The organism is Bradyrhizobium sp. Crot121 (assembly GCF_059512385.1).
On the sequence record NZ_JCAMOR010000029.1, the window covers coordinates 57,672 to 102,751 of the forward strand.

Below are 45,080 nucleotides of genomic sequence, written 5' to 3' on the forward strand. Positions count from 1 at the left end.
CTTCAGGAGGTCGGCGAAGGATTGCAGCAATCCCCAGGGTCCGACCACGTTGGGGCCGCGACGGATCTGCACCGCCGCCCAGATCTTGCGGTCGGCGAGCAGGATGTAGGCGATCGCGATCAGGAGCACGACGAGCAGGAGCACGCTCTGGGCCAGCATGATGATCAGCGGCCACAGGAAACCGGTCCAGAACGAGCTTGCGAAGAAATCAGCCATCAGGTCACGCTCACTCCGCTGCCGTCAGCATCCGCGCCGAGGCCAGGCGCGAACATTCCGCCATCACGGCGGACGCCCGGGCGATCGGGTTGGTCAGGTAAAAGTCCTCGACCGGACTCTGGAATACCGCCTTGTCGGCGCTTCCGCCCTTCGACGCAAGCGCCTTGATATCGTCGGCCTTGCCCGGTTCGATCTGGTCGATCCGCATCAGGTGCGGCACCGCCTTGAACAGCGCCTGGCGCAAGGCAGCCAGCGAATCGTAAGGCAGCTTCTTGCCCAGCACGTCCGAGAGGGCGCGGATGATGGCCCAGTCCTCGCGCGCTTCCCCGGGCGGGAACGCGGCGCGGGCGGCCATCTGCGCCCTGCCCTCGGTATTGACGTAGATGCCGGACTTCTCGGTGTAGGCCGCGCCCGGCAGGATCACGTCGGCGCGGTGCGCGCCGCGGTCGCCATGGGTGCCGATATAGACGACGAACGTTCCGTCCGGCACCTTGATCTCGTCGGCGCCGAGCAGGAACAGCACGTCGAGCGTGCCAGGGGTCGTCATCTGCGTCGCATTGAGGCCGCCGGCGCCGCCCGAAAAGCCGACGTCGAGGGCACCGACCCGGGAGGCGGTATCGTGCAGCACGCCGAACCCGTTCCAGCCGTCCTTCAGCGCGCCGAAGTCCAACGCAAGCTTCGCCGCCTGCGCCAGCACCGCCGCACCGTCCTGGCGCGCGAACGCGCCGGCGCCCACCAGCACGATCGGGTTCTTGGCATTCTTGAGCACGTCGGCGAAGGAATGCTTGCCGGCAGCGAGAGCTGCAAGCGTCTCCGGTCCGGCGCCAAGATAGTCGTAGTCGTAGGTCAGGTCCGCCTTGGCACCGATCACGCCGATCTTGAGCTGGCCGGTCCGCCAGCGCTTGCGGATACGCGCGTTGATGATCGCGGCTTCCTTGCGCGGGGTCGAGCCGATGATCAGGAGCGCGTCCGCCCGCTCGATGCCCGCAATCGTCGGATTGAAGATGTAGCTGCCGCGGCCCGCCTTCGGATCGAAGGCATCGCCACCCTGCACGGCGAGGTTGGACGAGCCGTATTTCGCCAGCAGCTCCTTCAGCGCGAACATCTCCTCGACCGCGGCAACGTCGCCGGCGATGGCGCCGATCCGCTTGCCGTCGATGCGGCCGGCCTTGGCCGCGATCGCTGCGAAGGCTTCCTGCCACGAGGCCGGGCGGAGCTTGCCGTTCTCGCGGATATAGGGCCGGTCGAGCCGCTGGGTACGCAGGCCGTCGACGATGTGGCGGGTCTTGTCGGAGATCCACTCCTCGTTCACGGCCTCGTTGATGCGCGGCAGGATCCGCATCACCTCGCGGCCGCGGGTATCGACCCGGATCGCCGAGCCGACGCCATCCATCACGTCGATCGACTGCGTCTTGCCGAGCTCCCAGGGCCGCGCCACGAAGGCGTAGGGCTTGGAGGTCAGCGCGCCCACCGGGCAGATGTCGACCAGATTGCCCTGCAGTTCCGAACTCAGCGCCTGCTCCAGATAGGTCGTGATCTCCATGTCCTCGCCGCGGCCGGTCGCCCCCATTTCCGGGGCGCCCGCCACTTCCGCGGAGAACCGGACGCAGCGCGTGCACTGGATGCAGCGGTTCATCGAGGTCTTGACCAGCGCGCCCAGATATTTGTCCTCGACCGCGCGCTTGTTCTCGGCGAAGCGGCTGGTGTCGACACCATAGCCCATCGCCTGGTCCTGCAGGTCGCATTCGCCGCCCTGGTCGCAGATCGGGCAGTCCAGCGGATGGTTGATCAGCAGGAACTCCATCACGCCTTCGCGCGCCTTCTTCACCATCGGCGAGCGGGTGGAGATTTCCGGCGGCTCGCCCTTGGGGCCTGGACGGCAGTCGCGCACGCCCCAGGCGCAGCTTGCGACCGGCTTCGGGCCGCCCTTCACTTCGACGAGGCACATCCGGCAGTTGCCGGCGATCGACAGCCGCTCATGGTAGCAGAAGCGCGGGATTTCGGCGCCGGCGGCCTCGCACGCCTGCAGCAGCGTGTATTCCGGCGGCACATCGATCTCTTTGCCATCGATGATCAGTTTGGTCATTTCTTTACGTCTTTCCCAGCTTGCAGTCGGGCGGCACGACGCTGGCGGTTTTCAGTGAAGCCTTCACCCATTGCTGGGTGTCGGCGCTGTAGGTCGCGAGATAGGCCGGCTCGGCGGCGACCTTGGCGCAGAGGAACGGCAGATGCGGCCTCAAATCGTAGTCGCAGGAAGCCGCCCATTCCCGCCGATTGGCAAACGCCGACATCGCCTCCTCGCAGGCATAGAGAAAGTACGAGACGAAGCTCTCGTACTGCACCTGGTCCTCCTGGCTCCCCGCCTTGATCCGCTCATAATCCGGCTGCGCATATTTCGGGTTCTTGAAGGCAAGATCGGTGTAGCCAAGAAACGCCTGGCGCGCGCTGGAGGCGCGATTGCCGGTACGCAGCTCGTTGATCTGGAACAGGATCGCAACAAAGCCGAGCAGCGCCACGGCCGCCTGCGCCATCTGCGCCAGCGTCCCGTATCTCTGCCACCAGAAGCTTGGTTGCGACATTACCATCACTCCGCCGCCACCATGTGCGCGGGATCGAGCACGCCGACATCATCAATGTCAGCCTTGTGCGAATATTGGTCGATGCGCGCTTCGATCTCGTGACGGAAGTGCGCGATCAGGCCCTGGATCGGCCAGGCCGCGGCATCGCCAAGCGCGCAGATGGTGTGACCCTCGACCTGTTTCGTCACCTCGAGCAGCATGTCGATCTCGCGCTTGTGGGCGCGCCCTTCGGCCATGCGGGTCAGCACGCGCCACATCCAGCCCGTGCCCTCGCGGCAAGGCGTGCACTGGCCGCAGCTCTCGTGCTTGTAGAAATAGGAGATGCGCGCGATCGCCCGGATCAGGTCGGTCGACTTGTCCATCACGATCACGGCCGCGGTGCCGAGGCCCGAGCGCAATTTGCTCAAGGAGTCGAAATCCATCGGCGTGTCGATGATCTGCTCGGCCGGCACCATGCGCACCGAGGAACCGCCGGGGATCACCGCTTTCAGATTGTCCCAGCCGCCGCGGATGCCGCCGCAATGCTTTTCGATCAGTTCGCGGAACGGAATCCCCATCGCCTCTTCGACGTTGCAGGGCCGCTCGACATGGCCGGAGACACAGAACAGCTTTGTCCCGACATTGTTGGGCCGGCCGATACCGGCAAACCAGGCCGCGCCGCGGCGCAGGATATCCGGAGCAACCGCGATCGATTCCACATTGTTGACCGTGGTCGGGCAGCCGAACAGGCCGACATTGGCCGGGAACGGCGGCTTCAGCCGCGGCTGGCCCTTCTTGCCCTCGAGGCTTTCCAACAGCGCCGTCTCTTCGCCGCAGATATAAGCGCCGGCGCCATGGGCGACGTAGAGGTCGAATGGCCAGCCATTGACGTTGTCCTTGCCGATCAGCCTGGCCTCATAGGCCTGATCGATCGCAGCCTGCAGATGCTCGCGCTCGCGGATGAATTCGCCGCGGACATAGATGTAGCAGGCATGCGCGTTCATCGCGAAGCTCGCGAGCAGGCAGCCTTCGATCAGGAGATGCGGATCGTGCCGCATGATCTCGCGGTCCTTGCAGGTGCCCGGCTCGGATTCGTCGGCGTTGACCACGAGATAGCTCGGCCGGCCGTCGGTCGATTCCTTCGGCATGAACGACCATTTCAGGCCGGTCGGAAAACCGGCCCCGCCGCGGCCGCGCAGACCGGAGGCCTTCATCTCGGCGATGATCCAGTCGCGGCCCTTGTCGATGATCGCCTTGGTGCCGTCCCAGGCGCCGCGGCGGCGCGCGCCCTCGAGGCCCCAATCGTGGAGGCCGTAGAGGTTCTTGAAGATGCGGTCCTTGTCGTCGAGCATGCCTAGAACTTTCCAAACATCAACGATTGGCCTGGGCGTAAGCGAGCCCCGCAGCGCATCCGCCGAAGGTCAGCGCCCACAACAGGCTGGATTCGAGCGAGGCGTTCAGCCCATAGCGCTGCAGCAGGAAAATGAACGCGGCAGCGACCGCCGCGTGGAGAGCGATGTAACGCCAGTGTTTCATCGCGACCTCCCTTCCCGCCCGCTGCCATGCGAGACCAGGCCTCATGTGGTTTCCTTCAGCGTGGTCGGCCCGCCCGCCGGCGCCGAGAACTGACGGTCGACCTGCGGACCCGGCTTCGGCGGATTGCCCGAGGCGAAACCATCGAGCACTTTGCCGAAGCTCTCCTTGGTCAGGTCCTCGTAGGTATCCTTCCAGATCTGGACCATCGGCGCGTTCACGCAGGCGCCGAGGCACTCGACCTCTTCCCAACTGAAATTGCCGTCCTTCGACAATTCGAAGGGCTCGTGACTGATGCGATGCTGGCAAACTTCGATCAGGTCGCCGGCGCCACGCAGGCGGCAGGGCGTGGTGCCGCAGACCTGCACATGCGCCTTCTTGCCGACCGGCTGCAACTGGAACATCGTGTAGAAGGTCGCGATCTCGAGCACGCGGATGTGGGGCATTTCGAGCATGTCGGCGACGGTGCGGATTGCGGCTTCCGAAACCCAGCCCTCGTTCTGTTCCTGCGCCCGCCACAGGATCGCGATCACAGCGGAGGCCTGACGTCCCGGCGGATACTTCGCGATCTGCTGCTTGGCGAAAGCGAGGTTCTCCTCCGTGAACGCAAAGCTCGCGGGCTGCAATTCCTTCGGGGCAAGACGACGGACCGACATTTCTTACTCTCTCATTGCATGCGGCGAACGGGCTTCGCATTCAGCGCGTTGATCCGGTCCTGCCAGAAGGCGCTTGCGGTGCCGAACACGTTGTAACCGACATGGGTCGATACCTTGATGCGATCGAGGATCGAAAGCTCGGTCACGGCTTCAAGGCGATTGGAGCTGGGATCGTAGACGATCAGCTTGAGCGGGGTCTGTTCGAGGATGTAGCGCGACACGGTGTGCTTGCGGTCGCTGCCATGCTCCTCGCACAGCAGCACGCTGTCGCCCTGCATCAGCCGCAAGCCGCCCTTCATCGCCTCGATCTCGACGCCCTCGACGTCGAGCTTGATCAGATATTTTCCGTCCAGCGCGATCTTGCCGTCGTCGAGCAGATTGTCGAGCGCGATCACGGGCACGTCCTCGCCGCCGGTCTGGTCGCCGGCGATGCTGAACGCCTCATGCTTGGTGCCGGAGAGCTTTGCCGTACCCCTGCCTGCGCCGATCGCGCATTTCATCGTCTCGAAGCGATTGCCGTTGATCGCGGCGTTGTTCGCAAGCTTGGGAAAATTCTGTCCCGACGGCTCGATCGCGATCGCCTTTTGCGAACCGAACGGCTTGCTCGAAACCAGCACCGACCAGTAGCCGTAATTGGCGCCGCAATCGATCAGCGTGTAGTCGACGTCGGCGGAATCCTTGAACAGCAGTTCGAGCTCGTCCTCGTAATGGTAGGAGCGGTTGAGCAGCTTGCTCCAATAACCGTCCCCATAGGGAAACTCGAACACCGCGTCCTCATTGAGCCGGATGGCGATGTTGCGCTCGGGCAGCGTCTTGCGCAGCAGGTTCGCGCAGGCGATGTAGCCCATGTGGGAAAAATGCGAGGAGATCTTCGAACCGGTCGACAGCGCCAGCGCAGCCGTCCGCTCCCACAGGTTGGCTCCTTCGAGAGCCCCTGAGGCGCGGTCAAACTGGATGGGCGGCTGCACCATCACCGATCGACCTCTCCGAACACGATGTCGAGCGAGCCGAGGATCGCGGAGACGTCGGCGAGCAGATGGCCCGTGCAGATGTGATCCATCGCCTGCAGATGGGCAAAGCCCGGCGCCCGGATCTTGCACTTGTAGGGCTTGTTGGTGCCGTCGGAGACGAGATAGACACCGAACTCGCCCTTAGGCGCTTCCACCGCGGCATAGACTTCGCCGGCCGGTACGTGCACGCCCTCGGTGTAGAGCTTGAAGTGATGGATCAGCGCTTCCATCGAGCGCTTCATCTCGCCGCGGCGCGGCGGCGCGATCTTGTTGTCCTCGACCACGACCGGCCCCTGCCCGTCTGGCGATTTCAGTTTCTGGATGCACTGCTTCATGATGCGCACCGACTGGCGCATCTCTTCCATCCGGATCAGGTAGCGGTCGTAGCAGTCGCCGTTCTTGCCGATCGGGATGTCGAAATCCATCTCGGCATAGCATTCATAGGGCTGCGACTTGCGCAGATCCCAGGCCGCGCCCGAGCCGCGCACCATCACGCCCGAAAAGCCCCACTCCCAGGCTTCCTTCAGCGACACCACGCCGATATCGACGTTGCGCTGCTTGAAGATGCGGTTACCGGTGAGCAGCGTGTCGAGGTCCGCGACCACTTTAAGGAACGGATCGCACCACGCCTCGATATCGTCGATCAGCTTCGGCGGCAGGTCCTGGTGCACACCGCCGACGCGGAAGAAGGCGGCATGCATGCGCGAGCCGGAGGCGCGCTCGTAGAACATCATCAGCTTTTCGCGCTCCTCAAAACCCCACAGCGGCGGGGTGAGCGCGCCGACGTCCATCGCCTGCGTGGTGACGTTGAGCAGATGCGACAGGATGCGGCCAATCTCGCAATAGAGCACGCGGATCAACTGCCCGCGCCGCGGCACCTCGATCCCCAGCAGCTTTTCCGCCGCGAGGCAGAAGGCATGCTCCTGGTTCATCGGCGCGACGTAATCGAGCCGGTCGAAATACGGGATCGCCTGCAGATAGGTCTTCTGCTCGATCAGCTTCTCGGTGCCGCGATGCAAGAGCCCGATATGCGGATCGACGCGCGCAACGACCTCGCCATCGAGTTCAAGCACCAAGCGCAGCACACCGTGCGCCGCCGGATGCTGCGGTCCAAAGTTGATGGTGAAGTTGCGCAGATTCTGCGGTTGCTCGTTCATGATCAGGCCTTCGGCTCCGCCTTCGCCTTCTCGTCTCCGGGCAGCGGATAATCCGCACCTTCCCAGGGCGAGAGGAAATCGAACTTGCGGAATTCCTGGTTGAGGCGCACCGGCTCGTACACCACCCGCTTCTCCTGGTCGTCGTAGCGGACCTCGACGAAGCCGGTGAGCGGAAAGTCCTTGCGCAGCGGGTGGCCGTCGAAGCCGTAATCGGTCAGCAGCCGGCGCATGTCAGGATGGCCGGTGAAGATCACGCCATAGAGGTCGTAGGTCTCGCGCTCGAACCAGTCGGCGCCAGGAAAGACCTCGATGATCGAGGGCACCTGCGTGTTCTCGTCCGCCTCCGCGCGCAGGCGGATCCGTGTGTTCAGCGTCGGTGACAGGAAGTGGTAGACGACGTCGAACCGCTTGTCCCGCTCGGGATAATCGACCGCGGTCACATCGGTGATGTTGACGAAGCGCAGGGCCGGATCGTCGCGCAGGTGCCTGACGACGTCGACGATCTTCTCGGCGTCCACGTCAACCGTGAGCTGATTGAATGCAACCGAATGCGCCTTCGCAGCGCCGGGAAGCGCGCTAACGATCGTCTGCCCCAAGGCGTCGAGCTTGGCGTCGTCCATGACGTAATACCTTAGCGTTCGATAGTGCCGATGCGGCGGATCTTCTTCTGCAGCAGCAAGACGCCGTAGAGCAGCGCTTCCGCCGTCGGCGGACAGCCCGGCACGTAGATGTCGATCGGCACGATGCGGTCGCAGCCGCGCACCACCGAATAGGAATAGTGGTAGTAGCCGCCGCCATTGGCGCACGAGCCCATCGAGATCACGTAGCGCGGCTCCGGCATCTGGTCGTAGACCTTGCGCAGCGCCGGCGCCATCTTGTTGGTCAGCGTGCCCGCGACGATCATCACGTCCGACTGCCGCGGCGAGGCGCGTGGCGCAAAGCCGAAACGCTCGACGTCATAGCGCGGCATCGAGACCTGCATCATCTCGACCGCGCAGCAGGCCAGGCCGAACGTCATCCACATCAGCGAGCCGGTACGGGCCCAGGTGATCAGGTCGTCGGCAGCCGCGACGAAGAAGCCCTTGTCGGAGAGCTCGTGGTTGATCTCGCGGAAATAGGGATCATTGGCGCCGACCGGCTTGCCGGTGGCGGGATCAAGGATGCCCTTGGGCGCCGGCGCGATCGCCGGCCGGGGCGTTGCGACGGTAGGGCTCAATCCCATTCGAGCGCGCCTTTCTTCCATTCATAGGCAAAGCCGACCGTCAGCACGGCCAGAAACACCATCATCGACCAGAACCCGGTTGCGCCCAGCTTGCCGAACGCCACCGCCCAGGGGAACAGAAACGCCACTTCGAGGTCGAAGATGATGAAGAGGATCGCCACCAGATAAAAGCGGACGTCGAACTTCATACGGGCGTCGTCAAAAGCGTTGAATCCGCATTCATAAGCGGAGAGCTTTTCCGGATCGGGCTGCTGGAATGCGAGCAGGAATGGCGCAATCAGAAGCGCCAGGCCGATCACGCTCGCGACCCCGATAAACACCACAAGTGGAAGATAATTCTGCAGGATGCCGTTCATCGGCGGTGCCTTCTTGCTGCGGTTTCGGACGGCCGCAGATTCGTGTCATTGGAATTATTCTTGAGCCTTAGCGCAGCGCAACAGAGGGCGCAAGACAAGCTATTTTAAAGCTCTGCCGGGCGGAGCCGCCTCCGATCAACCGGTGTTGAATGCTCGTTCTCGCCCCACATGAAGAACGCGTGACCTCGAAGGTTCGTGCCCCAGATTTGCAGCTCCCGATCGGCTCAAATCCACGGTGGCTAATAATCGCCCGGCCGTCTCTGCGCGCCTCTCGTTTAGTTGAACCGCAGCGGTCCTGTCGGCCGACACGGTATGTTGGCCCGCCGCCCCTGTGGCAGCGTTATCCCCAGGGAATCCTCCTTCGTTTGTGACTTTTTTCCTTTAGCCCCAGCCGCCTGCGGTCAGACACGCTTCGCAGGAAACCAATCCCGCCGAGCAACGAAACCATTTTGGGGAACCCGCGAAACCATCCTGAAACAGATTAAAGCTACCTGTCTTCCCGACAGGCGGCGGCAAAGTTCGCCCGGAGGCGTCAGATGAACCACTCAATTCACTCGGCGGATCGCTCGACCCACCTGAAGATCGTGGTGGTCGCGCTGGTGGCGGGCATTGCGGTCACAGCCTTGGGTATCGCCGCGCGCAACAATTCGGAGTTCACCCAGACCGCCCAAACCCAGGTGGTGAAGGCTGGCAAGCCGGTGGCGATTACCAGCTCGGGGACCTCCACGGTCCGCTGACCCGCACATTCCCTGACAAGGCACCGAAGGCCGCCTCCGGGCGGCTTTGTTCTTTGGTGGGCTTGCGAAGCTGACAGACTGCCCGGTTTGGAACAGCCTGTACCAATCCGGCGCAGGCGCTGGCAACAATCGCCCCCACCTTTCGCCGCCGCCGACCTGGATTCGGCTGCACGACGGCCTATGCGGCGGGCCGAAAACCCCGAAAACCCCGCCTCCGCTACCGCCGTTAACCGCATTACCTGGGTTTCGGCGCCCCTGATGGCCTCCCTCGTCACTGCGGCACGATCGCTGCCCTTCCAAGGCATCTTCCGTCGCATCCGCCCCGATGCGGCACAGAGGCAGCCTGGAGGATTGCATGTCCGTCACCCACTACGCGCCGCCGTCGGCGGGTCTCGCCGACTACATCGCCATCGCCCGGCCCGATCACTGGATCAAGCACGTGCTGATCGTGCCAGGCGTCGCCTTCGCGATGATCATGGCAGGGACCGGACCGGTCGACTACGCGACGGTGGGAGAACGCCTGCTCGCCTGCCTGTTCGTCGCCATGGCGCTGTCGTCCGCCAACTACACCATCAACGAATGGCTCGATGCCCCCTTCGATGCGATGCACCCGACCAAGCGGGCGCGTCCGGCAGTGCAGACCGCGATGTCGCCCAGCATCGTCTTCGCCCAGTATATCCTCTTGACCGGCGTGGGCCTGCTCGTCGCCAACCAGCTCGGCCGGAGCTTCGCCCTCACCGCCGCCGTATTCGCCGCTTTCGGCGTCATCTACAACGTGCGCCCGATCCGGGCCAAGGATCGCGCCTTCCTCGACGTCATTGTCGAGTCCCTCAACAATCCCCTGCGCTTCCTGTTCGGCTGGTTCGCGGTGGTCCCGCATATCGCCCCGCCGATCTCGATCCTGCTTGCCTACTGGTTCGGCGGCGCCTTCCTGATGGCCGCCAAGCGCGTTTCCGAACATCGCGCCATCGTCGAGGCCGGCGGCACCGCCAACCTCGCCGCCTATCGCCCCTCCTTCGCCGTCTATACGCATTCGAGCCTGGTGACGAGCTGCCTCGTCTACGCCCAGGGCTTTGCGTTCATGATGGCGATCTTCCTGATCAAGTACCGGATCGAATACATCGTCGCGATCCCGTTCCTGATCGCGCTGTTCGCCGCCTACATGCGGCTCGCATTGACCCCGGATTCCGCGGCCGCACGGCCCGAGGAGCTGATGCGGCAGCCGTCCATGCTGATCGCCGCTGCCGTCACCATGGCGCTGTTCGGCATCCTGACCTTCGTCGACCTGCCGCTGCTCAACAGCCTCACCAGTTCGGACCTCATCCGTCTCAGCGGGGGTCGCTGACCATGTCGATGACGGCCTCCCTGAGCGCCCCACGAAACTACGCCGGCGTCGCGGTCGCGACGCTGGCTTTCGCCGCGCTGGCGCTTTTGCTCGACGGCCCGGTCTGGTTGGTCAAGCTGGTGCCGACCCAGGATGGCCCGGTGCATCTGGCACAGGCCGACCTGATCGCCCGCTTCGGATGGGGTGGCGTGCTGCAGGAGCCTGCCGCCTCCTTCTACCAGTGGAATTCGCGCATCGAGCCGAACTCCGCGATCTATCTGTTGCTCGCCGGCCTGATCCGGCTGACCGGGAATCCGCTGCTCGCCAACACGCTGTTTCTGAGCCTGTACGGGCTGATCTGGATCGCCGCCGCCTTTGTGGTGTCCCGCACGGAAACCGAGCGGCCGCTGCTGCCGATGCTGCTGCTGTTGCCGGTTGCCTTCGGCGTCTTCATCCATTGGGGCTTCTACAATTTCGCCCTTGGCGTGCCGCTGTTCCTCTTGTTCGCAAGCTTCTGGAGCAAGGTGCGCGGGCGCGGTGACATCTTCACCTTCCTCGCCACCGCACTATTCCTGGCGGCCCTCTACCTGACCCACATCACCTCCGTGGTCGCGGCCTGCCTGCTGCTTGCGGCTGACGGTATCACCCGTGCGCTCCGCACGCTGGAGCACGCCGGCCCGCGCGCCGCCGGCCGACGATTGCTCGTCGATGGCGTCTGGTCCGCTGCGGCCGCCATGCCGGTGCTGGTCCTGATCGCAGGGTTTCTCCTCGCCTACCAGAACATTCCCGGCGAGGTGCCGGGCGGAGAAGGCGGCATCACGCAGATCCTGCGCCGGATCCTTGCCGCCACGCACCTCTTCACCTTCACCTCCTGGGAAGTGGCGGCGCTGGCGCCGCTTCTGGCGGCGGTGCTGGTGACCGGCGCCATGGCGCTGCGGCGCTTGCGGGCGGGCAACCTGACCTGGCCCATCTTCTTCGTCCTTGTGGTGCTGGTGTCGCTCCTCAACCTGAAGACCGGCTCGGCGCTGCTGTCGGAACGGCTCGCTCCCTATAGCTGGATCGCGGTCGTGCTCTTCATCGCGAGCCGCCAGCCACGCGAAGCACTGGTGCGCATCCTGTGCTTGGCCGCGATCGCCGGCCTGGTCTGCCAGACCGCGATCCGCACGGTGGCCTACAAGCGCTGGGCGCCGGTGCTGGAAAGCGAGCTTGAGATCGGCCGCGAGAACCCCGGCAGGACCTTCGTCAATGCCGATCTGATCGCCCAGCGCGACAGCTCCCTGTTCGCCTGGCGCATTCGCCCCACTTTGCATGCGGCCCAGACCGCGGCGCTGGCCGCCCGCGGCGCAGGTCTCTCGTCCACGCTGCCCTCGACCCGCTATTTCGGCTATTTCCCGCTGCAATATGTGTCGTCGCACGATTTCCTGCGCGCGACCACCGACTGGGAAAGCGAGCGCGACGCCGCTGAGCTCGCAAAATTCCGCAACTCCAATCGCGGCGCGCCGCAGGTGCTGATCGTGTCGTCCTCCGATCAGAGCGGATCAGCCGTCGCAAGCAATCTCGGCTATGGCGACTGCAAGGCAAGCCAGAGCGGTGGACGCGAGATTGTGGCCTGCACGGTTCCGAACCAGTTGAGTGCGATGCGTGACTGACCTTACCCTGAACGTTGCCTCAACACCGCGGAAGCAGCGGGATGCACGCATGGCCGCCGATGCGCTGCTGGGCCTGCCGATATCGATGCCGCTGGTGCTGGACCTCGACGGCACCCTCATCAAGGGCGATCTCCTCTATAAGAGCTTCTTCTCGATCCTGCGCCGCAATCCGCTGATCGTGCTCGCCTGCGCCAGATGGCTGTTGCGAGGACGCGCCGCGCTCAAGCGCCAGCTTGCGCTGCGCAACCGCATCGACTGGGATCGGCTCGAATTTCATCATGAGGTCGTCGCGTTGGCGCGCCTGGAGCAGGCCGCCGGCCGCATGATCGTGCTCGCTACCGCCGCCGACGCCGTGCTCGCCGGCCAACTCGCATTCCGCCTGCCCGTCTTCGATCAGGTGTTCGCCTCCGATGGCAAGGGAAACCTGAAGGGGCCGGCCAAGGCCACGTTGCTCCGCGAGCTATTTCCGGAAGGCTTCATCTATGCCGGCGACAGCAAATCCGATCTCGCGGTCTGGGCCCACGCCAGCGGCATCATCCTCGTCAACACGCGACGATCGGTCGGTGACGCAGCGCTGGCGCTAGGACGGCCAACGCTGGATTTAACCGCCCGGCCAGACAGCCAGCGTTAACAAGCCCTAACGCAATCGTTCGATTGCAACCGACGTTGCGATCCCAAGCTTAAATTTCGGCGCGTATAGAGAGGGCCAGTAGGACCCTCGCCGCCGATGAATCTGCATCAGGAAACATACGCCTCCAGCTTCAAGATCGTCTGCACCGATTGCGGCAGCCTATCGATCAAGCTGGAGAGACCGGCCGCCGCATCCGGTGACACGGTGATCGAATGCCGCTGCTGCAGCGCTGTCCGCGGCACATTGGCCGATCTCAGGGATCTGGCCCGCCGCGGCCGGGACCTCTACGAATTCTAGTCTGGGCCAGAATCTGGCGGTCTCCGCCGTCAGGCGGCGGTCAAGCGAGCGCCGACACCCGGTACCGGAATGGCATTGATCGGACCGTCTACCCAGGCTTGCTCTTCAATATCGAGCGCACTGCTTCGCAGCTTTGCGGCGTATCCCAGAAACAGGAACAAGGCGACGTCCCTGCTGATCCTGCCATGCGCCATGCTCAGCATGAGCGTGAATACCAGGCTGCACAGCACGAAGCGGGCTTCGCGGTTGATCCTCGCCAGCGACAACATCCGCGTTCCCATCGCGTGATAGAGCAACAGGATGAGGAAGATACCCGCCGGCCAGCCGAATTCGATGATGGCCTGCAGGATCGAGTTGTGAACCTGGAAGCCTTTCAGGCACGACCGCTGGGTGAAACCGTCCAGTCCCAGTCCCGTCAGCCCCGCTTCCGGCAGCAACGCGAAGGCGTCCTTGTAGAGCTGCTGCCGGATGATGATCGAATTGTCCAGGTCGATCGAAGGACAAGAGGCTTGCGAAGGCGGAGGCGACACTGGCGGAGCTGCCTCGGTAGCGATGCGGCCTGATGCGGCGGGGGCTGGCAGTGCACTCGCCGGCGGCGAAACCGGCGGCGCCGGCGATTCATCGTTGCCCGGCTCGGCAACCTGAAAACCCAACGCCGCTTCGGCGAGCTTGGCGAATCTGAGCGTTGTTGATGACCTGACAACTGCGCCAAGCGCAACCGAAGCGATCGTGACGCACACGATCACGGCAATGAATTTGCGCTGGCCGGCCTTGGCAACCAACATCGCTGCGAGCAGCGCCACCACGATCACGATGAAGGAGTAGCGTACCATCGACGCCGCGAAGATGACCAGGGGCACGGCCGCGAGGATCGAGATCCATGCAGTCCGTCGCCAATTGAGTTCTGTGCAGGCCAGCGCCAGAAGCAGCAAGCCAAGCGACGTCGTGAATTGCGCCGGCGCAGCGTCGTACTCGTCAAAGACCAGCGGTTTACCATGGTGGTCGTTCCATTGGCCAAGCAGCGCCACCAGCGTGACGACGGCTCCGACCGCCACGATCGCGCCTGTGACAACCACGAAGGCTTGGGGAACTTGGCCGCAACGGGAGCTCACCCTGATCGCGGGATAAGCCGCAAGCGACAACCCCAGAAGGGCAGCCTCTTTCGGAGCGGCGATGCCGTTGACGGCGAACGAGAGCGCGATGCCGCAACAAAACAGCACGAACAGCACGTCGCAAATGTCGGGCCTGAACTCACGCCATCTCGCCAGAAGAAGCAGCGCAGCAATTGGCGTGGCCAGCAGCAGACCGGTGATTGTCGAGCCAGCCCCGGCGAAACCGTGCGCGAGCACCGCAAACGGCCCAGCGGATAGCAGGATGGCGAACAATACCGATTGCAAAGCCCGGCCCTCGTGAAACTGATAGTGTCGAAGCTCAATCAGAAAAGTTCTCAGAATAGCTCTATATCGACTCCGTGACAGTTCTCGCAATTGCAAAGGTAGCAGCACGCGCCGGTCGCCACTCGACGTAAATTCGCTCTATGCTTGTGGCAACACGATGGCACCTCCGAGCGCTTTCCAGCCCGCCATCTGGCTTTCCAGCCCGCCATCTGATGGAACCCGGCGAGTCGCCTCGGGCAGGAAACGCGGAGCCTTCCGTGCAGCGCCGCTGATTCCCTATCAACACGCTGCAAAGCCCTGCAGGACACGGGGAATCTCAACGTCCTTGACTTCAAAAGACCGCCCCTTTAAGTCCCCCACGTCTCGCGGAATTGCGCATCACGCGGGAGTAGCTCAGTTGGTTAGAGCGCCGGCCTGTCACGCCGGAGGTCGCGGGTTCGAGCCCCGTCTCTCGCGCCATTTTGGCGATGTGTTTCAAAGAGTTAGCTCCGCGCTCGACTTATCGATCCGCTCCCTTCGCCAAACTTCCCGCCGGCAACTCGGCGCCTTCAGTTGTTGCGAACGGCCCCGTTCGCACAACCGTTTCATAGCTGCGACGTTTGGCGGTTTTGCGGTTTCGATGCAGGAAACGCCTGATTTTCGGGCGAAACGGCGTAGTCAGTCAGGGTCCGAATCGACTAAGGCCTGAAATGTCAGGGTTTCCTGGACCCTCGCCATCGAGACCCCCTAGGGCTCCAGATCTCCCGTCGACGCGTTTTCCCCAACGATTCAGCATCCGCTTCGTTCGAAAACGCTTCTTTAAGCCGTTCATCACGAGGAGGGCCACACATGGCGAAGAAAGCAGCGACCCCGGCGACCATCACCCTGAAGCATCTGGCGGCGGCGATCGCCGAAGACCAGGAGCTCTCCAAGAAACAGGCCGAAAGCATCCTGACCGACGTCGTGACGCGAATCACCAAGCACCTGAAGAAGGGCGAGCGTATCCGCATCGTCGGCCTCGGCATCCTGCAGGTGCGCAAGCGCGCCGCCCGGATGGGCCGCAACCCCGCCACCGGCGAGCAGATCCACATCAAGGCCAGCAAGAAGGTCGCCTTCCGCCCCGCCAAGGAACTCAAGGAAGCCATCTAATCGGCCAAAGTGACCGGCCGAGTGATCGGCCAAGCCCTTCGTTCAATCAGCGCCATTCCGGCTCTTCGACGCGGCCCCCGGAGTGGCGCTTTTCTGTTATAGAGCCAGCCCAATCCCTCTCCTGCAATTGCGGTCACCATGCTGGCTCCCACGCTCGATTTCAAACACACCGTCACCGAGCGCTTCCTGCGCTACGTCGTGATCGACACCCAGTCCGATCCGGAATCGCCGACCTGCCCTTCCACCGAGAAGCAGAAGGATCTCGGCCGCCTCCTCGTCTCGGAATTGCAGGCGATGGGGCTCAGCGACGCCCACCTCGACCAGCACGGCTATGTCTACGCGACCATCCCGGCCACATCAGACAAGAAGGTGCCGGTGATCTGCTTCTGCTCGCACATGGACACCTCGCCGGACTGCACCGGCAGGAATGTGCGGCCGCAGATCGTCAGGAACTATCGCGGCGGCGACATCGTGCTGCCGGCCGACCCCGCGCAGGTGATTCGGGCCGCCGAGCATCCAGCGCTGTCCGACCAGATCGGCAACGACATCATCACCACCGACGGCACCACGCTGCTGGGAGCGGACAACAAGGCCGGCGTCGCCGAGATCATGGATGCCGCCCATTTCCTCGTTAACAATCCCCAGGTGAAGCACGGCACCATCAAGATCCTGTTCACACCCGATGAGGAGATCGGCCGCGGCGTCGACAAGGTCGACCTGAAGAAACTCGGCGCCGATTTCGCCTACACAATCGACGGCGAAACCGCCGGCCATATCGAGGACGAGACCTTTTCCGCCGACGGCGCCACCATCACGATCGAAGGCGTCTCCACCCATCCCGGGTTCGCCAAGGGCAAGATGGAGCACGCGATCAAGATCGCCGCGGGGATCATCGAGCGGCTGCCGAAGACGACCTGCTCGCCGGAGACCACCGAAGGCAAGGAAGGCTTTCTGCATCCGATCGCGATCTCGGGCGCGCTGGAGCAGGCCAGGCTCGACTTCATCGTGCGCGATTTCACGGAGGCCGGGCTGAAGGAGAAGGAGGCGCTGCTGGAGGCCATCGTCAAGGACGTGATGAAGGCCTATCCGCGCTCGACCTACCGCATGGAGGTCAAGGAGCAGTACCGCAACATGAAGCAGGTGATCGACCGTCACCCCGAGATCGTCGACTACGCGGGCGAGGCCATTCGCCGCGCCGGCCTGACCCCGGTGAAGACCTCGATCCGCGGCGGCACCGACGGCTCGCGCCTCTCGTTCATGGGCCTGCCCTGCCCCAACATCTTCGCCGGCGAGCACGCCTTCCACTCGCGCCTGGAATGGGTGAGCCGGCAGGACATGGAAAAGGCGGTGCAGACCATCGTACATCTCGCGATGATCTGGGAAGAGCGGGCGTAGCGCCGCTCTTCCGTCATTGCGAGCGGAGCAAAGCAATCCATCGCGCCGCGTGTGGAGACATGGATTGCTTCGCTCCGCTCGCAATGACGGTTGGCTGCTACGAAGCCTTCGCCGTCACGATCCAGATCGAGGCAGGCAGCATCACTGAATTGCCTTTGACGAACGGCGCGAGCGCCTCGCGGATCGCACCGGCGGCAGCGGCGCGGAGTTCAGGCGGCTGATCCTGCAGCGCCCGGCTGACCGGCCCGATCTCGAGCGCGCCTTGCACGGCGCCATCGAGGCCGCCGCCGATCGCGGCGTCGAGCGAGAGCGGGCACGGCTCCATCTCCACATTCGTAAAGCCGGCCGCGCCGAGGATACGTCGCACACGCTCCTCCGAGGCGAACGCGAACGGCCCGGGATCCTCGGGGCCCTGCTGCGGCAATTTCGGCACGTGCTTGTAGGCGGCCTGCAACGGCGTCATGAAGAATGGATTCTCTCGCGGCTCGCGCCAGCAGACGAACGCAAGCCGCCCCGACGATCGCAGCGCCTTCCTCATATTCGCACACGACACCGCGGGATCGGCAAAGAACATCACGCCGAACCGCGACGCCAACAGGTCGAAGCTTGCGGGAGCGAACGGATACACGGTCGCGTCCGCGAGCGCATATTCCAGCGACAATCCCGGCGTCACGCGTTGCCGCGCCCGCTCGAGCATCGGGCCCGATACGTCGATGCCGAGCACGTGGCCGGACGGCCCGACCTTCCCTGCAAACGCGACGGTGGTCGCGCCGCTGCCGCAGCCGACATCGATGACGCGCTCGCCTGTGTTCGGCCTGGCGCGATCGATCAGGATATCGAGGACCGGTGCCAACAGGACGTCCTGCGCTGCTTGCCGGTCAGCCCAGCGCTGGCCACCCGGCCCGTTCCAATAGGCGATCTGGTCGGCGTTCTGCTCGTGGCCAAGGGCGGTATCCATCAGCATGTCTCTTCGTTGTAATCCGCAGCATCATTGCGGTGCCTGCTTCGCGGCACTGCCGGTCTTGGATTTCTTCTGCGTTGTGTGGCTGGCCGGCGGAGCCGCGTTGTCACTGCGCACAGCGCCCCAGGGATCGCTGGGCCCTGCCTTGTCGGGAATGTTGCGCAACGACTTCTTGTAGGCGCGCTCGGCGTTGCGCTCCTCCTCCTTCTGCGACGGACTCTTCTCCTTGTCGATGTCACCATATTGCGGCACGGCATTCTGTGCGAACGCCGATCCGGCCATCAGCGCGATCATCACGGCGGCAACAAAGACTCGCATGGGCAGCTCCCGGGGGTTTTCATGCAATGATATCACCCGGTTGGGCGCATCGCCAATCCTCCGGCGAGCGCAGCGCCGCGCATTGAGGCCGCATTGCTTTCACCGAATGGCCACATGAAAAGCAGATGCCAACCAGATTTCCCGGATAGGACTCGTTTGGTCTTCAACCTGGAAAGGCATGACCATGCGCATCTTTACGGCATCCGCCATCATTGCAGCTCTCTGCCTCGGAACACCGTCTTTGGTGCTGGCGCAGGGAACTCCCTCGCAACGTGGGGCGGAGTCGCCACCCGCTCAGTCCGAGCCCGGCACCGTGATACGGACCATACAGGTTGTTGACGTCAAGGAACTGCAGCCGGCGGTGCGCTCGAAAGTCGATGAGATCATCTCGCAGACGAGCGACGAGGACATGCAGTCACTTCGGAAGACCATCGACGCGACCCCGCAGGCGGTATCCGCGCTCAAGGCCAAGGGCGTGACGTCGTCGCAAGTCGTTGCCATCAACATCGCCGATGGCATCCTGACGATGTTCACCAAGACGGCGTGAGATCGGATATCATTTCGACAGGCTGCGTCTGCATCGGTGCGGCATCGAACTTGCCGCACCAATTCGCCTTCGCTCTGCGAAACTTCGGCCCGCCGAGCCGAAGCCCGCGCAGAGCGCATTCGCGCGAGCTCAATTGTGACTGGTGCGCTATCATTGCCCATCTGAAATCCAGCCGTTGCGGCTCCGCGACGGCGAAACTATGGGTCATGCGCACCATCGAGGATCATCATGAGCTTGAGAGAAGGCGCCGCGGCCATCGTGATCGATACAGATGGTCGCTTTCTCATGCAATTGCGCGACGACAAGCCCGGTATCGTCGATCCCGGCAAGATCAGCCTTTTTGGTGGCCGACGCGAAGGCAACGAGACTTTCAGGGACTGTATTGCCCGTGAGATCCACGAAGAACTGGGCTGCCATCTGCCGGCAGAGCGCTTCCAGCATCTCGCGCGCTGCGTTGGTTCAAACCACCCGATTACCGGCGGCAACTTTCACGCCGAGATATTTATCGTCCGATCGATTTGTTCTGAAGAGCTGACGATTACTGAGGGCAAGCTAACGACGTTCACGCTCGCCGAACTCTGTCAGATCAGGGAATCTCTCGCGCCGCTTGCCCAATTTGCCGTCGACGCCTTCTTGTCGGAGGCCAAAGCGACCAACATGGCGCAAGAGTAGAAAGGCCCTGCGCTACAAAAGCTGATCTTCGCGGGTGAACAAGGATGAACGCTGACGAACAGCACCAGTCCGCCTTCGCTCTCCAAGCTCCGGCTTGCCGAGCCGAAGCCGCAGGGCGAAGGCTGGTGGGCGGCGAGAGATTCGAACTCCCGACCCTCTCGGTGTAAACGAGATGCTCTAACCAGCTGAGCTAGCCGCCCTCGCCTGCTTCTTTACCCTCGCCCTGGCCCGCGGCGCAAGGTGGCTACCATCATTCAGTCGGAAGTCCCGGCAATGCCTTGAGATCATTGATCCAGGGCGCGGCCGAGCGGCACCAGATTTGGCGCCGCGGCTGCAATTGGTCGCGCTGGCGGATGCTGCCCCAGCGGATGCCCCAATCCTCCGGGCCACCGTCCTCGCCGCTCGTGAACAGCGGGGAACCGCATTCGGGGCAGAAATGCTGGAAGCGGATCCGGCCATTGTCGCCGGGCTTCCCATAGATTTTCGGCGATTTGCCCGTGAGGCGTATCGCTTCGCCGGAGCAGATCACTGTGACGCGGTAGGGCGAGCCGGTCAGCGTCTGGCAATCCGTGCAGTGGCAGATCGAGACCCGCTCCGGATCGATATCGGCATCAAAGGTCACGAAGCCGCAATGGCATTGTCCGTCGATCTTCATGGCGCCCTCCTCTCTGCCTGCCGCTTGTCCTGGCGCGTTATCTTCGCGCGAAACTCCCATAAACAAAAACGGCGCCCGAAGGCGCCGTTCGTTGTTCAAGCAATCCGGTCCGGTCAGTGCGCCGTCAGGCCGCCGGTCTCTTCGGCAGCGTCGGGCTTGACGTCGACCTTGGTCTCCTCTTCCCAGACGATCGGTGTGGGCACCCGCACCAACGCCCTGGCGACGACCTCGTCGAGCCGGGAGACCGGGATGATCTCCATGCCGCCCTTGATCGCATCGGAAATCTCCGTGAGATCCTTGGCGTTGTCCTCGGGGATCAGCACCGTCTTGATGCCGCCGCGGGCGGCAGCCAGGAGCTTCTCCTTCAGACCGCCGATCGGCAGCACGCGGCCCCGCAGCGTGATCTCGCCGGTCATCGCGACCTCGTGGCGGACCGGAATGCCGGTCATGACCGAGATGATCGCGGTGGCCATCGCCACGCCTGCGGACGGTCCATCCTTCGGCGTCGCACCCTCGGGCACGTGCACGTGGATATCGCGCCTGTCGAATAGCGGCGGCTCGATGCCATAGGTGATCGCACGCGAGCGGACGTAGGACGCCGCCGCCGAGATCGATTCCTTCATGACGTCGCGCAGATTGCCCGTGACCGTCATCTTGCCCTTGCCGGGCATCATGACGCCTTCGATGGTGAGCAACTCGCCGCCGACATCGGTCCAGGCCAGACCGGTGACGATACCGACCTGGTCCTCGCTCTCGATTTCGCCGAAGCGGTACTTCGGCACGCCGAGGAACTCTTCGATGTTCTTCTCGGTGACCTTGACCGACTTCTTCTTGGAGATCATCAGCTCCTTCACCGCCTTGCGGGCGAGTGTGGAGAGCTCACGCTCCAGGTTGCGCACGCCCGCTTCGCGGGTGTAGCGGCGGATCATCAAGAGCAGCGCATCGTCATCGATCGACCATTCCTTGGAATCCAGACCGTGCTTGGAGAGCGCGTTCGGGATCAGGTGCTTGCGCGCGATCTCGACCTTCTCGTTCTCGGTGTAGCCGGCGATCCGGATGATCTCCATGCGGTCCATCAGCGGTCCCGGAATATTGAGCGTATTCGCGGTCGTGATGAACATCACGTTCGACAGGTCGTAGTCGACCTCCAGGTAGTGGTCGTTGAACGTCGAGTTCTGTTCGGGGTCCAGGACCTCGAGCAGAGCCGATGACGGATCGCCGCGGAAGTCGGCGCCCATCTTGTCGATCTCGTCGAGCAGGAACAGCGGATTGGAGGTCTTCGCCTTCCGCATCGACTGGATGATCTTGCCGGGCATCGAGCCGATATAGGTGCGGCGGTGACCGCGGATCTCGGCTTCGTCGCGCACGCCGCCGAGCGAGACGCGCACGAATTCACGCCCCGTCGCCTTCGCGATCGACTTGCCGAGCGAGGTCTTGCCGACGCCGGGAGGCCCGACCAGGCACAGGATCGGTCCGGTCAGCTTGTTGGCGCGCGACTGCACCGCGAGATACTCGACGATACGGTCCTTGACCTTCTCGAGCCCGTAATGGTCGGAGTCCAACACCGCCTGCGCGGCTTCCAGATCCTTCTTGACCTTGGACTTCTTGTTCCACGGGATCGACAGCAGCCAGTCCAGATAGTTGCGCACCACGGTCGCTTCCGCGGACATCGGCGACATCTGACGCAGCTTCTTCAGCTCATGCTGCGCCTTTTCGCGCGCTTCCTTGGACAGCTTGGTCTTGTTGATGCGCTCTTCCAGATCGGCCAGCTCGTCGCGACCTTCGTCGTCGCCGAGCTCCTTCTGGATCGCCTTCATCTGCTCGTTCAGGTAATACTCGCGCTGGGTCTTCTCCATCTGGCGCTTGACGCGCGAGCGGATGCGCTTCTCGACCTGCAAGACCGAGATCTCGCTCTCCATCAGGCCCAGCACCTTCTCCAGGCGTTGGGTGACCGACAGCGTCTCCAGGATCGCCTGGCGATCGGCGATCTTGACCGCCAGATGCGAAGCGACGTTGTCGCTCAGCTTGGCGAAATCGGTGATCCCCTGAACAACGCCGACGACTTCGGCGGATATCTTCTTGTTCAGCTTCACATAGCTTTCGAAATCGGACACGACCGAGCGCGCCAGGGCTTCGGCTTCAACCGAATTGGCGTCGGTGTCGGCGAGCGCGACGGCGGTCGCCTCGTAGAACTCGCTGCGGTCGGAGTATTTCTCGACGCGCGCGCGCTCGAGCCCTTCGACCAGCACCTTCACGGTGCCGTCGGGCAGCTTCAGGAGCTGCAGCACGCTGGCGAGCGTTCCCGTCTCGTAGATCGACTCGGGCGCCGGATCGTCGTCGGACGCATTCTTCTGCGTCGCGAGCAGGATCAGCGCATCGTTCTTCATCACTTCTTCAAGAGCGCGGATCGACTTCTCGCGGCCGACGAAGAGCGGCACGATCATGTGCGGGAAGACAACGATGTCACGGAGCGGCAGCACCGGATAAGAATGGCTTTCGCCGTAGACAATCGATGGCCGGGGTTTTGAGGTTGTCATGGCCTATTCCTTTCGTTGTGCCCCCTTGCACGCGGCCCGCTTGCTTGCGCAACCACCACAAGGTGCCTGTATGATCCGAATGTCGCTCGGCCCTCGGCCGCTCGTTTCAGATATCAGATGACGAATCTTGAGACGTAAATCTTCATCACCGACAGCATTAGGTGGCTATCGGCCATGGGGGTGTCAAGTACTTAGAAATACCGGAAAATCCGGAATAAACACGCAGCATTAATTACATCGAAATGGCCACCGGGAATCCGGCAGCCATCGGTATTTTCGTTCATTCGGCGGCCGCCCGCGAGCGCGATCAGGCGCTCGCGCTGCTCTCGACCGCGCGGTCGGAACGATCCGCGTAGATGTACAGCGGACGGGCCGTTCCCTCCACCACCTCGCGCGAGATCACAACCTCCTCCACGCCTTCGAGGCCCGGAAGATCGAACATGGTCTCGAGCAGGATGCTCTCCAGGATCGAGCGCAACCCGCGCGCGCCGGTCTTGCGTTCGATCGCCTTGCGGGCGACCGCGCCAAGCGCCTCATCAGCGAAGGTCAGCTCGATATTCTCCATCTCGAACAGCCGCTGATACTGCTTGACCAGGGCGTTCTTCGGATCGGTCAGGATCTTCTTCAGCGAGGTCTCGTCGAGATCCTCCAGCGTCGCGACCACCGGCAAGCGGCCGACGAATTCCGGGATCAGACCGTACTTCAGCAAATCCTCCGGTTCGACGTGGCGGAAAATCTCACCGGTGCGGCGATCTTCCGGCGCGAGCACCTGCGCCGCAAAGCCGATCGAGGTCGAGCGGCCGCGTGCGGAGATGATCTTCTCCAACCCGGAGAAGGCGCCGCCGCAGATGAACAGGATGTTGGTGGTGTCGACCTGCAGGAATTCCTGCTGCGGATGCTTTCGGCCGCCCTGCGGCGGAACGGAAGCCACCGTGCCTTCCATGATCTTGAGCAGCGCCTGCTGGACACCCTCACCCGACACGTCGCGCGTGATCGAGGGATTATCCGACTTGCGGCTGATCTTGTCGATCTCGTCGATGTAGACGATGCCGCGCTGCGCGCGCTCGACATTGTAGTCGGCCGCCTGCAGCAGCTTCAGGATGATGTTCTCAACGTCCTCGCCGACATAGCCGGCTTCCGTGAGCGTCGTCGCGTCCGCCATCGTGAAGGGCACATCGAGGATGCGCGCCAGCGTCTGCGCGAGCAGCGTCTTGCCCGAGCCGGTCGGACCGATCAGCAGGATGTTCGACTTCGCGAGCTCGACGTCGTTGTGCTTGGTCTGGTGATTGAGCCGCTTGTAGTGATTGTGCACGGCAACCGACAGCACCTTCTTCGCATGGCTCTGGCCGATGACGTAATCGTCCAGCACCTTGCAGATTTCTTTCGGAGTCGGGATGCCGTCGCGCGACTTCACCAGCGAGGACTTGTTCTCCTCGCGAATGATGTCCATGCAGAGCTCAACGCACTCGTCGCAGATGAAAACGGTGGGACCCGCGATCAGCTTGCGGACTTCGTGCTGGCTCTTGCCGCAGAACGAGCAATATAGCGTGTTCTTGGAATCGCTCGTGCCGACCTTACTCATTCTTATCTCCGTCCGCCGTTCGAACCCGTCGCTCCATCGACCTATTCCGGGACTGTCCGGGCTTTCTAGGTGTAGATAGAGCAAAAACCGTACCAAAAAAGACCCTACTTAATACTGACCCGGCGAATCGCGGTTCAGTCGAATCTCCCCCGCAACTACATCCGATACGCCAGAGCCAACCATGCTGTCATCCGACTATCAAGAATTCGCTAACCGGGTGCTTGCCGGGCACCGTGACAATACCGTGATTTATAACGTCCGCACGTGGATAACCTGTCGAAAACGCACGGTCGTTGCGAGATTGCCACGCGACAGAGCGATGCGAAAGCGGAACTTTCTGCCCAACTTGGGGCATACTGCACCGCAATCGCCTGAGTTTGCCGACAGGGATTTCGTCGTCAACGCCAAAATCGCGCAAGCGATCCCGTAAGACTACGCGGCTTTTGCTGCAGCCGGATCGTCAGGACGCTTGTCGATCACCTTGTCGACGAGACCAAACGCTTTCGCGTCATCCGCCGTGAGGAACTTGTCGCGCTCGAGCGCATCCTCGATGGCCTTGTAGGTCTGGCCGGTGTGCTTGACGTAGATTTCGTTCAGCCGCTTCTTGAGATTCAGGATCTCCTGCGCGTGCAGCATGATGTCGGTGGCCTGGCCCTGGAAACCACCGGAGGGCTGGTGCACCATGATGCGCGAGTTCGGCAGCGTGAAGCGCATATCCTTCTCGCCAGCGGCGAGCAACAGCGATCCCATCGAAGCCGCCTGCCCCGTGCACAGCGTCGACACCGGCGGGCGGATGAATTGCATGGTGTCGTAGATCGCAAGACCCGATGTCACCACGCCGCCCGGCGAGTTGATGTACATCGAGATTTCCTTCTTCGGATTCTCGGCCTCGAGGAACAGAAGCTGCGCGACGATCAGCGTCGACATGCCATCCTCGACCGGGCCGGTCACGAAGATGATGCGCTCCTTCAGCAGGCGCGAGAAGATGTCGTAGGCGCGCTCACCGCGGTTGGTCTGTTCGACGACCATCGGCACGAGGTTCATGTAGGTTTCAACGGGATCGCGCATGGGATTACCCCTGGAGTTGGCGGGGCCGAACGTCCGCCGGCTGGCCCGGACGGACGGTCGTCCCGTGATGCAGGACTGCGTTAAGCTGCGCTCAGATATGCGCCATTTTCGCGGCGGCAAGACCGCACAGATGGCTAGGTCCGAACGCGGCAACTCAAACCGATTCGGCTGGTCCCGCCTAGCGACGGAATGCGGTCGCCGGGCCGGTTTCGCCGTTCATCATTAACACGAGGTGCCGGGATTACGCCGCAGTTTTCTCGGCGTCTTCATCCTTGAACAGATCTTCCTTCGAGACCTTCTTCTCGGTCACGTTGGCGAGTTCGAGGATGAAATCGACCACCTTGTCCTCATAGATCGGGGCACGGAGCTGGGCGAGCGCCTGGGCGTTGTTGCGGTAGAAGTCCCAGACCTCCTTCTCGCGGCCCGGCATCTGACGCGCGCGCTCGATGACGGCGCGGCCGACCTCATCGTCGGACACCGTGATCTTGTTCTTCTCACCGATCTCCGACAGCACCAGGCCAAGCCGCACGCGACGGTCGGCAATCTTGCGGTACTCTTCCTTGGCGGCGTCCTCGGTGGTGTTCTCGTCGGCAAAGGTCTTGCCGGCGGAATCCATCTCGGCCTTGATCGAGTTCCACATCAAGTTGAACTCCTCGTCGATCAGCGACGGCGGCGCCTCGAACTTGTGGTTCTCGTCGAGCTGGTCGAGCAGCGCGCGCTTGACGCGCTGACGCGTCCCGGTGGCGAATTCGGCCGTCAGCCGCGCCCGCACGGCTTCCTTCAGCTTGTCGAGCGATTCCAGGCCGAGTGTCTTGGCGAACTCTTCATCGATCACGGTCTCGCCGGGTGCTTCCACAGCGGTCGCGGTGGTCTCGAATTCGGCCGGCTGGCCGGCGAGCTTTTCGCTCGCGTAGTTCTTCGGGAAAGTGACCTGCAGCGTGCGCGTCTCGCCTGCGCCAATGCCGATCAACTGCTCCTCGAAGCCGGGAATGAACTGGCCGGCGCCGAGCACGACCTGGATGCCCTCGCCGGTTCCGCCCTCGAAGGCTTCACCGTTGATGGTGCCCTTGAAGTTGATGGTGACGCGATCGCCGTTCTCCGCCTTCGCGCCCTCGCTCTTGGCCGAATAGGGGCGGCTCTGGTCGGCGATGCGTTTGATCGCCTCGTCGACATCGGCGTCGGTTACGTCGGCGACCGGCTTCTCGACCTGGAAGGTCTTGAAATCGGCGAGCGTGATCGGCGGCACGACCTCGATCGCCACCGTGTAGGTGAGGTCGCTCTTGCCGGCGAGCAGCTCCTCGACCTCTTTCTGCTCCGTCGGCATCGTGATCTTCGGCTCGGTCGCAAGGCGGAAGCCGCGGTCGGTGAAGATCTGCGTGTTGGTGTCGCGAATGGTCTGGTCGATGGTCTCCGCCATCACCGAGCGGCCGTAGATCTTCTTGAGATGGCTGACCGGTACCTTGCCCGGACGGAAACCGTTGATGCGGACCTTGTCCTTCAGGTCGACAAGCTTCGCGTCCGCCTTGGCATCGAGGTCGGTGGCGGGAACGCTGATCTTGAACTCGTGCTTCAGTCCCTCATTCAGGGTCTCGGTGACCTGCATCTTCTTCTTCCGCTTCTGTCGCGCCTCGGTTGGCGCGACTGTGTCAATGGTTCGACGCGTAGCTCAACGCCTGCGCCGGTGATTCGGCGGACCCGTCTCTCGAAATAAAGAGACAGGCCCTCCAGAAAGGGATCATGCAAACGCTGGATGAGCGCTTGGTGCGGGTGGAGGGACTCGAACCCCCACAACTTTCGTCACTGGAACCTAAATCCAGCGCGTCTACCAGTTCCGCCACACCCGCTTGGCGCATCATCTCCGGCCGCGATGCCGCGGGCGGCGGCTTATAGCATGGCCCTGCCCCCACGCAGCAAAAAAATGGCCTTTTTCGGATGTCCACTCGGCTCAATGTCCGCTGGACTCACAGGTGCAAAAATGGTCCGGATCGGGCCGATGGCAAGCCTTTTTCCGATGCTCGATCGACGCACCCTGCTCACGGGATTGGGCGCTGCTGCGCTGGAAGCAGGGCTTCCCGCCGCAACCTTGGCGCAAGCCCGCCGTTCACTTGCCCTTTCCGCGAGAGCCCACAGCCTGGTGCTGCGCCAGGGCGGCATGGCCACGCCGATCTGGTCTTTCCCGGGCGAGGACATCAGGGCGAATCGCGGTGAGACCATCGAGGTGGCGCTCAGCAACGATCTCCCCGCGCCGCTTGCAGTGTACTGCCGGGGAATCGACGGCGCGCCCGCCGGCGAGCCCCTGCTCGCCCGCCCCCCGCTTGCCGCCGGGGCAAAAGAGAGCTTCCAGCTTCCACTGCTCCATGCGGGCACTTTCCTGTGCGACCCCGGCCTCCTGAATGACGGCCAGCCGCGCCCTTTGCGCGCAAAGCCACTGATCGTCCTCGAAACCGAGCGGGTCTCCGCCGACCGCGACGAGGTGCTCATGATCGAGGAATGGCGGCTGCAGCCGGATGGCACCGCCGTTGCGCCGGGGACGGACGCCAAGGATGCGACGCCGGTCTATACCGTTAACGGCCAGACTTCATTCGAGCTCTCAGCACGCGCCAATGAACGCCTGCGGCTCCGCTTCATCAACGCCTCCCAACGCACTGTGCTCGCAGCGAAATTGGAAGGCCACGAGGTCCGCGTCATGGCCATCGACGGCGAGCCAGCCGAGCCGTTCCCGGCGCGCAATGGCGCGCTCGTGCTGGCGCCCGGTGGCCGCGCCGATGCCTTTGTCGATACAGCCGCGACCGCATCGATCCTGCTCCATGACGGCAAAGAGGCGCGCGCCGTCGGACGACTCGTGCTTTCCGGCGATGCTCCGCTGCGCGCCGCTCCGCAGCCATCGGCCCCTCCGCTTCCCTCCAATGGCCTGCCGGCGCACGTTGAGCTCAAGAATGCGCAGCGGTTCGAACTGGTCCTCGGCGCGCCGGCCGACTGGACGCGCCCGGCCAGCTTCAGCCCCTCCGCACCGCCTGCCTTCCGCGCCAAGATCGGCCGCGCGGTGGTGCTGGCGCTCACCAACCGCGCTGCCATCGCCACCGTCTTTCACCTCCACGGTCATCACTTCCGCCTGCTCGACCGGCTCGACGACGGCTGGAAGCCGTTCTGGCTCGACACGCTCGCGATCGAACCGGGCCAGACCCAGCGCATCGCCTTTCAGGCCGAGTACGCCGGCCGCTACCTCATCGAACAGGTCGCGACCGATTGGGCGGCGCCACGGCTCGTGCGATGGTACAGTGTCGAATAAGAACAAGAGGAAACGACCATGGGCCAAACAGTTCCAGCGATTCGCGGCATCAAGGCGCGAGCCGTCGTCGTGCCGCTCAAGCGTGCTGTGAAGAACGCCTTCGGCCTGATCGATTCCGGGCCGCTGGTCCTGATCGATATCGAAACCGATCAGGGCGTTACCGGCCGTTCCTACATCTTCGCCTACACCAGCCTCACACTTAAACCGCTGGTTCATCTGGTCGAGGAGACCGGGCGCGAGCTCGCCGGCCGGCCGGTCGCCCCCTTCGACCTGATGAAGGCGATGGACGCCAAATTCCGCCTGCTGGGCTGGCAGGGTCTGGTCGGCATGGCCGTCTCCGGCCTCGACATGGCCTGTTGGGACGCGCTGGGGCAGATCGCGAACAAGCCAGTCGCCGAGTTGCTCGGCGGATCGGCGCGCCCGCTCCCCGCCTATGACAGCTATGGCGTGGTCGATCCGACAGCCGACGAGCGGGCGCTGCGTCGCTCACTCGACCAGGGCTTTCGCGGCATCAAGATCAAGGGCGGCGACGGCGATGCCGCCAATGACGAGCGCGTGGTCAAGGGCGTACGCGCCGTCATCGGGCCGGACATCGCCTTGATGATCGACTTCAACCAGTCGCTCGATCCGGCGGAGGCCAAACGCCGCATCGCCCGCCTTGCGCCCTACGACCTGCATTGGGTCGAGGAGCCCGTGCCGCAGGAAAATCTCTCCGGCCACGCCAGTGTCCGGATGGACTCGCCGATCCCGATCCAGGCCGGCGAGAATTGGTGGTTCCCCCGCGGCTTTGCCGAGGCGATCTCGGTCGGCGCCAGCGATTTCATCATGCCCGATCTGATGAAGGTCGGCGGCGTCACCGGCTGGCTGCAGGTCGCCGGTCAAGCGGATGCCGCCTCGATCCCGATGTCGAGCCATCTGTTCGCGGAAGCCAGCTCCCACGTGCTCGCGGTGACGCCGACCGCGCATTGGCTCGAATTCCTCGACCTCTCCAGCGCCATCCTGGCAAAACCGGCCGAGGTCATCGACGGCGCAGTCACCGCCCGCGGCCCGGGCTTCGGGCTGGAATGGAACGAGCCGGCGGTGGCGAAATATCAGCTCACGTAGCGTTCCATCCTACGAATCCTCAATACTCAATCCCCAACTCGTCATACAGGCGGCGGAAGACCGCCGGCAGCGTTTCGGGAAGGTCTTCCGCGATCAGGCCCGGCCCGGCTTCGGCCGCGGCTTCACCATGCATCCAGGCGCCGATGCTGGCGGCCTCGAAGGCGGGGGTGCCCTGCGCGAGCAGCCCCGCGATGATGCCGGACAGCACGTCGCCGGCGCCGGCGGTGGCGAGCCATGGCGGCGCGTTGGAGGCGATGGTGGCACGGTCATCGGGCGCGGCCACCACCGTGTCCGGTCCCTTCAACAGCACCACCGCGCCGGAGCGCTCGGCGGCGGTGCGCACGCGCTCGAGCTTGGAGCGACCGGGATACTTGTTGCTGATATCGCTGAACAGCCGCGGGAACTCGCCCTCATGCGGCGTCAGTACCACCTGTGCACCGTGGGACGCCCTGATCGCTTCGAACAGCCGCTCCGGCGCATCGGCAAAACTGGTCAGCGCATCGGCGTCCAGCACCAGGTTACGCTTCGCCGCAAGCGCGGTGTGGACGAAATCTCGCGTACGAGGGCCGACGCCGGCGCCGGGGCCGATCACGCTCGTGTTCAGCCGCCTGTCGTTCAGGAGATCGGCGAACTGGATCGCATTGTCGACCGCGCGGACCATCACCGCCGTCAGCGCCGCGGCGTTCACCGCCAGCGCATCGCTCGGCGAGGCCAGCGTCACCAGGCCCGCTCCTGCCCGCAGCGCGCCGCGCGCGGCAAGCCGCGAGGCGCCGGTCGCGGCGGTGTCGCCGGAGACGGCAAGGACGTGGCCGCGGGAATATTTGTGGCCGTCGATCTTCGGCACCGGAAACGCGTGCTGCCAGGTCGACGGAACGTTCTCGAAGGTTGCGGGGCGGATTTCTGCCAGCACCTTCGGATCGATGCCGATGTCTGCGACGCGGACGCGGCCGCAATGTACCCGGCCCGGCAACAGCAGATGCGCCGGCTTGCGCCGGAAGAAGGTCACGGTCTCGGTGGCGCGGATCGCAATCCCCATCGGAGCACCGGTGGTGCCGTTGATGCCGCTCGGCAGGTCGATGGCAAGCACCGGCACGTCATGGGCGTTGACCGCCCCGATCATGTCATAGGGTTCGCCCTTAACGGGACGGTCGAGCCCGGCGCCGAACAGCGCATCGATGATCAGCGCGGGCTTGCCGATCGCCTGCGGGTTGAACGGCAGCACCGGATATTTCCAGCCGCGTGCAGCCAGCGCCGCGTCGCCCCTCAGGCTGTCGCGCTCGCACAACAGGATGACCGAGACTTCCCGCCCTCGGGCGGCGAGTTCGGCGGCGGCGACAAAGCCATCGCCGCCATTGTTGCCGCGGCCGGCCACCACCAGGATCGGTCCCTCCTCGAGCAGGTCCATGGCCGCTTCGGCGACCGCCTGCCCCGCGCTCATCATCAGCGAAAAGCCAGGTGTGCCCCCAGCAATGGTCAGCCGATCGGCGCGTTCCATTTCAGCCGTGGTCAGGACTTCCATGCTGAATCCTCGATCTATCAGCCTTTTCGGCAGGCATCTCGCCCGGCACGCGTCGATCTTCCGCCGATGAATGCACACCAATTCATCCGTTTGCCTATTTTGAAGGCTTCGGTATCATGGGGCGGTCGGTCCAACCTTGTCTGTCTGCCGTTAAAAGGCTGATAACATTCCGAAATCAGGGACATTTGTAACTTGGCATAGACCCTGCTTTTGAGGAAGCCGCTCAGGACGGCCGCCGTGCACGGCCGTGATGGGCGTTTCCGGCTCCGCAGGGAGTTGACGGATCGAACTGATTGCGCCACGCGCATCGCACCTAGCTACACTCTGTATTCTGGAAATGCCCGGGAGGCCTTCAGTGAAGAAAATCGAAGCCATCATCAAGCCGTTCAAGCTCGACGAGGTGAAAGAAGCGCTTCAGGAAGTCGGACTTCAGGGCATCACGGTAACGGAAGCCAAGGGGTTTGGACGGCAGAAGGGTCACGCCGAACTCTATCGCGGCGCCGAATACATCGTCGACTTCCTGCCCAAGGTGAAGATCGAGATCGTGATCGGCGACGACCTGGTCGAGAAGGCGATCGATGCGATCCGCCGCGCGGCGCAGACGGGCCGCATCGGCGACGGCAAGATTTTCGTTTCCAACATCGAGGAAGCGATCCGCATCCGGACCGGCGAATCCGGGCTGGACGCTATTTGAGCGCGGTGCTATCCGCTTGCGGCCCAATAAGAGAATAAGGCTGCCTTTGGCGGCCTGATTTCGTTTGTATCATCGCGCGAACCCGGCCAAAGCGAGAACAACGTCGCTCACCTGGAAACCGACCCGCAAAGTCAAAAGGGATACTCATGAAGACCGCCAAAGACGTCCTGAAATCGATCAAGGACAACGACGTCAAATACGTCGATCTTCGCTTCACCGATCCGCGCGGCAAGTGGCAGCACGTGACCTTCGACGTCAGCATGATCGACGAGGACATCTTCGCCGAAGGCACGATGTTCGACGGCTCCTCGATCGCCGGCTGGAAGGCGATCAACGAGTCCGACATGTGCCTGATGCCCGATCCCGTCACCGCGACGATCGACCCGTTCTTCGCCGAGACCACGATGGTGATCACCTGCGACGTGCTCGAGCCGACCACCGGCGAGCCCTACAACCGCGATCCGCGCGGCATCGCCAAGAAGGCGGAAGCGATGGTGAAGTCGATGGGCGTCGGCGACGCCGTCTATGTCGGTCCCGAGGCTGAGTTCTTCGTGTTCGACGACGTGCGCTATTCGGCAACGCCCTACAACACCGGCTTCAGGCTCGACTCCTCGGAACTTCCGACCAACTCCGACACCGAATATGAAGGCGGCAATCTCGGCCACCGCATCCGCACCAAGGGCGGCTATTTCCCGGTGCCCCCGCAGGACTCGGTGCAGGACATGCGCTCGGAAATGCTCGGCGCCATGGCCAAGATGGGCGTCAAGGTCGAGAAGCATCACCATGAGGTGGCTTCCGCCCAGCACGAGCTCGGCATGAAGTTCGACACGCTGACGCTGATGGCGGACCATATGCAGATCTACAAGTACTGCATCCACCAGGTCGCGCACATCTACGGCAAGACCGCCACCTTCATGCCGAAGCCGGTCTATGGCGACAACGGCTCGGGCATGCACGTTCATCAGTCGATCTGGAAGGAAGGCAAGCCGGTGTTCGCCGGCAACAAGTACTCCGACCTCTCGGAGACCTGCCTCTCCTACATCGCCGGCATCATCAAGCACGCCAAGGCGATCAACGCCTTCACCAACCCGTCCACCAACTCCTACAAGCGTCTGGTGCCGGGCTATGAGGCTCCCGTGCTGCTCGCCTACTCGGCGCGCAACCGCTCGGCCTCCTGCCGCATCCCCTACACCGCCTCGCCGAAGGCCAAGCGCGTCGAGGTCCGCTTCCCCGATCCGATGGCCAACCCCTATCTCGGCTTCGCCGCGATGCTGATGGCCGGCCTCGACGGCATCAAGAACAAGCTCGATCCGGGCCCGGCGATGGACAAGGACCTCTACGACCTGCCGAAGGAAGAGCTGAAGTCGATCCCGACCGTGTGCGGCAGCCTGCGCGAGGCACTGGAAAACCTCGACAAGGACCGCGCGTTCCTGAAGGCCGGCGGCGTGTTCGACGACGACTTCATCGACGCCTACATCGAACTCAAGATGACCGAAGTCGAGCGCTTCGAGATGACCCCGCATCCGGTCGAGTTCGACATGTACTATTCGCAGTGAGCTTTCACTGCCGCAACGATGCGAAAGGCGCCCCACTCGGGCGCCTTTTTGTTTTGCGCGTGATGCGACCAGACCAGTTTGTAGCTTTCCCGACGACGAATTCCGGGACGAAACTGATGCTGGCTCGAGCGATCTATCAATCCGTTGCGGACATTGAATTCTGAGGTCATCGAAACCTCCGTACGCTCCGCAAATGCTTAGACCTCGAGCGGCTGCTTGCCTCGGCGCTAAAGCACAGCATTGGCGCCCACGACGGGCGAAATCGCCATCCTTACGGATCAAACGCCCAGGGAAGTCGGGTGAACCCGATTTGACGCCCGTCGACGGGATTTCGTTATTGACAAACAAATTTCACTATATCTAACTTGCGGCCAACGCAAAACAGCCGCCAAGCGGCAGCGAGAGGAAACGACAATGAGAGGGCTCTTGGCCTGCGCCATGCTCGTGGCCGTGACATCGGCAGCAAGCGCGCAGGTATCCGACGACGTGGTGCGGATCGGCGTTCTGACGGACCTGTCGAGTTGGGGTCGCGACAACAGCGGCCCGGGTTCGGTCGAAGCCGCCAAAATGGCAGTCGAGGAATTCGGCCTTACCGTGCTCGGTAAGCCGATCGAGATCATCAGCGCCGACCATCAGATGAAGACCGACGTCGGCGTGCAGGTCGTGCGCGGCTGGTTCGATCATGGCAAGGTCGACGCCGTCGTCGACATCCCCAACTCCGGCATCGCCATTGCCGTGCATAACATGGTGCGCGAGCGCAACAAGATCGCGCTGCTCTCAGGTCCTGGCGCGAGCTCGCTGACGGACGAGCTGTGCAGCCCGAACACTGTGCATTTCAGCTACGACACCTACGCACTGTCCAAGGTGACCGCGTCAGCCATGATCAACGAAGGCGGAAAATCCTGGTTCTTCGTCACCGCAGACTACGCCTTCGGGCAGCAGCTCGAGAAGGACGCCACTCGTTTCATCAACGAGCGGGGCGGCAAAGTGGTCGGTAGCGTGCGGCATCCGACCAACACGGCCGACTTCTCTTCCTTCGCGCTCCAGGCGCAGAGTTCGAAAGCCGACGTGGTCGCCTTTGCCAATGCCGGCCAGGACACCGACAATGCCATCAAGCAGTCCGGCGAATTCGGCCTGGTCCAAGGCGGCCAGAAGCTCGTGGGCCTGTTGATGTTCGACACCGACGTGCACGCGATCGGGCTGAAGGCCGCGCAGGGTACCTACATGACCACGGCATCCTACTGGAACATGGATGAGGCGACCCGCGCCTGGTCAAAAAAATTCTTCGCCCGCGCAAACGTCATGCCGACCATGATCCAGACCGGAGTCTACGGCTCCGTGCTGCATTATCTGAAGGCGATAAAGGCCGCCGGCACCGACGACCCGGCGAAGGTGATGGCCAAGATGCGCGAGCTGCCGATCGAGGATGTGTTCGTCCATGGCGGCAAGCTGCGCGAGGATGGCCGTGTCATCCGCACGATGTATCTTGCGAAGGTGAAATCGCCCGAGCAGTCCAAGGAGCCCTGGGATTATCTCGAGATCGTCAAGACCGTGAAGGGCGAAGACGCCTATCGTCCGGTCTCCGAGTCGAAGTGCCCGCTCCTGAAGAAGTGAGGCCGAGCATGATTGGCAACGAGCGCAATGCAGGCGACACCCACGAGTGCGATGTGCTCGTGGTCGGATCAGGTGCAGCGGGCATGTCGGCCGCGATCACCGCGCGCTCGCGTGGTCTCGACGTGCTGATCGTAGAGAAGGAGCCGCGCTTCGGCGGCACCACCGCCCGCTCCGGCGGCTGGCTCTGGATCCCCGGTACGTCGCTCGCGCGCGCCTACGGCATCGAGGAGACGCCGGACCAGGCGCGCACATATCTGCGGCACGAAGCCGGCAACAATTACGACGCCGCGCGCGTCGACGCGTTTCTCAGCGCGGGCCCCGAGGCGGTGGACTTCTTCACGACCAAGACTGCGCTGCGCTTCGACATGCCGCTGGTTTTTCCGGACTATCATGCCGAGGCGCCCGGCGGCGTACAAGGCGGCCGCTCGATGGTGACGCGGCCGTTCGACGGACGCGAGCTCGGCGACCACATCAAGACGCTCGGTTCGCCCCTGCCCGAACTCACTGTGTTCGGCATGATGCTCGGCTCAGGCAAGGAGATCATCCATTTCATGCGGGCGACGAAATCGCTGACGTCAGCGATCTATGTCGCCAAGCGCCTGTCGCGTCATCTCATGGACGTGCTGCGCTACGGCCGCGGTATGACGTTGACCAACGGCAATGCGCTCGCAGGACGACTGAGGAAATCCGCCCTCGACCTCAACATCCCAATGTGGCTGTCCTCGCCGGTTCGCGAGCTGACGATCGAGGATGGCGCTGTGACCGGCGCGATCATTGCGCGTGACGGCCGCAACGTGCGCGTCCGCGCGCGGTGCGGCGTCGTGCTCGCCTGCGGCGGCTTCCCGCATGACGTGGCGCGGCGCAGGAAGATGTTTCCACACGCGCCAACGGGCGCCGAGCATTATTCGCCGGGACCGACTGGCAATACCGGTGACGGCCTGCGGCTTGCGGAAACAGCCGGCGGACGCATTGAGGATCGCCTGCCGAATGCGGCCGCCTGGGTGCCGGTTTCGCTGACGAAGCGCAAGGATGGCTCAAGCGGCGTGATGCCGCATTTCATCGACCGCGCAAAGCCGGGCGTGGTCGCAGTGATGCGTGACGGCAATCGCTTTGCCAATGAAGGCAACTCCTATCACGACTTCGTCCAGGCAATGATGAAGGCCGCGAAGCCGGGCGAGGAGATCGCGGCCTTCCTCATCTGCGACCACAAGACGCTACGGAAGTATGGCCTCGGCTGTGTGCCGCCCTTTCCCATGCCGCTCGGCCATCATCTGCGCACCGGCTATCTCATGCGCGGCGATACACTGGAGGCGCTTGCAGCACGGGCCGGCATCGATGCGAAGGGTCTCGTCGCAACGGTCGCGCAATTCAACGCCACCGCGGCGCAAGGACACGACGCCGCCTTCGGCAAGGGCTCCAAGGCCTATAACCGCTACCAGGGCGACGCGCTGCACGGCCCGAACCCCTGCGTGGCACCGGTAGCCCAGGGCCCCTTCTATGCCATCAAGATGGTGATCGGTGATCTCGGCACCTATGCCGGCATCGTCACCGATGCGAATGCACGCGTGCTCGATGCCGAGGGCCGCGTCATCCCCGGCCTCTATGCCGCCGGCAACGACATGGCGAGCATCATGGGCGGGAATTATCCGGGCGCGGGCATCACGCTTGGGCCTGCGCTGACCTTCGGCTACATTGCCGGGCGTCATCTCGCCGAAAGCGCTGTGGAGCGTAGCGCGGCGTGAACGGGGGCCTATGAAACCAGGAAGCCGCGGCATTCAGTCGATCGAGGTCGGCGGACAATTGCTCCGCGCCCTCGCGAGCAGCGGAGAGCCAATGATGCTGCGCGATCTGGCGCGTGAGGCCGGGATGGCTCCGGCGAAGGCTCATCCCTATCTCGTGAGCTTTTCGCGCATTGGGCTCATCGAGCAGGACGAGACCACGGGACGCTATGAGATTGGAGCGTTGGCGCTGGAGCTTGGGCTCATCAGCCTGCGCCGCCTCTCGGCCGTGCGGATCGCCACATCAAAGATCAGGATGCTCGCCGACACCATCGATCATGCAGTTTCGCTCGCCGTCTGGGGCAGCCATGGTCCGACGGTGGTGCAGATCGAGGAACCCAGTCATCCCGTGCACATCGCGATGCGCGTCGGCTCGGTCATGGCCTTGCTCGAAACCGCCACCGGCCGCGCGTTTGCGGCATTCCTGCCATCAAAGACGATCGATGCCGCCCTCGACAGCGCCCTTGACCGCTTTGGCGTCGGCTACAATCCGAAACGCGTGACGAAGGGCGCCAAGGTTTCCGACATGCTCGCCGCAGTGCGCAAGCACGGGCTCGCGCGCGCGCTCGGCGATCCCCTGCCCGGCGTCAATGCCCTCGCAGCGCCGGTGTTCGATCACGCCGGCCACGTCGCACTCGTCATCACCGCGATGGGACCCGAGGCCACGTTCGATGCAGGCTGGAACAGCGCAATCGCAAATGCCCTATGCGAGTGTGCTGGCGGGATTTCGAAGCGGCTGGGATATGGCATTCAAAAACAGTGGGACTGATGGCGCTTGTGTGGATTGCTCCCGCTTTCCCTTGACGGATGACTTGCAGAACTGCGAGTGACAACGCAAACTGCAGCAAAATAAAAAAGGGAGTGAAAAGATGAAACGGCGCACATTTCTCGCTGGCCTTGGTGCCACGGTCTTCTCGCCGGCGATTGTCCGCGCCGCGGGAGATACGCCGTTAAAGTTCGGTGTCCTGACGGACATGAATGGCCTGTTCGCAGATAATAGCGGTAAGGGATCGGTGGCGGCCGCCCAATTGGCGATCGAGGAGTGTGGCGGCAGCGTCCTGGGCAAACCCATCGAGCTGATTTCGGCCGATCACCAGAACAAGCCCGACCTCGGCGGAAATATTGCGCGCCAATGGTACGATCAGGATGGCGTCGACGTCATCCTCGACGTGCCGGTGTCATCAGTCTGCATTGCGGTCCAGAACTTCGCCAAGGATCGAAACAAGATGTTCATCACATCCGCGGGCGGCTCCGCGGATCTGAGTGGAAAGCTATGTTCTCCTAATTTCATCCAATGGACATACAATACCTACGCACTCGCGAACGTAGCCGGGAAAGCGTTGCTGAAGCGTGGAGCCGACACGTGGTTCTTTGTTGTTGCTGACTACACTTTCGGCCATGCGCTCGAGCGCGATGTTACGGAAGTCGTGACCAAGGGCGGCGGGAAGTCACTGGGGCATGCGCCGCATCCGATCAATACGGCGGATTTCAGTTCGGTCCTTCTGACGGCCAAGTCTTCGGGCGCGAAAGTCATCGCACTCGCGAACGCCGGCGCGGACACTCAGAACGGCATCAAGCAGGCGGAAGAATTCGGCCTCACCAGTGGCGGCCAGCGGATGATCGCCCTCTTGATTGACGTCAATGACATACAAAGCATTGGTCTGAAGAGCGCGCAGGGCCTGCTTGCGACCATCGGCTTCTATTGGAACATGGATGACCGGACGCGCGAATTCGCAAAGCGCTATGCCGCCAAGATGGGAAAACCGCCGAGCATGATGCAGGCAGGCGTGTATTCGTCCGCGTTGAACTACATCAAATCGGTTCAGGCCGCGAACACCAAGGATCCGGCCGCCGTCGTCAAGGATTTGCAGGGCCGCACCTTCAATGATGCTTTCGCGCGAAACGGCAAGCTTCGCGCCGACAACCTGATGGTGCACGACATGTACCTCGCCGAGGTCAAGAAGGCGAGCGAGGTGTCCGACCCGTCCGATGTCTTCAGGATACTCGCGACCGTCGAAGGCAAGGACGCATTTCCGCCGCTCTCGAGCAGCGTTTGCCCGATGGTAACGGCGCAGAAGTAATTCGGGCAGCCGCGCAAGCTGTGCTGCAGAATCGTCAAGGTCTACCGCAATCTTTCGCGGTGGACCTTGTTCGTATGGGTTACCTTCCGCGGCCCGCTGCAATCTGATCGTGGGCGATAGATCAGGCCTCACGCGACCGATCAGCGGCGAGCGCGGCCGAGCTGTGATCGTCACTCTTTGTCATCGGCCACGCACGCATGGCCAGCCGGCCAATTTCAGACAATTTCGTCCGCGTAGCCCCATCGCGCGCTTGCACCGCAAGCCCGCGTGCGACCGCGCTGTAGTAGGCGGCCAGCATTTCGCAATCGACATCTCGGGCTACGTCGCCATCCATCACGCCTTTTCGGATGCGTGCAGCCATCGCGCCTTCAGAAAAAGCGCGATGCTCCGCCATCATGTCGCGAATGTTTTTCATTCCCGGTGCGCAATGCGTGCCCGCAAGCGAGATCATGCAGCCGAGCGGATGATCGCCGCGGGTGAACTCTTCTGCGGTCGCCTCGAACAGGCGAGCGAACGCGGTCCTGGTGTCGATTGAAGGATCGTTGAGAATGGAAAAGAACCATTGGCCGGACCATTCGAGAAAGGAATGCGTGGCTTCGCAATAGAGATCTTCCTTGCTGCCGAACGAGTTGTAGAAGCTCGACGCACTGATCCCCATCGCGGCGATGAGGTCGTTGAACGACGTGCCCTCATAGCCGCGCTCCCAGAACAGCTTCATCGCCTCCTGCAGCGCGGCGTCACGGTCGAATACGGCCGGCCGGCCCCGGCCGCGCTTCTCGTCCTGAGCGTTCTTTGCCTGAATTTTCTTCCCTTGATTTATTTTTGGTGTCATCACTCCAAAAATCCTTGAACAGCGCCTCCCCAAGTTTATATCTCGCGAAGCATATTGGAGTTCCCCCTCCAAATTTCAACCCCGAACACAACTTATCCGCTTCCGAAATAACTGCCTGGCGAGACCTCCTCCCGAAACCTGGACTGGCCGGTGTGATTCGGCAGGCCGGCAGAGCTTCGGCCGAACTGCCGGCATGGCAAGGACTGATGGTAGCCTCATGGATCAGATCAGCGATCATTCGAACATTGAACGAGAACCGCTGAAGCCGCCGGCTCCGCGCCGGCGGACATGGAGAACGGCCGCAATCGCTGCAATAGCGGTGCTTGCCGCGCTCCTTGTCTACCTGGGCTTTGCGCCTCGCAACGCAGACCAGGCGGCCGCGTCAGCGCCTCCCCTGCCGGTGACGGTGAGCCAGCCCTTGCAGCGTGAGGTCGATACCAGGGTCGGTTTCCTCGGACAGTTCTCCGCTATCGACCGCGTTGAATTGCGAGCCCAGGTGGGTGGCACCCTGACCGAGATTCATTTCAAGGATGGCCAGATCGTCCACAAGGGCGACCTGCTGTTCGTGATCGACCCGCGGCCCTACGAGATCAGGTTGGCGCAGGCGCAAGCCGCGCTTGAGACCGCAATGGCCCGCGTGGCGCTTGCCAGCAACCAGCTTTCGCGCGCGCAATCGCTCAAGCGCAACGAGTTCGCAACGCAGGAGACGGTCGACCAGCGCACCAACGAGCAGGATGCGTCGCGGGCCGCGGTCGACGACGCCAAGGCGCGGGTGCGGGATGCGCAACTCGACCTTGAATACTGCCGCGTACGGGCGCCGTTCACCGGGCGCATCGGCGCGCGCCAGGTTTCGATCGGAAGCCTGGTCGCGGGCAGCCGTGCCGCAACCAGTCCGACCACGCTGCTCACGACGTTGGTCTCGCTCGATCCTCTTTATCTCGATTTCGACATGAGCGAATCGGATTTCCTGACGTTCTCGCGCGAGCGCGCCCGCGTTGGCGGTCCGCTCGCCAACAAGGTCGCGATCAGCCTCAGCGACGAGAACAGTTTCATCCGCGAGGGCACGCTGGACTTCATCGACAATGCGCTCGATCGCTCCAGCGGCACGATTCATGCCCGCGCCACGGTGCCGAACCCGGATATGTTCCTGGCGCCAGGCCAATTCGCACGGCTGCGAGTTGCGATCGCGCCGCCGAGCCAAGTTTATCTCCTGCCGGACGCCGCTGTCATGCTCGACCAGTCGCAGCGGCTGGTCATGACCGTCGGTCCTGATGCGACCGTGAAACCAAAGATCGTAACCACCGGCGATCTTCGCGGCGGATTGCGCGTGATCCGGTCGGGCCTCGAGGCTAGCGACCGCGTCGTCATCGACGGCCTGGTACGCGCCATTCCCGGCACCAAGGTGGCGCCGCAGGACGGCGTCATCCACTACGACGCTGCCGCCGACGGCCAAGGCTGACGGCCAAGGTTAACGGCAAAGGCTAAAAACCAGGACCGAGAAGACAGGAGCTTCCCCGTGACCCACAGCTTCATCGACCGGCCGATTTTTGCGACTGTCCTCTCCGTCTTCCTGACGCTGATCGGCCTCGGCGCGCTCGCCATCCTGCCGATCGCGCAATATCCGGAGATCGTGCCGCCGACGGTCCAGATCACCACCACTTATCCCGGCGCATCTGCCGAGACGGTATCGCGCACAGTGGCGACGCCGCTCGAGCAGCAGATCAACGGTGTCGAGAACATGATCTACATGAGCAGTCAGTCCACTGGCGACGGCAAGCTCACCGTCACCGTGACGTTTCGCATCGGGACCGACCTCAACGTCGCGCAGATGCTCACGCAGAACCGCGTCCAGGATGCGCTTCCCCGGCTGCCGGAGGACGTCCAGCGGCTCGGCGTTCAGGTGCGCAAGTCGACGCCAAACATCCTGCTCGCGGTGCATCTTTATTCGCCCGACTCGTCGCGGGACCTGCTCTACACATCGAACTACGCGACCTTGCACGTAAAGGACGTGCTGGCGCGGCTGCCGGGCGTCGGCGACGTGCAGATGCAAGGTGGACGCGAATACGCCATGCGCATCTGGCTCGATCCCGACAAGGTCGCCGCGCACGACATGAACGCGAGCGAGGTGCTCGCCGCGCTGCGCGCCCAGAATGTCCAGGTTTCGGCGGGCGTGCTGAACCAGCCGCCGGTCGCCTCCAAGCAGGCCTATCAGATCAACGTGCAGACGCTTGGGCGCCTGTCGACACCAGAACAGTTCGCCGCCATCGTCCTGAAGTCGGATAACGAGGGCCGCGTGACGCGGCTGCGCGATGTGGGCCGCGTCGAGATCGGCGCTTCCGATTATGGATCGTCCGCCTACATGGATCGCGAGCCGGGCCTGCCGCTCCTGATCTTCGCCCAGCCGGGCGCCAATTCCCTCGCCGTCGAGCACGAAGTGCTCGATGCGATGGAAAAGCTGGGCAAGGACTTCCCGCCCGGCCTGCAGTACAAGATCATTTACGACCCCACCATTTTCGTCGGCAAATCGGTCGACGAGGTGATCAAGACCATCTTCATCGCGATCCTCCTGGTGGTTGGCGTCGTGTTCCTGTTCCTGCAGAGCTGGCGCGCTGCGATCATTCCGGTGATCGCAATCCCGGTGTCGCTGGTCGGCACTTTCACCTTCCTCTACGCGCTCGGAATATCGCTGAACAACCTGTCGCTGTTCGGCCTCGTGCTCGCGGTCGGCATTGTCGTCGATGACGCCATTGTCGTGGTGGAGAATGTCGAACGCAATCTCGAACGCGGCATGACGCCCGCCCAAGCCGCCCATGTCACAATGGACGAGGTCGGCGGAGCGCTGATCTCGATTGCGCTGACGCTATGCGCGGTGTTCGTGCCCTCCGCCTTCCTGTCGGGTATTACCGGGCAGTTCTTTCGCCAGTTCGCGGTCACGATCGCAGTCTCCACCCTGATCTCGTGCTTTGTCTCGCTGACCCTGAGCCCTGCCCTGTGCGCGGTGTTGTTCAAGGCTCACGAGCACGGCCAGAAGCCGCGCGGCCCATGGATCGCCCGGCTGGTGCAAGCTGGATTTGCGCGGTTCAATCTCGGCTTCGAGTGGCTGTCGACGAGCTACGGACGGCTGACGCGGCGGCTGGTGCAGATCACCGGCGTCGTGCTTGTGGTCTACGCCGGGCTGATCGGCGTGGCCGGCTTTCAATTCGCCCGCGCTCCTACCGGCTTTATTCCGGAGCAAGATCAGGGCTATCTCATCACCGTCGTGCAACTGCCGCCCGGCGCTTCGCTCGAGCGCACGGAGGCGGTGGTCAAGAAGGCGATCGAGATCATCATGACCACGCCCGGTGTCGAGCATGTCGCGCCGTTCGCAGGACTGGATGCAACCACCTTCACCATCGCCTCCAATGCCGGCACGATCTTTTCCGGCCTGCCATCGCTCTATAACCATGATGTGCCTGGCCTGACCGCACCGAGCGTGCTCGCCGATCTGCGCAAGCGCCTCTCGGTGATCCAGGAAGCCTATGTGCTGACGATCCCGCCGCCGCCGGTGCAGGGCATCGGCAATGCTGGCGGCTTCAAGATGATGCTGCAGGATCGCGCCGGTCTCGGCTCGGAGGCGCTGTCGAAAGCGGCACAGGCACTGGTCGCAGCCGCCAACAAGGATCCGAGCTTCTCGGGCGTCTTTACTCTGTTCGGTACGCGCTCGCCTTCGGTTTATGCCGATATCGATCGGGAGAAAGCCGAGAAGGTCGGGCTGACCCCCACCGACGTCTTCAACACCCTGCAAGTCTATCTCGGCTCGCAATATGTCAACGACTTCAACTATCTCGGCCGAACCTACCAAGTCATCGCGCAGGCCGACGGCTCGTTCCGCCAGGATCCGCACGACATCGCGCGGCTGAAGGCGCGCAACGCCTCCGGCGAGATGGTGCCGGTCGGCACGGTGGCGCGGTTGAAATCCGAGAACGCACCCTATCGCGTGCCTCGTTACGATCTATTCCCCGCTGCTGAAGTGATGGGCGTCGCGGCGCCAGGCGTCGCGACCGGCACCGCGTTGCACCGCATGGAGGAGCTGGCGCACGAGGTGCTGCCGCCAGGCATCGGCTTTGAATGGACCGAGCTTGCTTTCCAGCAGCAACAGCCGGGGACCTCGTCCTTGCTGGTGTTCGGCGCAGCCGCCTTGTTCGTCTTCCTGGTGCTCGCTGCGCAATATGAGAGCTGGAACCTGCCGCTCGCGGTGGTGATGATCGTTCCAATGTGCCTGCTCGCCTCCGTGACAGGACTTTTGATGCGCGGCATGGCGATCGACGTGCTGGCGCAGATCGGCTTCGTCGTGTTGGTCGGACTCGCTGCAAAGAACGCGATCCTGATCGTGGAATTCGCACGGCAAACCGAGGAAGCCGGCGCCACGCCCGGCGAGGCCGCCGTTAGCGCGGCGCGCACGCGGCTGCGGCCGATCTTGATGACGTCGCTGGCGTTCATCTTCGGTGTTGCACCTCTCGTGGTCGCAACCGGGGCGGGTTCGGAAATGCGTCAATCGCTCGGCACGGCGGTCTTCGCGGGAATGCTGGGAGTGACCGCCTTCGGCCTCTTGTTTACGCCAGCCTTTTATGCAGTCGTCCGGAAGCTCGGGCGCAAAAAGGCGCTCGCTGCAGCGGAAACAGTTCGGCAAGTCGACGCTGATCGCAACGACCGGGCAAAGGACCTGCCGGCAGCTCGAGCTTAGCTGCTGCAATGCGTCACAACCCGACGGGGCAAATCACCAAAAGTCTGTCCAGTCTTGCTGCGAAAAATATTCCGCTTTCGCCGTCGGGCAAATCAGTGATTTAACTCCGCGTGTCTCACGGCGGATGAGGGGCGGCTCGCGATCGTCCCGAACGTTGCGGTGAGATGCGGTGGACGCGGGTGTTGCGACTGACGAGCGTGACATCAGCGGACGGCGAAGTCGTGTGGTCCTGGCGCCCCGACGCTGGCGCTAAGCTTCTATGAAGTGACGGTGGCAAAAGAGCC

42 protein-coding genes and 3 tRNA genes (1 of these 45 only partly in view) are annotated in these 45,080 nt (G+C 63.2%); 21 read left to right on the top strand and 24 right to left on the bottom strand.

Annotated elements, in window-relative coordinates:
• The 11 genes in view from nuoH to AC5ZGW_RS24240 are tightly spaced (at most 41 nt apart) and all read right to left on the bottom strand, a layout consistent with a single transcriptional unit that may run on beyond the window.
• Positions 1 to 216, bottom strand: the start of a protein-coding gene (gene nuoH, locus AC5ZGW_RS24190; RefSeq protein ID WP_028162795.1) for an NADH-quinone oxidoreductase subunit NuoH. 855 nt of this gene lie to the left of the window's left edge; only the first 216 of its 1,071 coding nucleotides appear in the window; the start codon lies at positions 214 to 216; its stop codon lies off the left edge, out of view.
• 10 nt (positions 217 to 226) lie between these two features.
• Positions 227 to 2,302, bottom strand: coding sequence for an NADH-quinone oxidoreductase subunit NuoG (gene nuoG, locus AC5ZGW_RS24195; RefSeq protein ID WP_463328394.1), 2,076 nt, complete (start codon positions 2,300 to 2,302; stop codon positions 227 to 229).
• Between the two features lie 4 nt (positions 2,303 to 2,306).
• Positions 2,307 to 2,795 carry a hypothetical protein gene (locus AC5ZGW_RS24200; protein WP_130227009.1) on the bottom strand — a complete coding sequence of 163 codons (489 nt, stop codon included), beginning with the start codon at positions 2,793 to 2,795 and terminating at the stop codon, positions 2,307 to 2,309.
• A 5-nt stretch (positions 2,796 to 2,800) separates the two neighbouring features.
• The gene (gene nuoF, locus AC5ZGW_RS24205; protein WP_130227010.1) at positions 2,801 to 4,126 is read right to left on the bottom strand and encodes an NADH-quinone oxidoreductase subunit NuoF; all 1,326 of its coding nucleotides are present in this window, start codon (positions 4,124 to 4,126) and stop codon (positions 2,801 to 2,803) included.
• Between the two features lie 19 nt (positions 4,127 to 4,145).
• Positions 4,146 to 4,310 carry a hypothetical protein gene (locus tag AC5ZGW_RS24210; protein WP_165420951.1) on the bottom strand — a complete coding sequence of 55 codons (165 nt, stop codon included), beginning with the start codon at positions 4,308 to 4,310 and terminating at the stop codon, positions 4,146 to 4,148.
• Between the two features lie 41 nt (positions 4,311 to 4,351).
• Entirely contained in the window at positions 4,352 to 4,963 is a 612-nt protein-coding gene (nuoE, locus tag AC5ZGW_RS24215; protein ID WP_130227011.1) for an NADH-quinone oxidoreductase subunit NuoE, read from the bottom strand.
• An 11-nt stretch (positions 4,964 to 4,974) separates the two neighbouring features.
• Positions 4,975 to 5,934, bottom strand: a complete 960-nt coding sequence (locus tag AC5ZGW_RS24220; protein WP_165435296.1) for an FkbM family methyltransferase — start codon at positions 5,932 to 5,934, stop codon at positions 4,975 to 4,977.
• A complete protein-coding gene (locus AC5ZGW_RS24225) occupies positions 5,934 to 7,130 on the bottom strand; it encodes an NADH-quinone oxidoreductase subunit D (protein ID WP_028162801.1) in 1,197 nt (398 codons plus the stop codon). Before AC5ZGW_RS24225 ends, AC5ZGW_RS24220 begins: the two co-directional genes overlap by 1 nt.
• 2 nt (positions 7,131 to 7,132) lie before the next feature.
• Complete coding sequence (locus tag AC5ZGW_RS24230; RefSeq protein ID WP_130227013.1) at positions 7,133 to 7,750, bottom strand: NADH-quinone oxidoreductase subunit C; 618 nt, start codon at positions 7,748 to 7,750, stop codon at positions 7,133 to 7,135.
• Positions 7,751 to 7,761: 11 nt separating this feature from the next.
• On the bottom strand, positions 7,762 to 8,352 hold the full coding sequence (locus tag AC5ZGW_RS24235) for a NuoB/complex I 20 kDa subunit family protein (RefSeq protein WP_028162803.1): 591 nt from the start codon (positions 8,350 to 8,352) through the stop codon (positions 7,762 to 7,764).
• The gene (locus tag AC5ZGW_RS24240) at positions 8,343 to 8,708 is read right to left on the bottom strand and encodes an NADH-quinone oxidoreductase subunit A (RefSeq protein WP_130227014.1); all 366 of its coding nucleotides are present in this window, start codon (positions 8,706 to 8,708) and stop codon (positions 8,343 to 8,345) included. Before AC5ZGW_RS24240 ends, AC5ZGW_RS24235 begins: the two co-directional genes overlap by 10 nt.
• Positions 8,709 to 9,244: 536 nt before the next feature.
• Between AC5ZGW_RS24240 and AC5ZGW_RS24245 the strand changes: the two genes are divergently transcribed.
• The 5 genes from AC5ZGW_RS24245 (at position 9,245) to AC5ZGW_RS24265 (ending at position 13,346) form a co-directional block, all read left to right on the top strand.
• A complete protein-coding gene (locus AC5ZGW_RS24245; protein ID WP_028162805.1) occupies positions 9,245 to 9,445 on the top strand; it encodes a hypothetical protein in 201 nt (66 codons plus the stop codon).
• A gap of 355 nt (positions 9,446 to 9,800) precedes the next feature.
• Complete coding sequence (locus AC5ZGW_RS24250) at positions 9,801 to 10,790, top strand: UbiA family prenyltransferase (RefSeq protein ID WP_165435297.1); 990 nt, start codon at positions 9,801 to 9,803, stop codon at positions 10,788 to 10,790.
• Positions 10,791 to 10,792: 2 nt separating this feature from the next.
• Positions 10,793 to 12,418: a hypothetical protein gene (locus tag AC5ZGW_RS24255; protein WP_130227016.1), complete on the top strand. Its 1,626-nt coding sequence runs from the start codon at positions 10,793 to 10,795 to the stop codon at positions 12,416 to 12,418.
• A gap of 49 nt (positions 12,419 to 12,467) precedes the next feature.
• A complete protein-coding gene (locus AC5ZGW_RS24260; protein WP_130227017.1) occupies positions 12,468 to 13,049 on the top strand; it encodes a haloacid dehalogenase-like hydrolase in 582 nt (193 codons plus the stop codon).
• Between the two features lie 96 nt (positions 13,050 to 13,145).
• Positions 13,146 to 13,346, top strand: coding sequence for a hypothetical protein (locus tag AC5ZGW_RS24265; protein WP_130227018.1), 201 nt, complete (start codon positions 13,146 to 13,148; stop codon positions 13,344 to 13,346).
• A 29-nt stretch (positions 13,347 to 13,375) separates the two neighbouring features.
• Here AC5ZGW_RS24265 and AC5ZGW_RS24270 read toward each other — a convergent pair whose 3' ends face one another.
• Complete coding sequence (locus tag AC5ZGW_RS24270) at positions 13,376 to 14,743, bottom strand: O-antigen ligase family protein (protein WP_130227019.1); 1,368 nt, start codon at positions 14,741 to 14,743, stop codon at positions 13,376 to 13,378.
• 382 nt (positions 14,744 to 15,125) lie between these two features.
• Here AC5ZGW_RS24270 and AC5ZGW_RS24275 point away from each other — a divergent pair.
• The 3 genes from AC5ZGW_RS24275 to pepT all read left to right on the top strand — a co-directional run bounded on the left by AC5ZGW_RS24275 (position 15,126) and on the right by pepT (position 17,266).
• Positions 15,126 to 15,202, top strand: a tRNA-Asp gene (locus AC5ZGW_RS24275).
• Between the two features lie 369 nt (positions 15,203 to 15,571).
• On the top strand, positions 15,572 to 15,871 hold the full coding sequence (locus tag AC5ZGW_RS24280; RefSeq protein ID WP_027580650.1) for an HU family DNA-binding protein: 300 nt from the start codon (positions 15,572 to 15,574) through the stop codon (positions 15,869 to 15,871).
• A gap of 138 nt (positions 15,872 to 16,009) precedes the next feature.
• A complete protein-coding gene (gene pepT, locus AC5ZGW_RS24285) occupies positions 16,010 to 17,266 on the top strand; it encodes a peptidase T (protein ID WP_130227020.1) in 1,257 nt (418 codons plus the stop codon).
• A gap of 97 nt (positions 17,267 to 17,363) precedes the next feature.
• On the opposite strand, the gene AC5ZGW_RS24290 is transcribed toward pepT, so the two are convergent.
• Together AC5ZGW_RS24290 and AC5ZGW_RS24295 are read right to left on the bottom strand one after the other, a co-directional pair.
• Positions 17,364 to 18,224 (bottom strand): class I SAM-dependent methyltransferase, encoded by an 861-nt coding sequence (locus tag AC5ZGW_RS24290; RefSeq protein WP_130227021.1) that lies wholly within the window; start codon positions 18,222 to 18,224, stop codon positions 17,364 to 17,366.
• Positions 18,225 to 18,254: 30 nt separating this feature from the next.
• Positions 18,255 to 18,545, bottom strand: coding sequence for a hypothetical protein (locus tag AC5ZGW_RS24295; protein ID WP_028162818.1), 291 nt, complete (start codon positions 18,543 to 18,545; stop codon positions 18,255 to 18,257).
• A 178-nt stretch (positions 18,546 to 18,723) separates the two neighbouring features.
• On the opposite strand from AC5ZGW_RS24295, the gene AC5ZGW_RS24300 reads away from it, so the two are divergent.
• Both AC5ZGW_RS24300 and AC5ZGW_RS24305 read left to right on the top strand, forming a co-directional pair.
• Complete coding sequence (locus tag AC5ZGW_RS24300; protein ID WP_028162819.1) at positions 18,724 to 19,092, top strand: hypothetical protein; 369 nt, start codon at positions 18,724 to 18,726, stop codon at positions 19,090 to 19,092.
• A 228-nt stretch (positions 19,093 to 19,320) separates the two neighbouring features.
• Positions 19,321 to 19,764 carry an NUDIX domain-containing protein gene (locus AC5ZGW_RS24305; RefSeq protein WP_130227022.1) on the top strand — a complete coding sequence of 148 codons (444 nt, stop codon included), beginning with the start codon at positions 19,321 to 19,323 and terminating at the stop codon, positions 19,762 to 19,764.
• 123 nt (positions 19,765 to 19,887) lie between these two features.
• Here AC5ZGW_RS24305 and AC5ZGW_RS24310 read toward each other — a convergent pair.
• The 4 genes from AC5ZGW_RS24310 to clpX all read right to left on the bottom strand — a co-directional run bounded on the left by AC5ZGW_RS24310 (position 19,888) and on the right by clpX (position 24,538).
• A tRNA-Val gene (locus AC5ZGW_RS24310) sits at positions 19,888 to 19,964 on the bottom strand.
• A 50-nt stretch (positions 19,965 to 20,014) separates the two neighbouring features.
• Entirely contained in the window at positions 20,015 to 20,419 is a 405-nt protein-coding gene (locus tag AC5ZGW_RS24315) for a GFA family protein (RefSeq protein WP_130227023.1), read from the bottom strand.
• 113 nt (positions 20,420 to 20,532) lie between these two features.
• The gene (lon, locus tag AC5ZGW_RS24320) at positions 20,533 to 22,956 is read right to left on the bottom strand and encodes an endopeptidase La (protein WP_130227024.1); all 2,424 of its coding nucleotides are present in this window, start codon (positions 22,954 to 22,956) and stop codon (positions 20,533 to 20,535) included.
• Between the two features lie 307 nt (positions 22,957 to 23,263).
• Positions 23,264 to 24,538 (bottom strand): ATP-dependent Clp protease ATP-binding subunit ClpX, encoded by a 1,275-nt coding sequence (gene clpX, locus AC5ZGW_RS24325; RefSeq protein ID WP_024506813.1) that lies wholly within the window; start codon positions 24,536 to 24,538, stop codon positions 23,264 to 23,266.
• A gap of 181 nt (positions 24,539 to 24,719) precedes the next feature.
• Here clpX and AC5ZGW_RS24330 point away from each other — a divergent pair, with 181 nt between their 5' ends.
• Entirely contained in the window at positions 24,720 to 24,968 is a 249-nt protein-coding gene (locus AC5ZGW_RS24330) for a hypothetical protein (RefSeq protein WP_130227025.1), read from the top strand.
• A gap of 2 nt (positions 24,969 to 24,970) precedes the next feature.
• Here the strand turns inward: AC5ZGW_RS24330 and AC5ZGW_RS24335 are convergent, their stop codons facing one another.
• The 3 genes from AC5ZGW_RS24335 to AC5ZGW_RS24345 all read right to left on the bottom strand — a co-directional run bounded on the left by AC5ZGW_RS24335 (position 24,971) and on the right by AC5ZGW_RS24345 (position 27,450).
• Complete coding sequence (locus AC5ZGW_RS24335; RefSeq protein ID WP_028162822.1) at positions 24,971 to 25,606, bottom strand: ATP-dependent Clp protease proteolytic subunit; 636 nt, start codon at positions 25,604 to 25,606, stop codon at positions 24,971 to 24,973.
• A 241-nt stretch (positions 25,607 to 25,847) separates the two neighbouring features.
• Positions 25,848 to 27,209, bottom strand: a complete 1,362-nt coding sequence (gene tig / locus AC5ZGW_RS24340; protein WP_130227026.1) for a trigger factor — start codon at positions 27,207 to 27,209, stop codon at positions 25,848 to 25,850.
• A 156-nt stretch (positions 27,210 to 27,365) separates the two neighbouring features.
• Positions 27,366 to 27,450, bottom strand: a tRNA-Leu gene (locus tag AC5ZGW_RS24345).
• Positions 27,451 to 27,599: 149 nt separating this feature from the next.
• On the opposite strand from AC5ZGW_RS24345, the gene AC5ZGW_RS24350 reads away from it, so the two are divergent.
• The gene (locus AC5ZGW_RS24350) at positions 27,600 to 28,895 is read left to right on the top strand and encodes a multicopper oxidase family protein (protein WP_496113969.1); all 1,296 of its coding nucleotides are present in this window, start codon (positions 27,600 to 27,602) and stop codon (positions 28,893 to 28,895) included.
• An 18-nt stretch (positions 28,896 to 28,913) separates the two neighbouring features.
• Positions 28,914 to 29,999 (top strand): enolase C-terminal domain-like protein, encoded by a 1,086-nt coding sequence (locus AC5ZGW_RS24355; RefSeq protein ID WP_130227027.1) that lies wholly within the window; start codon positions 28,914 to 28,916, stop codon positions 29,997 to 29,999.
• Between the two features lie 19 nt (positions 30,000 to 30,018).
• On the opposite strand, the gene AC5ZGW_RS24360 is transcribed toward AC5ZGW_RS24355, so the two are convergent.
• Positions 30,019 to 31,518 carry an NAD(P)H-hydrate dehydratase gene (locus tag AC5ZGW_RS24360; RefSeq protein WP_130227028.1) on the bottom strand — a complete coding sequence of 500 codons (1,500 nt, stop codon included), beginning with the start codon at positions 31,516 to 31,518 and terminating at the stop codon, positions 30,019 to 30,021.
• A gap of 355 nt (positions 31,519 to 31,873) precedes the next feature.
• On the opposite strand from AC5ZGW_RS24360, the gene AC5ZGW_RS24365 reads away from it, so the two are divergent.
• Entirely contained in the window at positions 31,874 to 32,212 is a 339-nt protein-coding gene (locus AC5ZGW_RS24365; protein ID WP_011441447.1) for a P-II family nitrogen regulator, read from the top strand.
• A gap of 146 nt (positions 32,213 to 32,358) precedes the next feature.
• Complete coding sequence (gene glnA / locus AC5ZGW_RS24370) at positions 32,359 to 33,768, top strand: type I glutamate--ammonia ligase (RefSeq protein ID WP_028162827.1); 1,410 nt, start codon at positions 32,359 to 32,361, stop codon at positions 33,766 to 33,768.
• On the opposite strand, the gene AC5ZGW_RS24375 is transcribed toward glnA, so the two are convergent.
• Positions 33,756 to 33,938, bottom strand: a complete 183-nt coding sequence (locus tag AC5ZGW_RS24375) for a hypothetical protein (RefSeq protein ID WP_130227029.1) — start codon at positions 33,936 to 33,938, stop codon at positions 33,756 to 33,758. The two genes, glnA and AC5ZGW_RS24375, sit on opposite strands and share 13 nt — an antisense overlap.
• A gap of 244 nt (positions 33,939 to 34,182) precedes the next feature.
• Here AC5ZGW_RS24375 and AC5ZGW_RS24380 point away from each other — a divergent pair, with 244 nt between their 5' ends.
• The 4 genes from AC5ZGW_RS24380 (at position 34,183) to AC5ZGW_RS24395 (ending at position 39,241) form a co-directional block, all read left to right on the top strand.
• Entirely contained in the window at positions 34,183 to 35,382 is a 1,200-nt protein-coding gene (locus tag AC5ZGW_RS24380) for an ABC transporter substrate-binding protein (RefSeq protein ID WP_130227030.1), read from the top strand.
• An 8-nt stretch (positions 35,383 to 35,390) separates the two neighbouring features.
• Entirely contained in the window at positions 35,391 to 37,124 is a 1,734-nt protein-coding gene (locus AC5ZGW_RS24385; RefSeq protein WP_130227031.1) for an FAD-dependent oxidoreductase, read from the top strand.
• 10 nt (positions 37,125 to 37,134) lie between these two features.
• Positions 37,135 to 37,929 (top strand): IclR family transcriptional regulator, encoded by a 795-nt coding sequence (locus AC5ZGW_RS24390; RefSeq protein ID WP_130227032.1) that lies wholly within the window; start codon positions 37,135 to 37,137, stop codon positions 37,927 to 37,929.
• Positions 37,930 to 38,029: 100 nt separating this feature from the next.
• Entirely contained in the window at positions 38,030 to 39,241 is a 1,212-nt protein-coding gene (locus AC5ZGW_RS24395) for an ABC transporter substrate-binding protein (protein WP_130227033.1), read from the top strand.
• 121 nt (positions 39,242 to 39,362) lie between these two features.
• Here AC5ZGW_RS24395 and AC5ZGW_RS24400 read toward each other — a convergent pair whose 3' ends face one another.
• Positions 39,363 to 40,073, bottom strand: coding sequence for a TetR/AcrR family transcriptional regulator (locus tag AC5ZGW_RS24400; protein WP_207231053.1), 711 nt, complete (start codon positions 40,071 to 40,073; stop codon positions 39,363 to 39,365).
• A 217-nt stretch (positions 40,074 to 40,290) separates the two neighbouring features.
• Here AC5ZGW_RS24400 and AC5ZGW_RS24405 point away from each other — a divergent pair, with 217 nt between their 5' ends.
• A complete protein-coding gene (locus AC5ZGW_RS24405) occupies positions 40,291 to 41,532 on the top strand; it encodes an efflux RND transporter periplasmic adaptor subunit (protein ID WP_130227034.1) in 1,242 nt (413 codons plus the stop codon).
• 57 nt (positions 41,533 to 41,589) lie between these two features.
• Positions 41,590 to 44,796, top strand: coding sequence for an efflux RND transporter permease subunit (locus AC5ZGW_RS24410; protein ID WP_130227035.1), 3,207 nt, complete (start codon positions 41,590 to 41,592; stop codon positions 44,794 to 44,796).
• Positions 44,797 to 45,080: the final 284 nt, after the last annotated feature.

Bases quoted from the DNA above. Each gene is read 5' to 3' on its own strand.
- nuoG (WP_463328394.1), bottom strand. From the start codon at position 2,302: ATGACCAAACTGATCATCGATGGCAAAGAGATCGATGTGCCGCCGGAA.
- AC5ZGW_RS24200 (WP_130227009.1), bottom strand. From the start codon at position 2,795: ATGTCGCAACCAAGCTTCTGGTGGCAGAGATACGGGACGCTGGCGCAG.
- nuoF (WP_130227010.1), bottom strand. From the start codon at position 4,126: ATGCTCGACGACAAGGACCGCATCTTCAAGAACCTCTACGGCCTCCAC.
- AC5ZGW_RS24210 (WP_165420951.1), bottom strand. From the start codon at position 4,310: ATGAAACACTGGCGTTACATCGCTCTCCACGCGGCGGTCGCTGCCGCG.
- nuoE (WP_130227011.1), bottom strand. From the start codon at position 4,963: ATGTCGGTCCGTCGTCTTGCCCCGAAGGAATTGCAGCCCGCGAGCTTT.
- AC5ZGW_RS24220 (WP_165435296.1), bottom strand. From the start codon at position 5,934: ATGGTGCAGCCGCCCATCCAGTTTGACCGCGCCTCAGGGGCTCTCGAA.
- AC5ZGW_RS24225 (WP_028162801.1), bottom strand. From the start codon at position 7,130: ATGAACGAGCAACCGCAGAATCTGCGCAACTTCACCATCAACTTTGGA.
- AC5ZGW_RS24230 (WP_130227013.1), bottom strand. From the start codon at position 7,750: ATGGACGACGCCAAGCTCGACGCCTTGGGGCAGACGATCGTTAGCGCG.
- AC5ZGW_RS24235 (WP_028162803.1), bottom strand. From the start codon at position 8,352: ATGGGATTGAGCCCTACCGTCGCAACGCCCCGGCCGGCGATCGCGCCG.
- AC5ZGW_RS24240 (WP_130227014.1), bottom strand. From the start codon at position 8,708: ATGAACGGCATCCTGCAGAATTATCTTCCACTTGTGGTGTTTATCGGG.
- AC5ZGW_RS24245 (WP_028162805.1), top strand. From the start codon at position 9,245: ATGAACCACTCAATTCACTCGGCGGATCGCTCGACCCACCTGAAGATC.
- AC5ZGW_RS24250 (WP_165435297.1), top strand. From the start codon at position 9,801: ATGTCCGTCACCCACTACGCGCCGCCGTCGGCGGGTCTCGCCGACTAC.
- AC5ZGW_RS24255 (WP_130227016.1), top strand. From the start codon at position 10,793: ATGTCGATGACGGCCTCCCTGAGCGCCCCACGAAACTACGCCGGCGTC.
- AC5ZGW_RS24260 (WP_130227017.1), top strand. From the start codon at position 12,468: ATGGCCGCCGATGCGCTGCTGGGCCTGCCGATATCGATGCCGCTGGTG.
- AC5ZGW_RS24265 (WP_130227018.1), top strand. From the start codon at position 13,146: ATGAATCTGCATCAGGAAACATACGCCTCCAGCTTCAAGATCGTCTGC.
- AC5ZGW_RS24280 (WP_027580650.1), top strand. From the start codon at position 15,572: ATGGCGAAGAAAGCAGCGACCCCGGCGACCATCACCCTGAAGCATCTG.
- pepT (WP_130227020.1), top strand. From the start codon at position 16,010: ATGCTGGCTCCCACGCTCGATTTCAAACACACCGTCACCGAGCGCTTC.
- AC5ZGW_RS24290 (WP_130227021.1), bottom strand. From the start codon at position 18,224: ATGGATACCGCCCTTGGCCACGAGCAGAACGCCGACCAGATCGCCTAT.
- AC5ZGW_RS24295 (WP_028162818.1), bottom strand. From the start codon at position 18,545: ATGCGAGTCTTTGTTGCCGCCGTGATGATCGCGCTGATGGCCGGATCG.
- AC5ZGW_RS24300 (WP_028162819.1), top strand. From the start codon at position 18,724: ATGACCATGCGCATCTTTACGGCATCCGCCATCATTGCAGCTCTCTGC.
- AC5ZGW_RS24305 (WP_130227022.1), top strand. From the start codon at position 19,321: ATGAGCTTGAGAGAAGGCGCCGCGGCCATCGTGATCGATACAGATGGT.
- AC5ZGW_RS24315 (WP_130227023.1), bottom strand. From the start codon at position 20,419: ATGAAGATCGACGGACAATGCCATTGCGGCTTCGTGACCTTTGATGCC.
- lon (WP_130227024.1), bottom strand. From the start codon at position 22,956: ATGACAACCTCAAAACCCCGGCCATCGATTGTCTACGGCGAAAGCCAT.
- clpX (WP_024506813.1), bottom strand. From the start codon at position 24,538: ATGAGTAAGGTCGGCACGAGCGATTCCAAGAACACGCTATATTGCTCG.
- AC5ZGW_RS24330 (WP_130227025.1), top strand. From the start codon at position 24,720: ATGCTGTCATCCGACTATCAAGAATTCGCTAACCGGGTGCTTGCCGGG.
- AC5ZGW_RS24335 (WP_028162822.1), bottom strand. From the start codon at position 25,606: ATGCGCGATCCCGTTGAAACCTACATGAACCTCGTGCCGATGGTCGTC.
- tig (WP_130227026.1), bottom strand. From the start codon at position 27,209: ATGCAGGTCACCGAGACCCTGAATGAGGGACTGAAGCACGAGTTCAAG.
- AC5ZGW_RS24350 (WP_496113969.1), top strand. From the start codon at position 27,600: ATGGCAAGCCTTTTTCCGATGCTCGATCGACGCACCCTGCTCACGGGA.
- AC5ZGW_RS24355 (WP_130227027.1), top strand. From the start codon at position 28,914: ATGGGCCAAACAGTTCCAGCGATTCGCGGCATCAAGGCGCGAGCCGTC.
- AC5ZGW_RS24360 (WP_130227028.1), bottom strand. From the start codon at position 31,518: ATGGAAGTCCTGACCACGGCTGAAATGGAACGCGCCGATCGGCTGACC.
- glnA (WP_028162827.1), top strand. From the start codon at position 32,359: ATGAAGACCGCCAAAGACGTCCTGAAATCGATCAAGGACAACGACGTC.
- AC5ZGW_RS24375 (WP_130227029.1), bottom strand. From the start codon at position 33,938: ATGACCTCAGAATTCAATGTCCGCAACGGATTGATAGATCGCTCGAGC.
- AC5ZGW_RS24380 (WP_130227030.1), top strand. From the start codon at position 34,183: ATGAGAGGGCTCTTGGCCTGCGCCATGCTCGTGGCCGTGACATCGGCA.
- AC5ZGW_RS24385 (WP_130227031.1), top strand. From the start codon at position 35,391: ATGATTGGCAACGAGCGCAATGCAGGCGACACCCACGAGTGCGATGTG.
- AC5ZGW_RS24390 (WP_130227032.1), top strand. From the start codon at position 37,135: ATGAAACCAGGAAGCCGCGGCATTCAGTCGATCGAGGTCGGCGGACAA.
- AC5ZGW_RS24395 (WP_130227033.1), top strand. From the start codon at position 38,030: ATGAAACGGCGCACATTTCTCGCTGGCCTTGGTGCCACGGTCTTCTCG.
- AC5ZGW_RS24400 (WP_207231053.1), bottom strand. From the start codon at position 40,073: ATGACACCAAAAATAAATCAAGGGAAGAAAATTCAGGCAAAGAACGCT.
- AC5ZGW_RS24405 (WP_130227034.1), top strand. From the start codon at position 40,291: ATGGATCAGATCAGCGATCATTCGAACATTGAACGAGAACCGCTGAAG.